Genomic DNA, 56,964 nt, shown 5'->3' on the forward strand with positions numbered 1-56,964 from the left:
TCAGCCCCACGTCACGAGCCCGGGAAGACCGTGAAACGAATCGAAACCCTCACCGAACATGTGCGCCTGAAACAGCAGCGAGGTTAATGATCAAGATTAGAGCCTGTGAACAAACCCCGTGTGGTTCCGGAATACGCCAGAGACCTGCCTTCTGCCAACGGCAGAACACTGGCCCGACCAGGCTCGACGATCACTACAGTCCAGGCTCATGACGACGGTTACAACGCGTACGATCGAATACGCGGCCGACGGCCTGACGATGATCGGGCATCTCGCCCTCCCGGCCGGCGTCGACCGCCGGCCCGCGGTCCTGGTCGGGCCCGAGGGGATGGGGCTCAGCGACGTCGAGTGCCGCCGGGCCGATGCGCTCGCCGAACTGGGATACGTGGCGCTGGCCTTCGACCTCCACGGCGGACGCTATTTGGGCGACCCTGAGGAGATGCTGGCCCGTTGCATGCCGCTGCTCGCCGACCCCGACCGAATGCGAGGCATCGGTCACGCGGCGCTCGACGTGCTCCGCGCAGAGCCGCGGACCGACCCCGACCGGATCGCCGCCGTCGGCTACGGCACCGGAGGCGCAATCGCGCTGGAACTCGGTCGCGACGGCGTCGACCTGCGCGCGATCGCGACAGTCAACGGACTGACCACGGGCCGACCAGGCGAGACGGCGCGCATTCACTGCCCGGTGTGGGCCGGGGTCGGGTCGGAAGACCCGATCATGCCGTCCGTGCAACGAGACGCATTCACCGCCGAGATGCAGGCTGCGGGCGTCGACTGGCGCCTCGTGGTCTACGGCGGAGCCCTGCACGCCTTCCACCACCCACCGGTCGACCACACCGTGCGCCCCGGCGTCGGCTACCACCCGCAGCACGCGCTGCGAGCTTGGCGGGATGTCGTCGACCTGCTCGCCGAGTGCCTGCCCATAACGGAGTGATCTGGTCGGCAACCACGATCCCGGGCCGCAAACCAAGCCGGCCGACCGGGGCTTTTCGGCAACCCGCGAGCGTGCGTGCCGGACGCCGCCGCGCAGATGGGGGCTCGTTCACAGGCTCTTAGGCGGTCACACCAGTAAACCGTTGGCTACAGGCCCGCGATCCAGGGGTGTCCTGGGTGTACGCGGGCGAGTAGCTCGGCCAGGGTCTCGCGCTGAGCCGAGGTCATGCGCGGGAAGGTCGCCTCGAAGTCTGTTTGATCCTTTCGGCGGGCGTGCTTGGCCTTGAACAGCAGGACCAGTTCGGGCGCCAGATACGGGATGCCGTCCTGGGTGTGATGGACGATGTCGCTGTAGGGAAGCCGGATCCTCTCATCGCGTCGGCAGATCCAGGTGTCGCCGTCGTGCGGTTCGCGGAACACGTCGAGCAGGTAGCTTCCGGTGGCCGGCTCGCGGAGCCATGTCTGGTGCAGGGCGGCCAGCACCTCCGGTGTGGCGTCCTCCCAGATTCGGCCGCTGCCTACAGCGTCGAAGACGTATCCGGGGAAGCGGTGGCGGACTTCGGGAAAGCTCGCGGCCGGAATCGCGATCTCGATGTCTCCATGAGCGCGCGTCTGCGTGCCGCGGAACAAGTCCAGCGCCCAGCCCGCGGCCACGTACCAGGGCGTGCTGATCCCGGCCAACCGCTGCGCGACCTCACTCGGGGTCCAGCATGATGACCACCTGGCGGGCAGAGCTTCGATCTCGTCGGGTGACAGCTTGATGCCGCCGCTGGGTAGTTCCTCGCTCACCGACGGAATCTATCAGCGGGCTCGAAGGGTCCCTGGCCGTAGTCGATGAACGCGATGAAGGAGTCCTGGAGTTGTACGCCGCTGGTGATCACAGCCGGTCACCAGCGGGCTGGGTTCCTCGGGGAACCGGCGACAGTTGAATACGCGAGCCCGCCAGTATCAACCCCCTAGCCGTGCTCAGCGATGTCCTCCAGCACCGATTCCCACGCGGACACGCCTGTGCCAGGGACGAGGCCGAACCGGGAGACTCAGGCAGCCACGGGGGCGGGCGCGCACGGGCCGGGGTGTCTTGGGCGGGGCCGACAACTGCTAAGCGTCCAGCACCGCGCGCTTGAGCTCCACCAACGTCTGAACCGACTGATCATCATCGACTGGCCCCAGCCGCTGTTCCAGCACCTCCATTACGCAGGGAAGGTTTTCGGACCAGTAGGCCAGCGGCCAGCCGATCAGGCGGTCGAGGAATTTCAACGGGCGCCGGCTGGCCGTACCGCCGTCCTCGATCGCGCGGCGCCCCGCGTAGAGCCGCTCGAAGCTCCAAAGGACCGATGACGTGGTGCTTCGAGCCGGGCCGGGCACGGTCGACCGGGCTCGGCCCGGTTTTGGGTCGCCCCGACGGGCCTGGTGGTGGGGGCCGTCGATCACCGCGCGGGACCAGTCCAGCTTCCCGGCACGGTGCAGCTCGGTCAGCAGCACCTGGTGCAGCCGGTCCCACACCCCGCCCTCGTGCCGGTCCCGCAGCCGGCGCCAGCAGGTCATCCCGGACCCGAAGCCGAGCTCCTGCGGAAGCCACTCCCCCTGGATCCCGGTGTTCAGCACGAACAGGATGCCCTGCTGGCAACCACGGTCGTCCAGTGGCAGCCGGCCGGGATGGCGCGGACGCCGCTGCCTGACCGGCAGCAACGGCTCGATCCGCCCCCACAGGTCATCCGGCACCATCCACGGAGGACCGTTCCCCTCCCCCATGACTCGTTCAACGAGCCGGCCAAGAAGGGGATATGGCTACGCCCAGGCTTTCCATTGGGTGCTCTAACTCCCGCAGCTGACGGCCTGGAAAACAGGGTGCAGTCGGCTGAGCTGGGGTGATAGGTAAGCGATGTGACAGAGAGCCTTGAGTATTCCGCCCTGCTGCAACTGATCGACGAGCGTTCGGCCGCGTTCCGGAGTGCGGTTGCCGCCGCGCCCAGCCTTGACGCGCCGGTGCCGTCCTGCCCCGAGTGGACGTTGTTCGACCTGGTGCAGCACCTGGGTACGGGCCAGCGCTGGTGGGCCTCGATCGTCGCCGCGGGCCCGGCCGAGGCTCCGCCGGCCAAGGATGCCGCGGAGGTGCCGCGCGAGCTCGAGGCGCTGCTGGCCTGGTACGCCGAGTCGAACGAGCTGCTGCTGAGTGCGCTGCGCGAGGCCGGCCCGGAGCGCGAGTGCTGGGCGTGGTGGGGCGCCGGCGTGTCGCCGGCGAATGCCTGGGGCGTTGCCCGGCGCCGGGTGCACGAGGTGCTGGTGCACACCTACGACGCCCAGCTCGCCGCAGGCGCCGTGCGGCCGATGCCGGCGGACGTCGCGATCGACGGCGTGGCCGAGTTTCTCGACACCTGCAACTCCACCCCGGCGGCCTGGCCGCACGAGGCCGCCACCATCCACTACCACGCCACCGAGGGCCGCTCCTGGCTCCTCGCGCTGGACGGCACCGGCGCCTGGCCGGCACCCCTCACGGACGACGCCGCGCCCGCCTCCGCTTCGGCCACGGGCACGGCCGAGCAGCTGCTCCTCTTCGTCTGGGGCCGCCTCACGCTGAGCGACCTGAAGATCGAGGGCGACCAGCAGGTGTTCGAGCAGCTGATCGCCTGGGAGCCCGAGGAGTAGCCAGCCAATACCGCCAGCGGACGGCCTCGATGACGTCCGCGTCGGTGAAGATCGCGAACAGCTCCGCCTCCGCGCGGCGGACGGCCAGTACGGACTCGTACAGCTCGGGCCCGAGCGCTTCCCGTAGCACTGCCGACTCAGCCGGGAAGGGGACATGGCTACGACCAGGCTTTCTGTTGGGTGCTCTTGAAGGAGCGGGTCGCCTGCGGCCGCCCCCTCTGTGCCAAGGGCGACGTCCTCGAAGGACTCGGACCACATTGGTGGCTGCCTCGGCACGCAGTATCCCTCCGATTCGAAGAGCGCCACGTGGCGTGGTCCGAGGCGATCACCCGCCCGGTTCGGGATTCAGGGTTTCCAGGTGCGCAGGAAGGACGCGATCCGGGCGGCGGTGCAGCGCGGGTTGCTCAACTCATGGGCGAGTGCAGTGAGCTGCTCGCGGGTGGGGTTGACCGGGAAGTTGCCGGCCTCGATCTCGTAGACGGGATGCTCGAGGAGTTCGCCGCGGTGGCGGGCGACGGCGGCGATGGGCACGCCACAGCCGTCGGCCGCCGGGGCGCGGTACCCGGCCCGTTCTCCCACCTCGAGGATCCAGGATTCGTCGACGTGCAGGATCACGCAGCGTCGCCCGGCTGCCGCTGGTCGTAGGGAGCGTCGAGCTGCTCCTCCAGATCATCGAGGAACGTGCCGTGCTCATCGATGAGCCGCTGGGCACCGCCATGCCGGCGGCACGGACACCGGTGGTGCCCTCGATGATGAGCCGCTCCACGTATGTGTTGAAGTCCAGCCGCCGGGCGCGCGCGGCGGCGTTGCCGGCCTCCAGTACGTTCTCTTCCAGCCTGACCTGCGTCTGCTTCTTAACGGAAGTCACACCAGAATGGCAGCAGGGTGGTAGCAGGTGGGGCGGCTCCGTGCCCCGGTCCACGAACTCATTGCGTGGACAGAGTTCTGGACCACCCCTGCGAGCGCAGGGATGGTTCCAAGCCCGGTCGTTTCAGTCACTGCCTGATCGGCTGCTCCGCGCTCATGCGGCATGGCGTCAGCGGATCGCGACGCGTGATGCGGGAGTTCCGCGGCTCACCGCCCCAAGAGGATGGTTCCTGGTCCATCGGCCAGTCGTACCCGCTCATCGACAGCTGAAGCACCCCGCTCAAGCGGGGATGAACCGGTTCGTCTTCGCGGGTCATGGGCTGATCCTGCCCGCCCCCCAGCGCGTGCGGGGATGATCCCGGGGACGGAGGGTTATCCCCGCGGAGCGCCGTCCTACTCACCGCGCCCTCCCGTGGGCCGCAGGTCGTCGCCGCAGGAACGCGTCCCGCATGAAACCGGGAGATGGGCTGTCCCACACCCTGTCGGCCAAGGCCCTCGCTGCGGCGAGGAGTCAGATCCAGTCCTTGCGCTTGAAGGCCCAGTAGAGCAGGGCGGATGCGAGGACCATGACGCCGGTGGAAGTGAGGAAGCCGGTATGGGTGTTGACGCCCGGATATGGAACGTTCTGTCCGTAGAAGCCGGTGACGGCGGTGGGTACGGCCACGATCGATGCCCAGCTGGTGACCTTCTTCATGATCAGGTTCATGCGATTCCCCTGAACGGTGAGGTTGGTCTCCATGATGGACGTGATCATGTCGCGCAGCGACTCGGTCCATTCGGTGGCCCTGAGGACGTGGTCGTACACGTCCTGGTAATAGGGAAGCAAGGGCTCGGCAACGACGTGCAGGTCGCGGCGGAGAAGGCTGTTGACCACCTCCCGCATGGGCAACACCACGCGGCGCAGCTTGGTCAGGTTCTTGCGCAGTGCGTAGGAGTCCCGCTGGACGGAGTCCATCTGCTCGCGCCCCTCGTCGAAGAGTAGATCCTCCACTGCTTCGATACGGTCGTCGAGGTCCTGCACGGCGGCGAAGTGCCCGTCGACTATGTGGTCGAGGAGTCCGTGCAGCAGGAATCCCACTCCGTATTTGGCGAGATCGCTGTTGTTGTCCCAGCGTTCGACGACCTTCTCGATGTCGAACCGGTGGTCGGGGCGGATGGTAATCAACGCCGTGGGCGTTATGAATACGGACAATTCACTCGCGGTCAGCTGCCCACTGGTCTTGTCGGCGCTGATGGCATAGGCACTGAGGAAGGCATGGGTGCGGTAGCGGTCCAGCTTGGGCCGCTGGTGCTCTTGACGGGCGTCCTCCACCGCGAGCTCATGCAGGCCGAACTCCTCGCTGATCATCGCGAAGTCGTCGGAGCATGGATCGCACAGGTCGAGCCACACTGCCACGTCCGGATCGTTCACGTATTCCGAGATGTCAGCGGTCGGAAAGTCCTCCAGGATCAGGGAGCCGTTGCGGTAGAGCCGTGTACGAGTCATGACGGCGCACCCTAAGCCGCCCTGGTAAGAAGCCCGTCTCCTTCTTGCGGTCCAGGGGCGCGAAGGCTTCGCAGACTCGGCAGCCCATGCGGATGGTGGGGCGACGCAGGCATTGGGCAGGTCAGGCCGAGGCCGCTGACGTGGGCGAGCCGGTGAGCCTGCCGGGGTCGACGTCATGGCCGACGGCCATGGCGCGGTGGCGCGATGACCGCCCGCACTCGCGGAGTTTGGGGCGGAGCAGCGCTCCCAGGCACACCTCGTGACGCGTTACTGCCGTTTCACGCGCCTGGGTCTCCGAAGCCGACCTCGCGGTGGACTCCGGCCAGGCCCTCCTGGATCTCGGCGACACTACCCGCGCCCACAATCTCATCACCGAGGGCGAACGGCTGCTGCCGTCGGCCCGGGACATGACCCGAAGTGTGTTCCTCACCCACCGCGCCGCGAGCTACCTCGATCTGGAGGAACCCGAACACGCTGCGGCCGCCGCCACCCAGTCCCCGCTTCTGGCCGTCGCATCGACGCACCCCGCCGCCTCAGCCTTGTCGACGACCAGGACGACGTGCCGTTCGCCCAGCGCGACCACCGACACCGTGCCCGCCCCGCCGCCCTGGACGACCGGACCCGGCAGCAGTGGCTCGCACTCCCCACGCGCCTTCCCCGCGGGCACCCGACGTTGATCAGCCAGGCATGGCTCGTCGACCCCCGCCGCTCGCGCCGGCCGGTCCAACTGCTCGTGCGTGAGTACTTCGCCCGCAGCCACCACTGGGACGCCGTGTGCGATGTCCTTGACGCGGTGCTGGACAGGCTCGACACCACTGAGCACGTGGCCGCCATCGCCAGAGCCTGCATGCCGCCCCCAAACACGCACCTGGTACGCCCAGTCCTTGGTCAGTCCAGGTTCGTCGGCCGCTGCCACCGTCCAATTGCCCGAAGGGCCAAGACAAGCACAGTGACGGCCAGCACCAAGTTGAGAGTGTCCACGATCACGACGACGGGGTGGGGCGCCTTCAACAGTCCCGGCATCTCAGCGCCGCTCATCCCCAGCCCCATAAGGAGAGGGAGCCATGTCTGGAAGAAGCGCATGCCCTGGTGGGGATCCGCTCCCCTCCGCCCCTTGCCTTCCATCCACCTGCTGCCGAGTCCCGCGAGCAGTAGCGCGCACCCCATCGCGAGTACGGAGAGGTCCATGTACCGCAGCATGACAGCTCCCTTGATCGTCGGCAGGATCATCTTCTTGTAAGGCGACCACGGTCAAGAGGCGGACATCTCGCCTCGCAACCTGGACTCTTTGGGTCCGGGAAGCTGCGCGCCCCATCCCCGGCGTTGCCATGGGTGGCTGCTGACCACCGCCGCTGTCCGTGGCCGTTGATGTCAACGCTGGATGTCAGCGGAACAGCTCCTGCACCGAACGTGGCTTCCAAGATGAGGGGCGCTCGTGCTCTGACCGGATAGGTTCGCCGGGCTGGGGTCGGGGCTGGTCTGGCGCCTGTGAGGCTGCCATCTTGTGATCATGAGGACGCATGTTCTGGAGGCTGGCGAGATTGGTTGTCCGGCCTTGGTCTTGGTGCACGGTGCCGGGCAGGGCGGTCGGATGTGGCGACGTCAGCTGGGGGCGTTGTCCGATGGCTTTCACGTCGTTGCGCCGGATCTGCCGGGGTTCGGCGGCTCGCCGAGCCCGTTCAGCTTGACGGCGGCGGTCGAATCCGTCACCGAGATCGCCCGAGAGCTACGGCTGGTTCACCTGTGCGGCCACTCCCTTGGGGCGATCGTGGCCGCGCGGGTCGCAGCTGAGAACCCAAACCTCGTTGCCCGGTTGATCCTGTCCGGGGGACCTGAGATCGCACCGGGCACGACGTCACAGCGGCGGCTTCGGATCGAACGGCATCGACCCGGCTGGCTGGTCCGCGCGATCTCCGACCTGCCCGATTGCAATGGATGGATCGACATGCTGGCGGCTCTGCAGACGAGCGACCTCTCCCGCGTACTTCCGCAGATCGCCGTTCCCACACTTGTGCTGTGCGGAAAGCGGGATCGCGCCAGTCTGCCGGACGCCCGACGGACCGCAGCGGCCATCCCGGGCGCCCACCTGGCCGTGGTTCCGCACGCCGGGCATCTCCTGCCCGTGACGGCGCCGCACGCCTTCAATGCCATAGCCCGGGGATTCCTCAACCCGGGATGCCGGCAGACGCGGTGAGGGCATCGTGATCCGGTACTGCTTCATCACGCGGCGCTGAGTGATCGCCCGCCCCAGCGGCTGCCCTTTTCGCTTCGGTTGCGGGCGCGTTCCTCGTGCTGGGCAGCGAGTACGTCGGGGTGGCGGGCGTTGGCGTTGCGCCAGCGCAGACACCTCAGGCGGTTAAGCAGTCAAGCGGCTGCGGGCGGTGGTCTGCCCCAGTCGAACAGGCCGGTGGTCAGACGCTGGCGAAGGCGGCCAGGAGTGTGTCTGTGCGGAACTGAAGCTCGGGCGTCCCGGCTCCTATGACGCTGACGGACACTTCCTCGCCACCGACGGCTTGAGCGAGGACGACTTCCAGAGTGGCGCTCGTGCCAACCAGGGGATACGAGTACCAGCCATTGGGTGCTTCGTCGTTGGTGTGCTGAACACCGGCTTCGATGGCTTTCCAGTCCGTTTCATCGAAGGCGTATCCGGCGTAACGGGACAGCAACTCAAGGAAAGCACGCAGGTTGCGGCCCCAAATCCATCCGGCGATCGACTCGGTCATGCGTCCCCTGTCCCTGTGAGAGGGCCAGCATGGCAGACCTGATCTGCTGTCAGGCTGCGGCAGCGAGTTCGATGGGGAAGGCGGTTTGCTCGTCGAACAGCTTGCGGTGCTGTAGGCAGTGGTAGAGCTGGCCGATCAGGCGGTTGAACAGGTTGCGCTGGGCGGCGGCGTGCCAGTCTCCGTGGTCGTCGCGTCGGCGGCGGCAGTGGGCCTTGGCGCCGGGTGAGGCGGTGATGGCGGAGAAGGCCCATAGGTAGCCGGCGTGGTTGAGGCGGTCGTTCTTCACCCACCGGCGGGTGATGGACGACTTCTTGCCGGAGGCGCGGGTGATGGGTGAGGAGCCAGCGTATGCCTTCAGCCCGCGTGCGTCGGCGAACCTGCTGCGGTCGTCTCCGATTTCGGCGAGCACCCGGGCACCGAGCTGGACGCCGAGACCAGGGAAGCTGAGGATCACGTCAGCGTCCGGGTGCTGAGGGAAGACTTCCTCGACCGCCTTGGCCAGGTCGTCGGCTGCGGTGCAGGCAGCCTCCAGTTGGACCAGTAGGGCCAGCATCTGTTTGCCGAGTGCGTCCTCGACCAGCGGTGGCTGGTGGGCCCACTCGGTCCGGAAGACCTCGCGGAGCCGCTCGGCCTCGGCTTCGATGCCGCGCTTGCGGCCAGCGCGTTCGAGCGCGGCCTGGACCTGCGTGCGGGTCAGCCGGGCGGCCCTGGTGAGGGTAGGGGCGGTCCTGAGGAGTTCGCGGGCCTCAGGCCGGCACAGGCCGTTGCTCCACTTGGCGAAGGCGTCCAGGGCGGCCGGGTAGTACTCACGGAGCAAGGACCGGAGCTGGTTGGCGCACTGTTGCTTGTTCCAGGTCGCGTCCTGCTGGGCGCGGGCGAGGACGGCGACGGCCTGGGCGAGGTCGCTGTCCTGGGGCAGGGGGCGGTGGGCGTGCATGTCGGTGCGGAGGATGTTTGCCAGCACCAGTGCGTCGCCGGGGTCCGACTTCTTGCGGGAGACGCTGTGGCGATCGCGGTAGCGGGCGGCGGCCATCGGGTTGATCGCGAAGACCTGCCGCTTGCCGGTCCGTAGTACCGCGACGAGCAGGCCGCGTGAGGTCTCGATCGCTACCGGGATCGGATCCTCCTCGGTGTCACCGTACTCGGCAAGCAGGTCCAGCAGGATCCGGTATCCGGCCGCGTCATCGGTGATGTGCCGCTTGGCCAGCAATTGCCCGGTGTCGTCGACGAGGGCGACGTCGTGTGTGCGTTCGGCCCAGTCGATTCCGCAGTAGATCAAGTTGCTCCTCCCCTGAGCATTAACTGTTTGCGCTGGTCACGAGCGCATGCGGGCCACGCAGCGACCTAATTCAAGGACTCGACCCCATGGCCGGTCCACCACCTCAGCAGCCGTTCGTGGCACCAGCTCACCCCACGGGCCCCGGTCTATGCGGGAGCTCGAACGGCTCGGGCGATTCGAGAGGTCACCGTGCGGCGGGCTCGCACCGCGAAGATCAACGAGGGAACACAGCAACAGGTGGTGGCGGCCGCGAGGGCACCGGACGCCACCGCTCTGCGCTGAGGCGTCAAGGCCCGGTAGGCATACAGGCATCCGCCCGGCGACCACGCGACCGCCACCACCGCGAGCGTGAGGGCCGGCCGCACGGTCTAACCAGAGGCTTCGCGAGCCCAGCTCCGAGAAGGCGTGATGGCCCTCACCACTCGAACATCCCTGGAACGGCACCCCGCCGTCCCTGGTGCTGTTACCAACGAATTAGGTAGGCGTGCAGGTCCCGGGTCTGCACGGTGCGGTTGGGGGTGGTTGGAGTCGGCGATGGTGAACTGCCACAGCGAAGATCGGTGGGCCGTCGGGCTGGGCGGCGCGGATCGGCTTGAGCGCGGTCAGCGTCTTCGCTGCACCTTTCCTGCGGCGGTTGACGCCCCACAGGGTGTCGTCGCCGATCAGCAGCAACTCTTCCTCCAGGTCAGTTACTTCAACGACATGCACCCTGCGGAAGACACAGCACGCGGCCTGATGGAACCAGTGCTCACGCTCTTCTCGGCGGGCACGAGAGGGGAGCCCCACTGGCCTGGAGTCTCGTGAGCGATCAACGCCGTGACCTGCGGCCGGGCCGTCAGCAGTTGTCGGCGTCTGTCGTCGTTGGCCGCCCTCGGACGGCCCAGTGACGGCCCAGTGACGGCCCCAGGGTGCTGGGTCAGGGCCATCGACGCCAGGGCTCCGCGGTGTCTGGAACCATGCCGGTCATGAGCACGTGGACGTCCATGACCGTGGCAGAGCAGGCGCTGCTGCGCCGAGCCATGCAGAAGCACCAGCTGGCCGGCATGGTGCAGTACTACGGAGCGGCGCTGCGCTGGGCCGGTGACTCTGAGGCCCCGCCCCCGCGTAGCTATAGCCGAGCGGAAGCGCGGGAGCTGGTGCCGCGGCTGGCCGAGGCAGCCTTGGGCCTGGTCGAGCGGGAGCTGCTGGACGTCCGCCAGGCGTCCGGCCCCTGGCCCGCTCCCTCCGACCCGGTCTTGAGCCGCCGGGAGCTGCACGGGGTGCTGACCGACCCGGACCAGTGGATCCCGACTGAGCCATCCCCGGACCGTATCTGGCTGTCGGTGCCAGAGGCCGTCGACGCACGTTTCAGGGCCGACGCCTTCCCGGCGCCACGGTCGGGCGGGTTCCCGCCCGCGGAGGAGCGGACTGCGGTCGAGGAAGAACTGCTGGTCTGCACCTACGAGGTGAGCGGCTGGCTGACCGGCCCCTATGGCGTCCTGCGGAGCCCGGAAGCGGAGTGGAGCCTTGAAGAACGCCTCGCCTGGGTCGAACCGCAGGTCGCGCCGTTGGTCCAATGGGTCGACAAGGGCTGGATCGAGGTGTGCTACGTCTCTGATCCGAAGAAAGGCCACATGGTCATACCTGCCGGTGAGGTCCTCGCCACCCTGGCCGACCCCGCCGTCTGGCACGAGGACGAGGACTGGGGTGCGGGCGTCACCTGTTGCTTCACGGATGCCGGCCTGGGGGCCTGGCGCGCCTGACCACCACTGCCCATCGTGCTGAACGAGCGCCCTCGCGCGGCCAGGGACGGCCCGAGCGGGGGGTGTCGCGGTGGGCCCCTCGATGCGAACTGCGGGCGCGACGGTCGGTGAGGTTCGCTGGGCCGGCCAGCGGCGTACGCGGAGGAATGGCCGACTGCGATCGCGCCGGTTGCTGTACTTCGCTGCTGTACGGCAACCAGCTCCACATCATCGGTCCTGCCGCCGCCGTCCACGACGCAACCCGCCGGCACTGGCGACGGCGAAGTACCAGCGACCATGCGCTCCGCGGGCCCGGCCAAGAAGCCATTGGATCATCATGCACCCGACGTGCCGGCGACCACAGTCCCCCTCGCTTCTCCTACCAGCCGTGCGGGGGCGACGGACCGCCCCGGACGTCGCGCCACGTCGCCAGTTCGGAAGACCGCGTATGCGGACGCGGCGTGACCTGGCAAGGCGCTGACCTGCGCGTTCCTGGGGCCTCTCGCCGTCATTCCACGGCATGCCCCGTTGGTCGCCGCCCCGTCGGGCACATCGGCGGCACGAACCTCGACCCTGGATGCCGTCAGCGGTACGGGCGGCCCGACTGGTCATGACTGGGCGCCGTGAGGTCCACCCAGATCCAAGGCTTCTCAAGTTCGTCCGCAGTACCCGGAGCAACTGGGCGGTCCTGATGAGCCTCGCGTACTGGGTGTTCGGCGAAGACGCGTAGGCCCTACCCGACACAGCCGGCTCTTCGGGCATGGTGCTTCCCCACCGCGGGTGGGTATTCACGAGCAATAGCGGCCTCGGCGAACCGAACGCCGCCGGGACAGAACAGTGAGCGTATTCGTCACACCATGCCCCACCGCGGCGCTCTTGCGTTGCCGAGCGGGCTACGCCGACGCGGGATGGTGATCCGGGCCTCCGCCATGAGGATCCCAGTCGGCGTCGTCGGCGGTGAGCCGGTCTCCGGCCCAGGGGCCCGGGGTGGTCGACAGCTGACGGCCACCGAGAGGGCTGTCGCCTCGGTTCTCTTCAGCCTGGGATCCAGCCCGATCGGCTCCTCAACCCGACAGGGCAGGAAGGTCACCCTGCGCGGGAACGAAGACCCAGCGTGATCAACGGCACAAGTCGGAACGGCGCAATACGCCTGGCGGTCGACTCGGACAAGTAAGTCAAGCCTTACTTTCAGGGGAATTTGACTGCAGAGTGGGGGGCCGAGGCGAGAGGAAGGCTGCAGTTGTCGCAGTTCGATGAGGGTGCCGCAGGGCAGGTCGAGGTGGAGCAGGCCCACGTGTCCGCCATGTACGGGCTGCTCGATGAGCAGATGGCGGATGTACGGGTCGAGTTGGCGGACGTGCTGAGGGCATCGGCCGACGGCGCGGGCGAGGTGTACGCGCGCGATGTGGCCGCAGCGCGTCTGTCGCGGCAACTTCGCCGACTGGAGGGCGCCGAGGAACAGCTGGTGTTCGGCCGGATCGACGGCGCGGACGGGACCGTCCTGCACATCGGACGGCTCGGCCTGCATACGGATGACCGGGACCTGCCGCTGCTCGTCGACTGGCGAGCGCAAGCGGCTCGCCCCTTCTACGCGGCGACGGCCGTCCATCCGATGGGACTGCGCCGCCGTCGGCACCTGCGCCTTGTTCACCGCACGGTCCAGGCGGTGAACGACGAGCTACTGGACGGATCTGCACCCGCAGCCGGCGACGTCGTCGGCGACAGTCCGCTGACGGAGGCGCTGGAGGCACGGCGCACGGGGCGGATGCGTGCGGCGGTGGCGACGCTGCAAGCGGAGCAGGACGCGATCGTCCGCTCCCCTCACCAGGGGGTCACGGTGGTGCAGGGCGGACCTGGCACGGGAAAGACCGTCGTCGCCCTGCACCGAGCGGCTTACGTGCTGTACGCCTTCGCGCGGGCCGCCGAGAGCGGTGTCCTGGTGCTCGGGCCGAACGCGCGGTTCCTCGACTACATCTCCCGGGTGCTCCCCTCACTCGGGGAGAACGACGTGCTCCTGGCCACATGCGCGGACCTGACCGGGATGGCGCCCGAGACCGTGGAGCCGTCGGACGTCGCCCGGCTCAAGGGAGACGCGGCTCTGGCTGAGGCATTGGCGCACCTGGTGCGTTCCCGGCAGGCACCACTGGACCACGGGTTCGCGGTGCGCGTGGGGCAGGAATGGGTTCGCCTGAAGAGCGAGGACATCGCGGCGGCGCGGGAGGCCGCGGCAACGAGCGGCCTTGCGCACAACCACGCGCGGGAGGTGTTCAAGGACCACCTGATCAGCACAGTCACAAGTTCGCTGGAGTGTCGCACCGTCGCGGCCCTCGAGCACATCGACGCCGAGACCGCCGAGAACACCGGCCTGGATCTCGATGCCGCGGCCGTGGCCGACCTGCGTGCTCTCGGCTTCGGCGTCGACGACGCGCCGGCCGCGGACCCGGCCGAGATCTTCGACGCGGACGCTCTCCGTGCAAACCTCAAGGGCGACGCCTACGTGGACCGCGCGGTGGAGGTCCTGTGGCCACGGATGGCGCCCGAAGAGGTCGTCCGGGATCTGCTGACGGACGCTCGCACGATGACCACGCATCTGTCGTCGCTCACCGACGACGAACGTTCCCGGCTACTGCGTTCTCCTGACGATCCGTGGACCGACGCCGATGTCCCGTTGTTGGACGAAGCGGCCAACCTGGTGGACGGGCCGCCGGACCGTACTTTCGGGCACGTCGTCATCGACGAGGCCCAGGAGCTGACCGCCCTGCAGTGGCGGATGGTGCTGCGCCGTTGTCCGGCCAGATCGATGACGCTGGTCGGCGACTTCGCACAGGCGGGCCCCACGACGGCAGCGAGCGACTGGTCCCAGGCGCTGGGTCCGCATCTCGGCAACCGTTTCGTCCTGCACACCCTCACCGTCAGTTACCGCACGACGCACGAAATCCTGGCGCCCACCCACGACCTGCTCGCACGGATCGCACCGGATCAGACACCAAGCCGTTCGATCCGCCACGGCGCCCCTCCACGGCACCTCACCGCCCGCCCGCACACCGTCACCAGCACCGTGACCGAGGAACTCCGGGCGCAGGCCGCAGCCCACCCGGGCGAACTGCTCGCCGTGATCTGCGCGGATGCCCGGATCAAGGACATGGCATCTGCTGGTGTCGCCCAGTGGGCGCGCCTGGTGCCGGCATCCGAGGCCCGGGGCCTGGAGTTCGACGCGAGCGTCGTCGTCGGCCCGGAGGAGATCGCCGCCGCCCGTCCCAGCGGCGAGCGGGACCTCTATGTCGCCCTCACCCGCGCCACCAAGAGGTTGTGCACGATCGCTGTCCACCCCGTGTCACAGTGCGCCTCATAGCTCTCTCTGGCGGACCGAGAGCTGCCTGGATGGTCGTGGGGCGAGTACCACTCCCTTCCACTCGGCGTACACTCCGGTCCCTGCGTGGGGCAGTGACCGCTTCGGCCTTCAGCACCTCGGCGCGCGTGTTGCAGCCGTCCTTGTCAGCGTCGATCCAGTGCCTGAACTTCGTGCGCTCATAACCGGTGTGGCCCTCAGCGCGGACCGGGAGTGCAGCCAGGAGGTCGCGAGCGGGAGCGGTGACAGTCTCACCCGGTACCGCGGCCGCCGGGGCGGCGTGGGTAGTCGTCGGGATCACAGGGCGGCGAACGCAGCAGCAGCTGCGGCGGTCGGGGCGAAGCGCATGAGACGGAGACCTATCGAAGATCACGAACAGTTCGCGATCTTCGTACCGGCCCCCAGCGCCGACCCGCCGGAACCCCGAACGGCTTTACCCGATCGGGCGGTAGGCGCGATAACCAGCCTGCCACACACGCCGCCAAGTGGTCGACGCTGGCGGCTTCGCCAGGAAGCAGTAACCGGCCGAGCCCCGAGTTCACGTCAAACAGCGGGAGTTTGGCCGCCTGTGCTCGTAAGGATGGCGGTCGTGCGGATGGTGGGATCAGTGGGCCTGGTCAGCCAGCCGGTGGGGTGAGGCTGGTTCGGTCGAACGGGCCAGCGTGCGCGGCGGCGTACGCGATGGCGTCGTTGACGGCATCGAGGCTGAACGACCGGACTCGTTCCGGGGCGAGATCCAGAGTGCCCGAGGCCAGGAGCCGGATGATGCCGACGTTGGCTGTGCGCGGGTACATCCACTGCCCGCGCACGGTAATCGAGTTGCGCATGATCCATGGGTACGGCAGTGCGAAGTCGTCGCCACCGAGCATGCCGACGCCGCCCATGAGGACGACGCGGCCGTATTCGCGAACGGTCATGGCCGCCGCGCGCGAGGCCGAGCTGGGTGCCCTCGGCGGGAGCAGGTCGATCACCATGTCGATCGGGCCGTCGGCCGCCGCTGACATCGCCGCGCGGTCGGTGGCCTCGTCTCCGGTCAGTGGAACCGGGCGCAGCCGCGGACCGAACCGGTCGGCGAGGAGGTCGAGCGCGGCCCGGTTGCGGCCCGGGGCGACCACGCGGCCCGCTCCCATCGCGAGCGCTACCGCGACCGCGCTGCTGCCGAGGTTGCCGGTGGCCCCGCTGACGAGCAGCGTCTCGCCGGCTGCGAGCCCGCCTGCCAGCAGCCCGCCGTAGGAGATGACGTGCACGGTGAGTGCGGCCCAGCGCGCCGGATCGTCCCCTGCCACGGTGGGCAGCGGGAAGACGTTCTCCGTCGGGACCCGCATGAGCTCGGCGAACGAACCGTCGTGCAGGTATCGGGCGAGCCGCGCGCCGCCCTCGCCGCGCGAGCTCCAGCCCTGGAGCGTGATGTCGGGCGTCAGGGCGTCGTCCCGTGAGCGCACCGTCGAGTCGCACCACACCAGGTCGCCGACGCGCAGTCGGGTGGCGTCCGGGCCGACGTGGATGATCCGCCCCACGCCGCCGACACCGGGCACGACAGGAGGGACAAGGGGGTAGTTCCGCTTGCCGCCGAAGACTTCGGCCGCGTAGGGCGCCACGCCGGCGGCCAGGACCTCGACCACCACCTCACCGCCCCCGGCCTCGGGCGCGGGCACCTCCCGCACCGTGAGCGGGGCTCCGAACTGCGTCAAGACCGCTGCTCGCACCTGATGACCTCCGTGTTCGTCCGACCTCCGGGGATCGACACTAGGAGCTGGGTGGGCATGCGGGAAGCGATGATCTGGCATGTGTGGTATGCGTATGTCGCATGGACGTCTCCAGCGCGGGACTGCGGGTCCTGCGGCAGATCGCCGAGTCCGGCAGCTTCACCGCGGCAGCTGCCCGACTCGGCTACACGCAGTCGGCCGTCTCACGCCAGGCCGCCGCCCTCGAACGCAGCGCCGGCACCACCCTGTTCGAACGCCGCCCAGACGGAGTACGGCTCACACCATCCGGCTTGACCCTGCTGCGGCACGCCCACACGGTCCTGGCCTCGCTCGCAGCGGCCGAGCGTGAGCTCACTGGCGCCGTTCCGCGGACCGAACTGGTGCGGCTCGGGGCAGTCCCGAGCGCGGGCGCCGTGATCCTGCCCGCCGCACTCGCACACCTCGCGGCGGCCGACCCGCAGATCACGGTCACCACCCGCGAGGGCACCACGCCCACCCTGATCCGGGCGCTGCGCGCGGGCTCGCTCGACCTCGCCGTGCTGACGTCCCGCCCACCCCACCGGCCCTTCGACGGCGACTCGCCGCGCCTGCACGTCGAGACCGTCGCGGACACCGAACTGGTCGTGGCGGTGCCCTCGACCGCAGAGTTCGCCGGACGCACCACGGTGCACGTCGACGAGTTGGTCGATGCCGCGTGGATCGCCACCCCGTCGTCGAGCGCTGAGCCGCTGCTCGGCGTCTGGCCCGGCCTACCCGGACGGTCTCGCGTCATCCACTCCGCGCGCGACTGGCTGACGAAGCTCCAGCTGGTCGCCGGCGGCTTCGGCGTGACGACGGTGCCGTCCCCGCTCTCACCGGTGCTGCCGCCCGGGGTGACCCTGCTGCGCGTCGACGGCGCACCCCCCGAGATCCGCCGGGTGCTCGTGGCACGCCTCCCCGGCCACCCGCCCCCGGCGATCACTGCCGTCATCCGAGCGATCACTTCGACCGCCTGAACCGCCGCCAAGGCCGCGCACGATCGCGTGTACCCCTTCCCCCTCAGGGTGGGCACCACGGTCACCGTCGGCCTGTCCTTCGCGGTACTGGCGATCGGCTTCACCGTCGTCGCGGGCCTGCACCCACTCCTCACTCGCCGCGGCCGCGCACAACGGCCGCCGGCAGCCGGCCTTCCGACACGGCTGGGCGCGCGCTTTCGAGGCACCAGCCAAGACGGACACGCTGTCGACCTGGTACTGACGGAGATCCGCCGCTACCCCATGGTGACGGTCGACGAAGTGGGCGCAGAGCCTCAGAGGTCACGAGGACTGTCCGGGCACTCCGGCCCTTTTGAGTACGAGACAGAGTAGGGCGACGGTGCCGTCGGCCCGGGTGGCGGTGTTCGGACGGCTTCATGAACAAGTAGCCCGCCGCACAGCGCGGGTCGCCTCCTCCGCACCCGGAGGAGGCGACCTCCGCGCCTTTCACCCGGAATGAGCCGACACCACCAGAGCACCCACCTACCTGCGCGGGCTCTCAGCTGATACGAGTCCCTGCGCCGCCGACACGGACGCGCGGGTCACCCTCGCGCAACGTCACCGTGAGCTCGCCGGGGCGGCCCATGTCTTCGCCCTGATGCAGAGTGAGGACAGCGTCCCCGGGAACCAGGCCGAGTTCACGGGCGTAGGCACCGAACGCGGCGGCCGCAGCGCCGGTTGCCGGGTCCTCCACGACGCCGCCGACGGGGAACGGGTCCCGGACATGGAAGACGGTGGCCGATTCCCGCCACACCAGCTGGAGCGTGGTCAGGTCCAAGCGGTGCATCAAGGCTTCGAGGCGCGCGAAGTCGTACGCGAGATCTGCCAGACGCTCGCGCGTCGCCGCCGCGAGAACGAGATGACGGGCACCGGCGAACGCCACATGGGGCGGGAAGGCCGGGTCGAGATCGGCGGCCGGCCAGCCGAGCGCGGCGAGTGCCTCCGTGAGGTCGGCGTCGGCGATCTCCTCGATGTGCGGCTCGACACTGGTGAGTGTGGCCCTGACCGTGCCGCCCTCTTCGGCCACCTCCACCGGCACGGTGCCGGCGCGCGTCGCGAATACCAGTTCCCCGGGGCCTGTCCGCTCGGCGAGCGCGACGGCGGTCGCGACGGTGGCGTGTCCGCAGAACGGCACCTCGGCCTTGGGGCTGAAGTATCGGATGCTGTACGCCCGTCCCTCCTGGCCGCCGAGGCCCTCCGGAGGCGCTGTCAGGAAGGCGGACTCGGAGTATCCGAGGCCGGCGGCGATGGCCAGCATGTCGCTGTCGTCCAGGGCGGTGGCGTCCAGAACAACGCCGGCGGGGTTTCCGCCCTCGGGGACGCTGGAGAAGGCGGTGTATCGCAGCACCTCGGGCTGCGGCGCGTTCGTCGTCATGCCCGTAGCAACGACAGTCGGCCACCTGCTATTTCACAGAAGCAGCCGAACCGAGGACGCGGGCCCGCACTCCCCCGGCGTCGGCCCCGCCACCAGAAGGAATTGAGCCGTGGCCACGCGACCCCGGGCCACCCTTCGAACAGTGGCCGGGCCTGGCACCGCAGATGCCGTCCACGTCCGCAGGCCCGATGCCGGCCGAGGCTGCGGTAAGCCTGCCGGGCTGGCTCATTGAGGCCGGCCGGTTCGGGCTGGACGAGTGCCGCCTCGCGCTCGTCCCTGCCCGTCGCGGCATCCGAACTCACGTGGACCCGTGCACGGCACCGCGGCATGGCGTGGCCTGGTGGCCGGAGCACCACCGTTGGCATGGCGTACTACGACGCACTTCCCGAGCCGGGCTGGACCGCGCTGACGCTCAGGAGGCCGACCGTCCCGGCGCATGCCGTCGAGGTGTAGGCGACGTAGATCGGGGTCGTCTGGCCCGGCGGGTAGACCTGCAGGTACTGCGCGGCGGTCGGGTGGCACTGCGCCGTAGGGTAGTTGCCGGCGTCCGTGATCCGCAGCAACACGTTGCCGGTGGCCCTCGGTGCCAGCGTCACCAGCGCGCGGGGGGCGGTGGTGTTCCGTGTGGCGGCCGGGCCGATCTGACGGACCGGGCTGCCTCCGGCGAGTGACACCCCGGGGTAGCCATACAAGGTGCAGGTGCTCTGGGAGATGTTGGTGAAGTCGATCACCTGGTAGACGCTGCCGGCGGTGCCCTGGCTGACACCCGCTCTGGCATTCAGGTAACGGGTCGGGCAGGCGGCGGTGGGTCTGTAGGTTGTTCCGGCCGGTTGCGCCTGGGTGTTGGTGCCCGAGCTGCCGGCCTGCGCCGTGTTGGTCGCGGCTGGCGTTGTCGCAGCTGGCGCGCCAGAAGGCGTGGCCGCAGCGGTGCCACCGGAGGTGGCGGCTGGCGTTGTCGCAGCTGGCGCGCCAGAAGGCGTGGCCGCAGCGGTGCCACCGGAGGTGGCGGCTGAGCCCGCGCTGCAGCCGGTGGCGAGCACCGCGACGCAGGTGAGTGCGGTGGCCAGGAGTACTCGCCGGAGCGTGAGTGGAGATGACATCGCGGTTGCCCTTCTGCTGCGCACGGCGGCTTATCGGCCGTGTGACACTCAGGACGCCGCAGGTGCCGCGCCGGTTGTACCGGACGCGTCCCAACAGTTTCACTGTCATGTCACGCCACTCGGCGGCCTGGACGGTGCAGCGCCCTGACTGCCTGAGCAGGCGCGCAGGCCGAGACAGAAGCCGTTCGGCCCGCGGTGCGTGAATCAACGCTCCCGGGCTTCCGGCCTTGTGGCAGGCCGGGGCGCCGGTGAGGCACTGGTCTTTCCTTGTCCGGCTCCACCTGGAGGCCGGCCGCACGCTGCCGATGGATCCGGGCATCGTCGTACACCAGGGCGAAGACACCGGCCGGTGGCTCCGCGCGCAGCGCCTCGGCTTCGACGAACTCACCACCGTCCAGCAGCGGATGTGCGAACACATCCTTGGAATCGACCCCGCCGGCGAGGACGAGAAAACGTAGCCACGCCGAACGCAGGCCGAGAAGTGGGCCATGAACCACGCGCCGCGAACCAGTTCTACGAACGCGAGGGACACCTGCACCTACCCCGCAAGCACGTCGAACGGACCGTCGGCAACGGCCAAGAGGCATGGGAGCTCCGGCTCGGGACATGGATCGGGAACCAGCGGAGCAGGGCTGCGACGCTCTCGCCTGTAGCGCGTGGAGCAGGTGTCCGCCATCGGCATGCGCTGGATGTGGAGGAGCGTGTGGCATTGCGGCGTTGGCGGGGGCGATCGTCAGGCCGTGTTCGCGGCGGCCGGCCGTCCGGGGGCCGGGCAGTGTGGTCGAGTTCTGGCGTTGGCCGTCCGCGGCAGGCGCCCAGGGGCCTTCTCCCGGGCAGCCGCCGCCCGGACGGTCAGGAGGCTTTCCCTCCCGCGCTCGGTGTCGGCCCGGCAGCGATGGAGAAGCCGAGGGCAAGGCCGTCGTCGGCGGCGTGCACCGATGCGAGCGCAACGCCGTGGGGCAGTGCGGTGACAGCCACGGTCATGGGACCCAGCTCGTCGCGGAGTCCGGAGGTGCCCGGCAACGCGGCGAGGTCGTCGACGGCCACGCTTCGACCGAGGACGCTCACCGTGGTGGGCGTGATGGTGAAGGCGTGCGCGGTCGTGGCCAGGGTCGCCCGCACGGTGACTGGCAGGCCCAGGCGGCCGACGCTGCCTGCGAGGATCAGGTCGCCGTCCTCGCCGCCGGCGGTCAGGCCGTTGCCCAGCGCGCCCAGGCGCCGGGTCACCTGGTCGTATCCGACGATGGCGGTTGCGGTACCGCCGGCGCTGTCGCCGTTCGTCGTGACGTCTTTGAGGCGGACGGTCACATCCAAGACAGCATGCTGACGATGCACGCCTTTCGCGTGCACTTCGACGTCTCCGACCTCCCCTCCCAGGGTGCGCAGGCCCGCGAGGGGGGTGGTGAGGTCGGCGTCCACCGGGCCGCCCGGCTTCAGCCGGCGTGCGGCCTGGGCGACGATGCGCTCCTCGGTGCGGTGCTCGATCCAGAGGTCGGTCGCGCTGGTGAGCAGGGCCAGGGTCGCAGCGGTGCCGGCCAGGACCAGGCGGGTCCTTCCGCGGGGGTTCGGTCTCACGTCGTCACTGCTCCGGATCGGGTCGGCGGGTGGTCAGGCGTGCAGGCGCGGGAGGACCCGGTCGAGCCGGCGGGGTATCCACCAGTTCGCCCGGCCGATGAGGAACATGGCGGACGGCACCAGGATCAGGCGGACCACCGTGGCGTCGACGATCACGCTGATCGCCAGCCCCAGGGCGAGCATCTTCACGACCACGGTCGGTGAGGCGGTGAAGGACAGGAACACCGCGGTCATGATGAACGCGGCAGCGGAGATCACACGCGCCGTCGCGGACAGCCCCTCCCCCACGGCGAGCCGGTTGTCGCCGGTGCGGTGCCAGGACTCGGCGATCCGCGACAGCAGGAAGATCTCGTAGTCCATGGACAGCCCGAAGACGATCGCGAACATCATCATCGGCACGTACGACTCGATGGGCACCGGCTCCGAGAGTCCCAGCAACGAGTCGCCCCATCCCCACTGGAAAACCGCGACGAGCACGCCGTAGGACGCGGCCGTGGTGCACAGGTTGAGCGCCACGGCCTTGAGCGGGATCACCAGGCTGCGGAAGACCGTCATGAGCAGCAGGAAGGCGAGGAGCAGGACGATGCCGATGACGATGGGCAGCCGTTCGCCGACCGTGTCCCGGAAGTCGGCCTGGCCGGCCACGGTGCCGGTGAGATAGGCCTTGGCGCCCGTGCCGTGCAGGGCCTTCGGCAGTGTCCGCCCGGAGAGGGTGGCGAGCAGGTCGCCGGTGGCGGCGTCCTGTGGGCCGGTGGTCGGGGTGAGCGTGGTGACGAGGATCCTCCCGTCGGCGCTCGCCCTGACGGGGGTGAGGGCGGCCACGCCGTGGGTGGTTCTCAGGGCCGTGGTCATGTCGCGCGTGATCCGGTCGACGGGCGCCGTTGCGCCGCTGATGTCGACGACGGTGTCGATCGGGCCGTTCGCCCCCACTCCGAAGCCCTGCCCGTCGGCGTGCGCGATCCAGTCGTAGGCGGTTCGGGTGCTGCTGCCGCGACGGTCGGCACCGGCGTCGACGTGGCCGAGGCGCATGGACAGCAGGGGCAGGGAGCACACACCGAGGACGACGACGCCTGCGGCGAGAAACGTCCACGGGCGCCGGGCGACGAGGTCGGCGTAGCGGTTCCGGCCGTCGTCGGCCCCTTTGCCCTCGGCGACCGGGCGGCGCAGCCGGAACCGGTCGATGCGGCTGCCCACCAGCCCGAGGGCCGCCGGTACGAGGGTGAGGGCGGCAGCGGCCGTGACGACGACGGCCAGGGTGGCCGCGAAGCCGATCTTGCCGATGAAGGTCAGCCCGCAGGCGTAGAGGCTGAGCATGGCGACGGCCACGGTCACAGCGGCGACGAGCACGGCACGTCCGCTGGTGTGCGCGGTGCGGGCCGCGGCATCGGCCGGGTCGCGCCCGTCGATGAGGTCCTGTCGGAAGCGCGTGGTCAGGAACAGGGCGTAGTCGATGCCGACGCCCAGGCCGATCATGCCCGCCAGGGTGGTGGCCGAGGTCGCGAAGGAGAGCGTGGCCGCGACGATGCCCACGATGCCGAGACCGACCCCGACGCCGATCAGCGCGGTGATCAGCGGCAACAGCGCGGCGAGGACACTGCCGAAGGCCAGCAGCAGGATGACGAGGGCGGTGACCACGCCTATGCCCTCGCTCAGCTTGTCGTCGGCCGGTGCACGCACCACCTGATCCAGATCGCCGCCGTAGGCGACGCCGAGCCCCGCCGTCCGGGCGGGGCCGGTCGCCTTGTCCAGTCGCACGGTGTAGTCGTGGCCGAGGTTCTTCAACTGCTCGTCGAAGGAGACGACGGTGTACGCGGTGCGTCCGTCGGAGCTGGTGACAGGCGCGGAGACGGCAGTGACGTGCGGCAGATCCCGCAGGTCGGACAGGGTCCGCTCGAGCGCGGACCGCTGGGCGGCCACGGCGCCGGAGCCGGTGTGGAACACGACCTTGCCGACCGGCCTGCCCTCCTCGGGCATCGAGGTGGCGAGGAGATCCGCGCCGGTGTGGGAGGCGGTGCGGGGCAGGCTGACCTGGTCGCTGAAGGTGGGTGCGGCCAGATGCCGTCCGGCCAGGGCGGCGACGAGGACCAGCAGCCAGGCGGTGATCACGGCTGCCGGGTGCCGGGCGCAGAAGCCGCCGAGGCGGCCGAGTCCGCGGCGGGCCGCGGCGAAGTCCGTCGCCGGCTGGGCGGCGGTGTTCGTCCCGCCCGGCGCGGGTGGGTGGTGCAGTGGTCGGGCCACCATGGCCTCCAGGAAAAGTGTCACGAGTGACAGAAACTCTAGAGAGGAAGTGGCATGGATGACAATTGGCACAACTGTCATTTGCGACTGCTACGCTCCCCGGGTGCACACAGCACGTCGGTCGCGGGGGCGGCACGTTCAGCCGTGGTGACATGTGTGTCAATTGACAGTCATGACACCTGGGGGGAGGCTTCTGCCATGCCCAATGAGATCGCCCCCGCCGGACTGCGCGAACGCAAGAAGGAGGAGACGCGGCACCGCCTGCTGGAGGGGGCCGCGCACCTGTTCAGGGAACGCGGCTTCGAGGCCACCACGGTCGCGGACATCGCCGCATACGCGAACGTCTCCGTGCGCACCTTCTTCCGCTACTTCGAGAGCAAGGAGGCACTGCTGCTGCCGGACGGCATCGAGATCTTCGCCTACGTCGAGAACGCCCTGGCCCGTCGACCGGCGGACGAGGAGCCCCTCGACGCGGTGTGCAACGCCCTGTTGGAGGCGGTCGAACCGTTCGCCGCCTCCACTCTGACCGCCCTCAGCCATCCGGTCCAAGGCATCGAGAACGTCGTCACGGCCCGGCTCGTGCAGGCCTTCTCCGACTTCGAGGAGCGGCTCGCCGTTCTGGTCGAGCGCAGGCTGCCGCCGGACACGCCGGACGCCGACCTCACGGCCGCCGTGGTCGCGTGCGCCGCCCTGTCCGCGGTACGCGCCGTACTGCGCACCCGCAGGGCGCGCCGGGCGTCCGGCCTCATGGACACAGGCCCGGCACCCCTGCTGCGGGCCTTCGGGATCCTGCGCGAAATCGGCTCACCCGAACGGCCCTGACAGCGGGAAAGGCTCCGGCGACCGGGTCCCGGCCGGCACCCCCGCTCCGGCCCGGTGGCGCTTCAGCTGTGCGGCCCCCCCAGCATCACGCCCGGCTAGCGGCGACCGGACTCCGGACGCGTCTGCCGGCCGTCGGCGTGGACGTCGGCGGCGAAGGCGATTCCATACATGAGCGGCAACAGGTCGTCCCAGGTGACCACGCCGCGTACGACGCCTGTCGCGCGTGTGCGGTCGAGCGGTTGGCCGATGAGCGAGTCCAGCAGGGTGGCCAGGCCAGGTCTTCGGTGCGGCCCAGGACGCGTTCCGGCGCGGCGCGCACGATGGTGAGCGAGGGGTCGGTCGGCTGCGCCGGCAGGATGCTGCCGGCCTGACCACCCTGATCTCATCAGGAGCGGCCTCTCCCCCGTGACGGCAGCCGGCGCCTGTCCGCATCCGGAGATGACCGCCCCTCTGACTAGCAGGGCGGCTCGGCGTTCGAGACATCGACGTCGTCGAAGAGCGCCACCATCCGGCCCAGCACCCGGACACAGGCGGCGACGTCCGTGTCGGTGAGGTCGCCGACCGCCTGGCGCAGCAGGGCGTGCTCGTGGGCGGCTATGGCCGTGATCGCCGCGTGGCCGTCGTGGGTCAGTCGGATCAGCGAGGAACGCCGATGCGCGGGGTTCGGGATGCTCTCGACGAGCTTCCTTGCAACGGCATCATTGACCACCCGCTGCACGAACTGGCGGCTCAGCGACTGGGCTCGACCCATCTGGGGGACGGTCATCGGCCCGCGCTCGCGCAGCAGGTCCAGCACAGCGCGTACGCCGACGGAGAGACCCTGGGTGGCCTCTAGCTCGATCTTGCGCTGGACGCGGCGGTAGAGCGGTCCGACGTCCACGGCGATCTGGTCCAGGGCGAGAACGGCGATGCGGTCGTAGGCGTCCAGTGCGATCTGCTTCAGCCTGGCGAACGGACCCAGGCGTATCCACTCGTCGCGGCGGTTGCGGATCGTGGTGGCCGAGCAGACGGAGTCCGCGATCGCCTCGCAGAAGCAGCCGGACCGCAGGACCTGTAGCTGCTTGTCGAAGACGATCCGGTCACTGATCCGGCGTCGGCGGCAGCCCAACGGGTGGGTCGGATCCGACTCGGGGCGCTGTTGTGCGCCCTCCTGGCGGCGCGTTGTGAATAGGGGGATGTCAGCCGGAGCCGTGTGGTCACCCACGGCCCCATCCTGGCGGACGCCGTTTGGTGAATGATCTCTGCTCGCGACCTTCGGCCTGCACGAGGTCGGGTGCCGGAGGATCAGCCCTGCGGCATGCCACCGTCTGCCGCCAGGCGGGTGAGCCACTCGCGCAGCAGGCGCTGCTCGGCGTCGCTCAGGACGTCGGCGTCGTCGGGGAGGGCGGCGCGCAGTGCGCGGGCCGCTGGGGCGGGGCCGGACTCCGTGGCGGGGACCGTCGGTTCGTTGCGGGTGACGGCGGCGACCATGGATTCGCGAAGGACGGTCAGCAACGCCGGATTTCTGCGTTCTGCGGGGGTGGCGTGCCAGGTGGCGACCCCTCCTTGGCCGGTGGCCTGGATGATCTGGACGGCTAGTTCCTCGTCGACCCGCAGCCATCCCGCGGCCGCCAGCCGACGCACCCGGCCGCGGAGGATCTCCAGGCCCGCACGGTGCGCCGCGTCCGACGCCGAGCCGGTGGCCCTGTTCATCACGGCGAACAGTTCGGGGCGCGAGACCCCGAATTCCACCACCATGTCCCAGCCGCGGCGCAGCTCCTCCACCGGGTCCTCCGGTGCGGGGTCGAGCTGCGCGCGCTTGCTCTCCAGGAACTGCGCATAGCCGTGCTCGGCGACCGCCTCCAGCAGCCCGTCCTTGTCGCCGAAGTGGCGGTAGATGGCCGGCGGCTGCATCCCGGCCGCGGCGGCGACCGCGCGGGTGCTCACCGCGTCGGGGCCGCCGCTCTCCAGCAGCTCGATGGCCGCCTCGATGATGCGTCGGCGGGGGCTGTCGGTGGTGTCACGGATAGGCATGTATCGATGATATCGATAGTTTGCTTCCAGCGTTAGTTTCGATGTTATCGTTGAGTGGATTCCACTGGAAACAACACTGGGAGAATCCCGTGCTCATCGTGACCGGAGCCACCGGAAACCTCGGCCGCCGCATCGTCGAGCGCCTCCTGGAGCGCCTGCCCGCCGACCGCGTCGGCGTCAGCGTCCGCGACCCCCGCAAGGCCCAGGACCTGGCCGATCGCGGCGTCCGTGTCCGGCAGGGCAGCTTCGACGAACCCGCCTCGCTCGTCCACGCCTTCGAGGGCGCCGAGCAACTGCTGCTCGTCTCCCTCGACCGCACGGGCGAGGAGTGCGTCACCGGGCACCGCGCCGCGATCGACGCCGCCGTGAAGGCGGGAGTCGGCCGCATCCTGTACACCAGCCAGATGGGTGCCGCCCACGACTCCCGCTTCCAGGCATGCCGTGACCACGCCCAGACCGAGGACCTACTGCGCGCCACCGGCCTGCCCTGGACCGCGCTGCGCAACGGCTTCTACGCCGCCAGTGCCCTGCAGTTCCTGGAGTCCGCACGCCACACCGGCGACATCGCCCTCCCTGCCGACGGTCCCGTCGCCTGGACCGGCCACGACGATCTCGCCGAGGCCACCGCGGCGATCCTTACCGACGAGGGCCGCTTCGAGGGGCCCACCCCGCCGCTCACCGGTCCGGCGGCGCTCGACTTCGACGCCGTCGCCGAGACAGCGGCCCAGGCCACCGGGCGGCCCTTCACCCGTACCGCCGTCCCCGACGACGCCTTCCGCGAGCAGGCCCTGGCGCACGGCGCCCCCGCCCCGATCGCCGACCTGATGCTGAGCATCTTCGCTGCGGCACGCAATGGTGAGTTCACCGCCGTCGACCCGACCCTGGCCGAATTGATCGGTCGAGAGCCCACCACCTTCCGCACCTTGCTGGAGCACGCCTGGGCCGAATAGCCCCAGGGGGGCGCGCACCCGTCCCCCATGTGCACCATCCTCGGCCCGTGCAGCCAGCAGGCCCGCCTGCTCGACCGGGGCAGGGTCAGATCGGCGGCACCTCGCTGTGGTCCCTGAAGAAACCCGAGTCCCTCACGCCCCGGTCCTCCCCGCCGACGCGGGATGTTCCGTCCGGCGACGTCTTAAGCCTGCTGAACCAGGCGTTCAGGGCGGCCATCAGGTCGAGGCCCTGGGCCGACTGCTCCTGCTCGGGCGCCTCAGGCAGCGGCCTCTTCTCGCGCTCGGCCTCGATGATCTGCGCGATGGCCTCGGTGTAGCGGTGTAGCGGTCGGTGAACTCCTCGCCCTCCAGCGCGTCGGCCGTCATGCCGTCCACGCGGGCGAGCGCGCCATCGATCTCCTCCTCGGACACCGTGGTCGGTGACAGGAGCAGCTCGGTGAGATTGCGGAGCTCATCGGCCACAGCAGTTCCTGCAGGACCATGGCGCCGCCACGGACCCGCAGCATGCCAAGCCTCTCGCGGCCGCTCCACGCGTGCTTCGCGATGGCCACCCTGCTGGAGCGGCGCAGCGCTTCGACAAGAAGCTTGTACGGCTTCGCGGCGACCTGCCCGCCGGCGGCGAGGTAGTACCCGGCCCCCATGTGGGTGTGGGCTGTTTGAACGTACCCGTTGACCCCCTTCTGGCTCAGGCGGTCGACGTGTAGCCAGGCCATGGGCAGGGCGCGCCCGGCTCCGGCGATGCGGACCACCGACCGAGCACATCCGCCGCTTCGGCGAATGCCCCTGCCACGAGCTCGCCGACGAGCCCGGCGCCTACGACCCGCACCTGGACGTCGAGTTCACCCCGATCCGCGGCGACCGCCCGCGCACCGACAGATCCAGCCAGGCCGTGTGAGCCGGCCAAGGGTCGGATGCCGAGCGGGCCGGGCGCGTGTCGTGTCGGGAGCACCTCACGGTGCCGTAGCACTGCGTCCGGGGGCTGATCCCGGGACCGGATTGGGTCACAACAACCGGTCGACCAGATCGTCGATGTAGTCCGGGGTGAGCGGGCCGATGCCGAACAGGACGCGGATATACATCGGGGCCAGGATGTGGTCCAGCACGCCGAGCGCGTCGGGTGCGGGCTCGCCGCGTTCGCGGGCGCGATCGAGCATGGACTGCAGTTGCCGGGTGCGTTCGGCGCGGAGGTCGTCACGAGCCTGCAGTCCCCGTTGACCGCTGCTGGACAGGGCGACGGCCAGGTGCAGCAACGCCGGACCGTCGGGTCCGGTGATCTCGCGGGCCACTTGGGCCGCGTACGTGCGCAGGTCGCCGGCGAGGCTCCCGGTGTCGGGCATCGGCGACTGCGCGTTGAGGCGGGTGAGCGCCACGTCGGTGAGCAGGGTTTCCAGGTTGCCCCACCGGCGGTAGATGCTGCTGTCGGCTACGCCGGCGCGGGCTGCGACCTCGCCGACGGTGAATTTGCCGTAGCCGCGCTCGCTGATCAGGTCGGTGACGGCCTGGTGCACCTGCGCGCCGACGCGGGCGCTGCGCCCGCCGGGCCGCCGGGCTCGCTGTCGATCGTTCATGCCCCCACCTTAACGCAGTTGCGACTTGCGTTTGTGAGGCGAGCCCTCTTATAGTCGCCTAACGCAGTCGCCGACTGCTTTAGGGCGCTCGGTGCATCGCCACCTGCGTCGACCGCGGTCGGGCGTAACTAACGATTGAGGGGGACCTATGGCTGCATCGCATGCGACCGAAGGCAGTCGATCAAGCCGGACCGTGCTGCTCACGGTGACCTGCCTGGGCCAGTTCATGGTCCTGCTCGACAACACGATTGTTGGAGCGGCACTGCCCGATATGCAGCACCGGCTCCACACTGAACTGACCGGTCTGCAATGGATCGTCGACGCGTACGTACTGCTGGTCGCCATGCTGCTGCTGTCCGGCGGTGTCTTCGCCGACCGGTTCGGCCGCAAGCGGGTGTACCTGACCGGCGTGGCGCTCTTCACCGCCGCGTCGCTGCTGTGCAGCCTCGCTCCCTCGCTCGGCTGGCTGGTCGCCGGCCGGGTTCTGCAGGGCATCGGGGCCGCGGCGCTGAGCCCTGCCTCGCTCGCCCTGCTCGCCGCAGCCCATCCCGTGCCGCAAGAACGAATCAAGGCGATCGGGCTGTGGGCCGGATTCAGCGGCATCGGTCTGGCCGCAGGTCCCGTGGCCGGCGGCGTGCTGACAGAAGCCTTCGGCTGGCCCGCCATCTTCCTGGCCAATCTGCCCATCGGCGCCGTCCTGCTGCTGGTCGGCCTGCGCCACCTCGGCGAGTCCCGCAATCCGAGCGCCCCCGCGATCGACATCCCGGGCACGGTGCTGTCCGTTCTGGCGGTGGGGGCACTGACCTACGGGCTGATCGAGGGCGGCGCCCGCGGCTGGACCTCACCGGTCATCCTGGGCAGCTTCACCGCCGCGGTGATCCTCCTCGTCGCCTTCGTCGCCGTCGAAGGGCGTCGTTCCGCTCCGATGCTGCCGCTGCGGCTGTTCGGGCAGCGCCTGTTCACCGTGTCCAACACCGCCATGATCGTGGTGGGGTTCGCGCTCATGGGTTCGTCGTTCTTCTTCTCCCAGTTCTTCGTGTACGTCCAGGGCAGTTCGATCCTGCGCGCCGGCCTGCAGACCCTGCCGGTATCCCTCGCCATGGTGATCGTCAGCCCCTACGCGGGCCGGCTCGCCGCCCGGTACGGCTTCCGCATCGTGGTCACCACCGGCCTGGCCCTGGCCGGCCTGGGACTGCTGGCACTCGGCATGGTGCACGCCGACACCGGCTACGGGAACGTATGGTGGCGGCTGGGACTCGCCGGCATCGGCTTCGCCCTGGCCATGTCCCCACTGACGGGCGCCGCCATCCAAGCAGTCAGCCCGCACGAGGGCGGCCTCGCATCAGGCATCAGCAGCACCACCCGGCAGATCGGCGCGGTGCTCGGCGTGGCGGTACTCGGAGCCATCGTCCGCTCCCGGCAATCCGGCGGCGCCTCCTTCGAGACCGGCCTCAACAGCGCCTTCCTCGCCGCCGGCACCGTCACTTTGGCCACCGCCCTGTTCACCGGCCTGTGGCTGGCGAGGTCCAAGCCCGCGGAAGGCTCCGCAGCGCCGCATCGTTCCACCGATCCAGACACGGTCACCACCTCCAACGAGGCATCCGTGAACAGCCGTTGACAACAACAGCCGCCTTGTCCGGGAGGTGTCCCGCGCCTCTCCCGCCCGGCCCCGAGAACACCTGAAGCTTCACCGGGCCAGGGTGATCCGACCCTGGCCGGCCCACGCCCCGCCAAGGCCGTGTGCGACATCCCGCAACCACGCGAAGGACCCCGACCTTGTCACCTGACCCGACCACCGTGCACCCGCTGCCCGCCCACGAGCGCGTGGTGTTCCTCAACCCGCTGGTCACCTCACCGAACATCGCCGTGGGCGAGTACACGTACTACGACGATCCGGACGGCGCCACGGACTTCGAGCAGCGCAACGTCCTCTACGCCTATGGGCCGGAGCGCCTCGTCATCGGCAAGTACTGCGCGATCGCCTCGGGGACCACGTTCCTGATGGCCGGCGCCGAACACCCCACGATGGGCGTGTCGACGTACCCGTTCACCATGTTCGGCGGCCGGTGGGCCGAGCAGACGCTGGACATCGTCACCGCCATGCCCAGCCGCGGCGACACGGTCGTCGGCAACGACGTCTGGTTCGGGTACCGGGCGACGGTCATGCCCGGCGTACGGATCGGTGACGGGGCCATCATCGCGGCCGGCGCCATGGTCACCGCCGACGTCCCGCCCTACACGATCGTCGGCGGCAACCCGGCCAGACCGATCCGGCAGCGCTTCGACGACGCCGACGTCGAGCGGCTGCGGCGCGCCGCGTGGTGGGACTGGCCCGCCGACCTGGTGACCGAACACGCCCGCACCATCATGGCCGGGACACCCGCCGACATCGAACGCATCGCACCGAGCACGGACAGGGGAAGTCCCTTTGAACCACGTGACCCAGGTATCCGTCGAAGAGCACACGGTGGCCGATCACGCGGCCGGACCCTACGCCCTCACCACGGGACCGGACGGCGCCCTGTGGTTCACCCTCGTCCACAGCGGTCGGATCGGCCGCCTCGTTCCCGGCGAGAAGCCGACGAGCCACCGGCTCGACCCCGACAGCGGGCCGACCGTCATCACACCCGGACCGGACGGCGCTCTGTGGTTCACCGAGTACCGGGCGGACCGGATCGGGAGGATCACCACCGACGGCGTGATCGACGAATTCGACGTGCCCACACCAGGGTGCGGGCCGTTCGGCATCGCGGCGGGACCCGACGGTGCGCTGTGGTTCACCGGGACCGCCGCCGACCGCATCGGCCGCATCACCGTCGACGGCAGCGTCACCGAGTTCCCGCTCCCCGTCACCGGCGCGTTCCCGTCTGCGATCACCGCCGGCGGCGACGGAGGGATGTGGTTCACCCTCAACCAGGGCAACGCCGTCGGGCGGATCGACATGGACCGTGCAATCACCCTACACCCCCTGCCGACGGCAGCCGCAGGGCCTGTCGGGATCGCCGCAGGCCGTGGCGGAGCGCTGTGGTTCGTCGAGATCGCCGCCGGTCAGATCGGCCGGATCACTCCCGACGGGCGGATCACCGAGTTCCCGTTGCCCGACCGCGCCGCCCGACCGCACGCCGTCACCGTCGACGGACAGGGCACCGCGTGGTTCACCGAATGGGGAGGCAACCGCGTCGGGACGATCACCCCCGACGGCTCCCTCACCGTCCACGACCTTCCCACCCCCCGCTCCGAACCGCACGGCATCACCGTCGGTCCCGACGGCGCCCTGTGGACCGCGCTGGAGATCGGCGCACTCGCCCGCATCACCCCAGCCGACAACACCGCCTGACCAGGCCGTTGTTGAGAGCCTGCTGGGTGGGTTCGAGGGATGGAGATCTCCTCCGGTCCCCAGGACGAAAACACCTTGTCGTTTTTGCAAGTTGGCGGACTTGCACAGGGAGGGCAACCGCATCCTTCGCAGGATCTGGTCGAGGTTGTGGGGGATCGACGGGGCGATCGGGTGGGTGGTCACCGGCCGAACCCTCTCCAGGAGAGCGTGCCGGGCCGGACGGAGTGGCGTCTGCCCGCGACGACCAGGGCGCAGACGGCGGCCGCGGAGGCCAGGTGATCGAGGACGGAGGGCAGGTCGTCGTCGGCGAAGCGGCGCGCGACGGTGGCCATGCCCTGTGCCTCGTCGACCGCCTCCGCCCCGAGGGCGACGGCGAGTTCGACCGCGCGGGTCATCTTCGAGCGGATGCGGGGCACCCCGGCGGCGCCGGCCTCGACCAGTCGGCGATGGGTGCCCTCGCTCAGGACCGGGGTCGAGGCGGCCGATGTAGCGTAGCCCTCGTCGCTGGGACCGTGAGTGCCGGCCGGGATCCAGCGGATTGCCAGAGTCGCTGTGATGCCGTAGGTACACGGGTTGGCAGCTTGACCAGCGTGGCTTTGCCCGCGCCAGTCAGCCCCACCACGGCCACCGAACGGGCCGCTGGCGGGACGGCCCAGTTCAGGCCCACGAACGCCAGGGCGACGGTGCCCACCGCTGCCTGGGCGAAGGCGATCGCTGCACCGGGTGCGAGGGCGCCTCGGGAGGCGTCTTGGGCGAGTGGCCATAAGAACAAGCCGTTGGCCGCGGCAAGGACGGTGATCGTGGTCGCCAAGGAACCTCTTCTGAGTCGGCTCGCGCGCCAACGCAGGCCCACCATCCGGCGGCGGTTCTCCGCGAAGCGGTCGACGAGCCACTCGCCCCGGCCGAACAGGCGCAGCTCGCGGGCGGACGACGGCGCGACAGCCCGCCGGTAGTTGTACTCGGCGTGCCCCTGGGCTTCGAGGGCGCGCTTGTCGTCCTGGTCCCACGTTGCGCTCTTGCGCACCAGCCAGTGGGTGGAGCCCCAGGCGGCCCCTAGCAGCAGCGGCGCCCACCACCGTTACCCGAACAGCACAACGGCCTGCGCGCAGCCGGCCGACAGGTCGACCAGTCCTGTAGCGATGAGCCCCACCGAGAGGGCCGACGAATCGCGGCACGTTCCCTGGACGCCCTCCACGCCAGGTCCACGACGGGGATGAAGTCCCGTGACGGTGCAGCGTCTTGTCCGCCAGCGCCCAGGGAGGTTCCGTGCTCGGTTGTTGCCATGTCCTCGTCCTTCCTGGGCGTCCTGTCGGCCGTTGGCGAGCCGTCACCGCGGCTGGCTCTATGGGCTGAAGCACGCGGCCATGAAGTGCTCGTCGACCAGCAGGGTCAGTGCGCCACCGATGAACAGCTTGACGCGCCTGCTGACGCTCACGGTTTCCCGCACCTGGTCGTCGCCGTCGTTCCGGGCTCCCCTGTGTTGTGCTCGTGGAGACGCCGGCCCATGAGTTCTCGGAAGGACTCGACGCGGTGGCGACGCTATAGACGGCGGCCTATAGGTTCGTCTGTCGTCATCAGGCCGGCTCGGACGGCCGCGGGCAGCAGGTCACAGCCATGCTGGTTCTGGCTTGGACGTACGTCGCCCCCGACATCGCTCCCCCCAAGTGGGCGGAGCGACGGGTGACTGGTCCGGGCACGAGTTCCCGCGGTGCAGACCGGAAGTCGGCGAGTGGGATCCTCCCGGCGCGCACCACTGCCGACCACCGCTGCGGACGCGGGTGGAGACAGCTGGCGCGGCCGGCCGGCTCGGCCGGCTCACCTGCTCAGCCTCAGCCTCCACAGACCTCGGCCGTGTGTCGCGGCGACCACGGTGTCACCCGAGGGAAGGAGGGTGATGTCGGTCGTGACCGAACTGGGCAGCCCGTGGCCGAGCCGGGACCAGCGGGTCGGGTTCCTGACGTCGGCGACGTAGACGAGGTGGTCGGTGGCGACGATCAACTGTCCCTTCGCGATGACCATCGCGTCGGCCGGGACGTCGGGCAGGTTGCCGCTGATGTCCCTCCAGGTCGCCCCGCCGTCCAGTGACTCGAAGACGTGCCCGACCCCGCCACCCGGGATCCACTTGCGTGAGTACGCGCCGTAAACGGCATATACGTGCGCTGGATGGGCCGGGTCGCCGACGATCCGGGTGACGTAGCGGTTCGGCAGGTTCGGTGCGGTGACGGCGTGCCAGGTGCCCCCGTAGTTGGTGGCGATGCCGCTCTTGAATCCGCCTCCGTCCTCGTCCGAGGGCAGGCACGGACCGCACCAGCCGACGTAGTCGACGCCGTTGTCGGCTTCGACCGCGGTGGTCGAGGCGGTGTCGCCGAGGTCGTAGACGGGCTGCCAGTCGCATGTCCCGGCGGCCTTCGCACAGACAGTGTCGAAACCCTTCTGGCTCTCCCACACGTACCGGCCCGAGATCACCCAGCGGTTGCCGTTCGCCCTGTCGGCGGTGAACGGGGCGATGAACTGCATCCTCGGATCACAGCCGGCGATCGGCGCACCGATCTGACAGCTGGGGCTGATCTCCCGGAACGCCGCGGCTGTGCCGTCGGAACGACCGCCGACGGTGGTCACCGCCATGTCGCCGTAGGTGTATTCGACGGCCGCGCGGTCGGCGTTGTCCGGGTCCACGATGACATCGCCGCCGTCACCGGCGAACGGCTGGATCACGTCGTGGGAGTCGCCGCGCACCAGGGTTGCGCCGTTGTCCTGCAGACCTCCCCACAGTGCCGTTCCGCCCTGGGGGTCGTGACCTGCGCCGACGTAGAAGTACTGGAGTGCGTGCAGGCCGGCGTTGAGGTCGTGCCAGCCTGCCGTGGTGTGGTCGCTCGTCAGCCGCGTCCACACGCCGCCGTCGCTGCCCACATACAGTCGGCCCTCGTCGTCGATCGCGATGGCATGCTGGTCGGTGTGGACGGTGGGCGGGCAGCCCGTGGCGGTGCCGTGGCAGGGCAGTGTGTAGTTCCAGAAGGGCGCGATCGTCGTCCAGCTCGCGCCGCCGTCGCGGGTTTCGTAGATCTCCTCCAGGCCGACGTAGACGTGTTGCGGGTCGCGCGGGTCGACCTTGACGTACTGGTTGTACCAGGAGCCCACCCCGGGTTCGTACGTGGACGGGAATGACTGGGCGGATCCGGATCTGCCCAGCGTCCCCGCGTCCGCGACGAGCGTCCACGGCCCGTTCGGATCGCCGTTCGCCGACTTGTACACGCCCTTGAGCGAGGTCGACTGCATCGGCGAGGGGCGCTTGCCGGCGGTGTAGGCGGGTGACTGGATCACTGCGTACAGGGCGCTGCCGTCGGGGGCGTAGGCGAGGCTGGTGCGGCCGATGTCGGAGTCGTCGAGCCCGGCCGGCCGCATCCGCTGGAAGGTGCCCGGTGCGCCGCCCTTCGTGGACAGGTAGAGCCCGTCGTAGGGCGTGCCGTTACGGAAGCCCAGTGCCGCCAGCACGGTGGCGCCGTGAGTGCCCGGCCGGACGGTGACGCTGGAGATGATCGAGGTCCGCGTGGGGTCCTTGTCCGGGTTGGGGTCGGGGCTGAGCACGCGTTGCCACGGCTTGTCCGGCCCACCGGAGAGCGGGCGCCGCCACAGGCCGTGGCTCGTCGCCGCGAACAGGTCCGGGCCGTTCGACGCCAACGTGCCGACCTGGGCGTTGAGGAACTCGGAGCCGCCGACCCGCTGGAAGGTCCGGCCGTGGTCGGCGGAGCGGTAGACGCCCTGACCGGTGTAGTTGTCGGCACTGGTGTTGGCCTCACCGGTGCCGACCCACAGGGAGTGGTCGGCGGGATTCACCCACAGGGAGCCGATCGACTCGGTGGACGCGTGCTGGAACCCGGGGGTCCATGTCTTGCCCGCGTCCTTGGACCGCCAGACGCCCCCGTCGGCGAACCCGGCGTAGACCCACTTGCCGTCCGTGGCGAGCGCGGACGCCCTGCCGGTCACCAGGCCCCAGCCGGAGCCGTAGTCGGAGTAGGACGGGTCGGCATAACCGGGGGTCTCGCTGTCGGCCGACCCGCTGGTCGCCTCGGACCAGGTGCCGCCGCGCACCGGAAGCCGGTCGCCGGCGGCCGCTCCCGCGGCGAGGGCGGCGCCGGAAACCGTGGCGGACGGGGCCGTACGTGCCGCGGCGAACTGCAGGGTTCCGGCGACCGGGTCGTCAGGGTCGCCACCGTCGTCGTCGGCCGGTCTCATGCCGCCGGTGTTGCTCAGGTGCACCTGCCTGGCGAGCGCGGCGAACTGACGGTCGGCGGAGGGATGGTGGGTTCGGGGGACGGCAACTCCGGGTGTGCCGCCGGTGAGAACCGCCGTGGCCACCATGGCGGCCACGAGCAGGCTGGGGCGAGGGAGCATCACATGCCTCCTGGGCATCAGAGCGCGTGTTGTGTCGCGCGGTGCTCCCGCCACCACAGGACGCGGGTGAGCGTAAAGGATCAGTCCACGGCTCGCATAGCCTCAATTCGGTTTCCCGCGGTCGGGGTTGGCGCGGCGCAGGCGTCACCCACTGGACTGAGCCCGGGATGGTGCCCACCACCCGCCCGGTCCCGGTCGCCCCAGGAAGAAGGTCCGGGATCCGCGCTTTCGATGAGCGCATACCGGGGATGACGTGCCCGGACACGGCTTACCGTGTGGCTGCGCGGGAACCGTCGAAGGTGCCGGGAGGAGCAGTCACCCATCGTTGGCGGCAGTGCGCCGGAATTCTCGACGCACCATCCATAACGCCGAGTTATGGATTTCTGACGTCTCCCCGGCGGCACACAAGCGGCCGAATACTTCTCCTCAGGCAGACCGCCTGTCGGAAGTGCGCTGCCTACCAGGCCAGGGTTCCCGTCCGGACGACCAGCTCCCGCCATGCCGTCCGGACGGGAACCACGGCCGCCGTCCGGAGCGGCCTGCTGCACGCGCCTGGCGAGTCACAGTTGAGTAACGCACGCCGGAGGGTGGTATGTGACATTGCATAGACGGCATGATGCTTCCATGACAAAAGCTAGAGTCCTGTTATCGGTCGTCGCCGTCCTCGGCGGAGTCTGCACGGGCATCGCCCCGGCTTCCGCTTCCACGGCCGCTCCAGGGGACACCGGCCAGGGCAAGCTCGCCTGGAGCCCCTGCCACGACGCGACCACTCCCGCGCTGCAGTGCGCCATGCTCGAAGTGCCGCTGGACTACACGCAGCCGAACGGCACCAAGATCAAGATCAAGGTGAACCGGCTCCCGGCCACCGCGCCCAAGAACAAGCGGCAGGGGCCCATCCTGCTGAACCCCGGCGGTCCCGGCGACTCCGGTCTATGGATGCCCGCCTACGTCTCCGGAAAGATCCCCCAGGACGTCGCCTCGACCTACGACTGGATCGGCTTCGACCCACGGGGCACCAACGCCAGCGAACCCCACGTCACGTGCGACGCACACTACTTCGACGCCGAGCGGCCGGACTACCAGGTCAGCCAGGGCACGTCGCAGGCATGGCTGGAGAAGTCGGCCACGTACGCCGCCGACTGCGCCGCCAACTGGAGCTGGTTCCTGCCCCACATGACCACCGTCGACAATGCGCGCGACATGGACAGCATCCGGCGGGCGCTCGGCGTCCAGAAGATCAACTTCTACGGTGGCTCGTGGGGCACCTCGCTGGGCTCGACCTACGGCCAGCTTTTCCCTTCGCACGTGCGCCGGATGGTGCTGGACAGCATCGTCGGCCCGACCATCAGCTGGTACGACCACAACATCCTGCAGGACAAGGAGCACCAGCGCCGATTCGACGCCTTCGCGGCATGGACCGCCAAGGCCGACTCGGTCTACCACCTGGGCATTGACGCCGCCGGTGTGGAGCAGAAGTACTACCAGGTCGAGGCCGCGTTGCGGACCAACCCCGTGGCTGCCACCCCGGCCCCCGGCAAGATCGGCCCCGCAGAGTTCGAGGACACCTTCTACGGTGGCGGCTACAACTTCCTGCGCTGGCCGCAGATGGCAACCGTGCTGTCGGCCTACCTCACCAAGAACGACACCCGCCCGCTGCAGACCGCCTACAACCGCTATGCGGCCCCGGGTGCCGACGACGGCACGTTCCCGGCGTACAACGCGGTCCAGTGCACCGAGAACAACTGGCCCCGCGACTGGGAGTTCTGGAAGAAGGACCAGGCCGAGGTCAACGCCGTCGCGCCCTTCTACACCTACAACAACATGTGGTACAACGCTGCCTGCATGTTCTGGCCCTACCAGGGCAACCGGGCCGGCCGACTGAAGATCACCGGCAAGGGTCTACCACCCGTCCTGCTCTTCCAGGCCACCGAGGACGCCGCCACCCCCTACCCGGGCGCCATCGCCATGCACAAGGCACTGCCCGGATCCACACTCGTCGTCCAGAACGGCGGCAGTTTCCACGAGATCCTCTTCCACGGCGACGCCTGCCTGGACGACACCTTCACCGACTACCTGCGAGACGGTCGGCTCCCCACCGGCAAAGGCCTCATCGCCAAGACCTGCGCACCCGAACCGGACCCCACCCCGGTCTACGTGACGCCGCCCCCCGCCGGCATGAAAACCGAGCCCGCCCTCCCGGCCGCAGACCCCCAAGCCGTCCACGGCATCAGGTGACGCAACGCAAAGCTCCCGTTCGGTAGGAGGGTCGGGCAGCCCGGGGCAACCGCTCCCCCCTGGGCTGCCCGGCCACATCGTGCAACTGCAGGGGCACACTGTCTCGTGCGTCAGCGTGATGCCCTCCTCCGAATGGGAGATGCCATCGACGCCCCGTTGTCCTCGGAGCACGGTCGAGGCAAAGACGCAGGATGCCGAGCCTGAACCCGGGCGGCCGCGCCAGGAGCGGGTCACGGACGACACCCTCGAGGTGGTGATCGACCTGGTGACCGAGCAGGGCCTGTTCGAGCCGAGCCCAATTCGCATTTCAGGGGCTGGTACTCCCGTAGCAGCCTCGGGAGTACCAGCACCCCGGACGCTCCGTCAGGCTCAGCGCACGTCGATGGTGGAGGTACGGGACACCTGGTACACCTTGGGGTGCTTGTCCTGTGGGGACGAGCCCTCGGTCAGCACGCCGCGGAAGTGCACGGCGCCCCTGTGCTGGGCCCGTGTCGACATGTTGAGGCTGCCCCCGCCGTTGTAGTCGCCGTGCGAGCACTTCAGCGTGCGCCAGCCCCCGTGGCCGGAGCGCTCCTGTATGCAGAACCTGTTGTAGGTGGAGTTGTCGTCGTCACCATGACCGGTGAGGTGGATCAGCTTGCCTACGTGTACGGCGTTCGGGCTCGCTGTGAAGTAGATGTCGGCCTTCGCCCAGGCCGAGGTGCCTGCCAGGCCGATCGCGGAGATGCCGACGGAGACGATGACAGCGGCACGCAGCGAGTGGCGATGAGGGTTGAACATCAGCTTCCCTTCGCTGAAAGAGCTGGTCAGACGGACTGGGCGCCGACACGGGCAGTCTTCCCCGTTGGCCAGGGCCCGTACTGCGCGTGTGCGTAGTCCGTGTAGCTATACAGAGGGGCGGAACCACCGGCTCCGTCGCGCTCGCTACCGCACGGCTCGCCGTCGGCCTTGTCACCGTCGTGTAACAGGCCCCGTCAGTCCTTGTAGTTCGCTGCACGCACATGCGTCTCTGCCGACTCTGAACCTGTCGCTCGAAGAGATCGAAGCCGCTCGCACGCCCATCGGCGGCTGGAAACGTGCCAACTCGCCGCCCGACCACCCCCTGACGTCCCCGCCGAGGCTGGATGGACGAGCAGACCGAGCGCTGAGCCTGAGATCTAACTCGTAGGAGCCTTCGGTCTTGGTTCGCATACTGGTTCGACAAGTCCGTTTTCCTCGCATCATCGGTTCCGGAACCCGCGGCGCACGAAGTACGACTTCCTTACGTCAGTCCTTGCGTCCTGCCCCGGATGCGAGAAGGTCGCACATGTCGGGACAGCACCAGACCCGACCGGAGGGCATGGCCGAGGCCTCTTCGCACCAAGGCGTCTCGCCTGCCGGAACTGCGGTACGGCGAAGGAAGCCGTCCCGGCGCCTTGTCTCTGGCTCACGCCCCGTCTCCTCGCCTGCCGGGCCGTGGAGTCGACCGACCACCGGCTGCGTACGGCGATCCTCGACTGACCGCGCACTTTCCGCACCTGGACCGGCCCGGCGCCGCCGAACCATGAGGCGACGCGGACTCGGTCACGGGACCGGGCCATCCGACCATCGCCCGGACGTGGGCCACGTGGCGGACGGTGAAGACCATCGGGACGACGAAGCCGGCGATCTGGACGCGTGTCGCCGTGCTGGAGTGGGCCTCTCCCCCGTGTGGCACCTGGGCGAGGACGAAGGCGGTGGTAGGGGACGAAGGCCGCGGCCCATTATGGCGTGACGACGTGACGGAGTGAGCGACGAAGCCGTCGCCAAGCAGGCCCGCAAGGTCATCGCGGGCCGCCGCCGACCGTGGACCCGCTCGTGTCGGGCGTGAGGACGGCCCCGGCGGCGATGGTGGCGGCTGTCCTCAGCGTGGGCACGGTCGCCCTGGCGGTGCGCTGCACGGCGGGGGCGTGGTGGTCTTCGCCGTGCCGGCGGGGGCCGTGCACCGTGCACGAAGCCCCCTCAGTGCGTCCGAATGCCTGTGGGCGAGGGTGGCCATCCCTTGAACGAGTGACGTGAAGCGTGCTTGGGCCCGGCGGGTGGGAAGTCTCTTGCCCGTCCACACGTCAAGCGTCTCTCCCCATCGAGGAGGAAACACCGTGCTGTCTGTCCGCCGCATCGTGACCGTTGCGGCAGTGAGCGCACTGCTTTGCTTCGGAGCGATCGTCCCCGCCATGGCCGCTCAGGCACCGGGCCCCGACGACATCACCGACGGTCTTCTCGAACAACCCGTCAGCACTGTTGTGGGCTCCCCCCTCGGCCTCCCCCTCCGCATCTGAAACCGCCGGTTGGGCATGAGCCCGCAGCACCGGCCGGCTTCCCCCGTGGCCTGCTCGTCAGCCCCGTCACCAACTCTGACGGGGCTATTGCGCGTGCGGTCGGAGGACACGTCAGGGAATTGCGGCCTCGATCCGGGCGAGGCGGACCGCCCCGGCCGATGAGGGAGCACCGCAGGCCTGGCAGACGCGGACCGGCGTCCTGCCGTGCCCGCTCTGGCTGCCGCGGTGGTGGTCATGCGGGCTGCGAGGCAGGTGCTCCAGTCGTCCTCGGCACCACCGTCACCGACATCGCCAAGGCCGCCATCGACCACATGGTCCCCCTCGCCGCGAAGCCTGGCGCTCCGACGCCGACACCCGGACCGCGGACCAACGCAAGACCTTCGGCAACGACCTGAAAGACCCCCAGCTGCTCATTGCCTCGGAGTCCGTGTTTCTGTTCACGAGTTTCGGCTCTGGCTCAACTTCTGTGACGTTGGGGTTGTTTGCAAGGTCCGAGGTGGCTTGGGAGGAGGGCACTGGGGAATGCCCTCACGTCTGTGGCAAGCTCGCGCCACGTGGATTGCACTTTCTGCCGACTCATCGAAGAAGGCGCTGCGCGCTGGGTGGCGTATGAAACCGGGGCCTGCGCGTTCCTGCCGCTGGACCCGTTGGCGCCCGGCCACACTCTGGTCGTTCCCACACAGCACCACGCGGATGTCTTCGACACCCCACGCGACGTCCTGGCCGCGACGATTACGCTGGTCCAGCGTGTGTCCGGCGCCATGAGGGCTGCCCTGGACGCCTCAGGCGTGAACATCCTGAGCGCCAACGGACCGGCATCCGAACAGTCGGTGCCGCACCTTCACTTCCATGTCGTTCCGCGGTGGGCGGACGACGGGATCTCGACATGGCCGGCAGGGCGGTCCGAGCATCAACTGGCCGGCGACCCCCGCACGAGGCTTGCCGAGTACCTCGCTGGAGAGCAACACCACAGAAGCTGAGCCAGAACCCGAGTTTCGACGGCGGACGTGCACGACTTCGGCAGGCGCCGCCGCCCGGGCCGTGGGCGATCTCCACGAGAGCGGGAGGCTCCCTCGTCGTCGCTCCCCCGGCCGGGTAGAGGTAGGTGTCGGCCGCGCCACGCTCGACGTCGGCGCACCCCATAGGGTGGTCCGATGTTCGATCGTTTGGAGATCCGGGTGTTGCCGCCGGGGCCCCGGTTCGCTGCCCAGTTGCGGTTCTGGGTCAACGGCGAGGATGTGATCGAAGGGGCGGTCAACGAGGGCGGGCGTGGGCCGTTCGCGGCTGATGTGCTACCTGCCGGCCGGCCCAGCCTCCTGTGGGCGACCGGCGAGGCACGCCGTCTGGAGCTGGGAGAACCGGAGTGCAACGGCGGTTGCTGCGGTTTCCTGTCCGTCGTCGTGCAACGGTTCGGGGACATCGTGCAGTGGTCGGGCTGGGAGGTCCCGCACGCCCTCGCCTCGCCGCCGCCGGAGTTCCACTTTGACGCCAGCCGGTACGACGCCGAAGTGGCTCGCGTTGAGGCGGACCGGCGGTGGCAGGTCCACACGTAGTCCAGAACGGCGCGTCCTTGCCTGGCTGCGGGCTCTTGCCTTCGCCGAGTCCTTGGTCGAGGGGAACGCCCCTAGCTGTTCCGGGACATGGCGTTGCTGTCACAGGCCACGCCCGTGAAACCGAGGTGCCTCGGCCGGCGTAGGTCGGGTAGCGTGCGGGCCATGTCGAGTCCTGAGTCAGACAGGGTGGGGGCTTTCGGTCACGCCGTCAGCCCCCTGAACCACTGAGCTCGTAGCCCTGCCGTCGCGCCGCATTCTGCGTCGGATGAACGTGTCCACGGGGCTGGCCGCGGTGACGAGATGACCTTCTCGTGCTTCTCCTCACCCCGGAGCCACTCGATGCCTTTCCCGCTGTATCTGCTTGCCATGGCGGTTTTCGCCATGGGCACCTCGGAGTTCATGCTGGCCGGCCTCCTGCCGGACATCGCCTCAGACCTCGACATCACCCTCGGGACAGCCGGCACACTCACGTCGGCCTTCGCGATCGGCATGACCGTCGGTGCCCCGCTCATGGCAGTACTCGCCCGTAACTGGCCTGGACGGTCGAGCCTGCTTGGGTTCGTCCTCGTGTTCCTGACAGCCCACGGCGTGGGCGCTGCCACTTCGAGCTTCCCGGTCCTGTTCGCGACGCGGGTGGTCGCGGCACTCGCGAACGCCGGATTCCTCGCCGTAGCCTTGACGACCGCCGCCGCGCTGGTCTTGCCCGACAAGAAGGGACGCGCGCTGGCCGTGCTGCTGTGAGGCACCACGGTGGCCACGATCGCCGGAGTCCCAGCGGGTGCAGTACTCGGCACACTCCTCGGCTGGCGGGCCACGTTCTGGGCTGTCGCCGCTCTCTGCCTGCCCGCGGCCATCGGCATCCTCACAGGCATCCCAGCGCGTCGGATGGAGGCAGACGAGAACGACTTGCCGACCTTGCGAGCGGAGCTCGCACAGCTCAAGAGCCCGCGACTGCTCCTGGTCATGCTGCTCGGGGCGCTGGTGAACGCGGCAACCTTTGCAAGGTTCACCTTCCTCGCCCCCGTCGTAACCGGCGCCGCCGGGCTGGACGAGCTGTGGATCTCTGTTGCTCTGGTGCTCTTCGGTGTCGGTTCCTCGGTCGGCGTCACCGTCGCCGGGCGGCTGTCCGACCAGCGCCCCGGCCTGGTCCTCGCAGTCGGCGGTCCGCTGCTGCTCATCGGCTGGCCGGCCCTGGCGGTGCTGGCCGACCAGCCGGTTGCTCTGCTCGCCCTCGTGTTCGTGCAAGGCGCCCTGTCGTTTGCGCTGGGCAGCCCGCTGATCACGTGGGTGCTCTATGAGGCGGCAGGGGCCCCCACCATGGCCGGCTCCTACGCGACCGCCGCACTCAACGTCGGCGCCGCCGTTGGACCACTCGTCGCCGCGACCACCCTCGGCACCTCGGTCGGGGACCTCGGGCCGCTGTGGGCAAGCGGGCTCCTGGTCGCGGTCGCGCTGCTCATCGCGTTCCCCCTCCGCACTGTGGTCGCGGCCGGCCGGGGCACCGAGGTGCTCCAGTGACGGATCCGGACGCCCCCTTGACCATCGAGGGACGCCGAAGGCTCGTGGAACGCCGCCGCAGCCGCCCGACCACGCACGTCGCCGCCGAGGCCGGTGTCTCCCGCGCTTGCCTGTCCAAGGGGTAGAACCGGGTACGACACGCACGGCAAGGCCGGGCTGCGGGACCGCTCCAGCGTCCCGCACTCCTCCCCGGCCCAGACGCCACCCGAGGTGTTCGACGTGCCGCCCCAAGGCTGGCAGGTGCCCGGATTACCGGCGTCGTCGACTGGGCAGCGACCTCCTGGAGCCCGGCGGATCTCGATCTGGCGCACTGCTCGACCAATCTCGCGCTGCTGCACGGCCCCGCGTGGGGCCTGCGGTTCCCCGAGACATATGAGCAGGCCGGCGGGGTGCTGGCCGCAGCCGCGAACGAGCGGTTGTACCGGCAGGTGCGGGACGCGCTGGCGTGCTCAGAAGAAGTGAAGCAGGTAGCACAGCCATGGCGTGAGGCAGGAAGGCCAGAACTGACGACGCGAGCCGTGGAGAAGCGGCTGAATGCCCAAGTCACCGCCCTGATGGACGCGCTGGGCTGAGCCAAAGCAGCCCGGGACGCGGGCGCGGCGGCGAGCGCCGGGCCAGGCTGCCACGTCACTCGTCGTAACAGCTCCCCAAGATCTGTGCCAGAGCCCGCAACGGGTCTGGCACAAGTTCCGTGGAGCGTGCACGGCGAGTAATCGGTTGGGGTGTCAGTCCCGACTCGCTAGGCTCCGGCGCCATGAGCGGACCGGTATTGGCGATCGAGCTGGCGGAGGCGGTCCCCCACTCGGCGATCCAGCGACTTCGCGAATTTCTGGTTCGCTCATCGGCGCGTTTTGAGGAGGATCGAGTCGGCGAGTACGACCTGCACATTCGTGCGGAGAGTCTCGGCATCACGGATACCGCGGGTGTCGACGGGCGTCGGCCCATCCTGGTCTCTCTCATGGGGCCCGGTATCGGTGACGAGGTCATCTTCGAGGCCGAGCACGCCGACGAAGCCGACCAGGAACCTCTCACTCGCTTCACTCCGACCTACGCGGTCGACGTCATCGCGTTCTGCAACAGTCCGGTCGACCACGCCGTCACAGCCCTGTTGACCGCCGCCATCATGGACGTGATCGGCGGCGTCGCCCATGCCGAACTACAAGAAGACCAGGTGCCGATCGTCGTCGGCCTTCCGGGCATCGTCGCAACGACGACTGATCCGTCGCCCGCAGTGTACGGCTCAGCGGAGTTCCTCAGAGCGTGGAGCGCACAGCCCGGTTTCCGGCTTCTGAAGTAGCGGGAACTCATCCAGTCGGCTCACGCGAGCAGTACCCGTTTGCGCAACAACGCGAAGCCGGCGCGGCCGAACACCTGCCGCTTGAGCATCTTGGTCCGGTTGACTGCCCGTTCGACCGGGCCTGAGTTCCAGTCGGTGGTCAGCCCGGCGGTCACGGCGTCGAAGTCGCTGTGCAGGCCGACGGCAAAGCTGCTGATGCCCGGGAGGTCGGCCTCCGCGGCCTCGGTGATCCACTCGGCAGGCGGGTACCGCTGAGGGTGATGAGCATCTCCGCGAACGAGCTGGTCAGCTCGGCTGCGGATGTCAGCTCGGGGCAGCGGTCGAGCACGGCATTGAGGTGCAGTTTCTCCTCCACGGTGAGCGTGGCCGGGTGCCGGGTGAGCCAGCCGGTCACCTGCCGCACCGACGGTGGTGGCAGGGCGCGCGTGAAGCCTTCTGGCCGGGGCAGGTCGCGCCGGACCCAGTCGCGGACGGTGGAGTAGTGGCCGCGGAATCCGCGGGCCGTGATGTCGCGGTGGAGGCCGAGGACGGTCACCTTCCCGTCCCGGTCTCGACCCAGCGTCGAAACCACCCGGCCCGGCGGGGTCCGGCAACCTACTCCGCGGTTCGCCCGCTCCTCGGGCACGACAACGCGGACGTATGCGGCGCGGCCCTCGTCGCCGCCCTCCCCCTGACAGAGCACACCCAGTCCTCGCTCCCCACCGAGGCGAACTGGCCGACCACGCCCGACTTCTGCTGACCACCAGTACCGACCGCTGCCAACGCGACCGTGTCCTGGAAGCGCTGACGGCGTGGGGCCACGACATCAGCGGCCTGCAAAACGCGGACGATGTGGCAGCCCCCGAACTCCATGACCGGCGGATCGCCGAACGCTGGGCGAGCGGCTACTCCGAAGGCGGTCGCGGAGCGAAGGCGGTCGGACGCTCGGCGCCTTGACTGGCACGGGCCGCGCGAAAGGCGGCGAATGTCGAAGACATCGGCGCCGACGCAGTGTGAAGACCGGGTTCAGCCCTCGAAGTCGGACCAGATGATCCCGACGCCTGTCCCGCTCTCGTCGTGGCCGACCAGGATGCTGTTCGAGTTGTGGTCGATGGTGGGGAAGACCAGCGTGTTCGCACCGTTCGTCGGGTCGACGTCCACGTCAAGCAGCGGGGTCCGGGAGCCGGCGGCCCGCTGCGCCGCGAACTCGGCGCCGACACGCGCCAGCGCGTCCGCGTATCCGGGCTCTCCGGCGGTCAGGTTGAGGGCCCCGGCGATGCCCCAGCTGTCCGGAGTGCTGGAGTAGATCGCCGAGGCGCCCTCGCTGAGGTCGTTGACGTCGTCCGCCGCGTCCTCCCAACTCGCGCTGACCAGCGCCTCCGGCGTCGTCCCGCCGACGATCAAGGCGACCGCCGTGACGAAGGCGCCCAGCTCGTCGTGCCAGGCGTAGGCCAAGTACACGTCGTGCTGGCCGTGCGGGATGTCGTCGAAGGTGAAATACTCCGAGGCGCCGAGCCCGCACATCGCAACGTCGCCGTGCACCCGGAGCTGCCCGGCCAGGACGAGCTCGCCCTGGTAGCCCGCCCGGTCCTCGGCACCCGGTTCGTCGGCTCCCCAGACGAACGGCGGCTGGTAGTTGGCCTTCAGGACCTCGTGGATCGCTTCGGTGATCTTCATGGGAGGAGTTTGGCACGCCCGTCCGACACTGCCGGCACACATGCAGTCCTACCCACGCCCTCTCCTCCTCAGCCGTGTTGAAGTTGAATCAAGGCCAGTGGTCCTTCGATCGCTCTACTCTCTCAGCAGTTCTGGCGCATTGCCCGCGGCTGTCGAGCGATGTTGTCGGCCTTCATCTGCGCCCACCACCTTGTTGTGCAGCTCGCACAGTGGCTCCAGCTCGGCCGTCAGCGTCACCGCGGCACATCCCGGCCTGAGCGAACCTCCCCAGCACCTCCTCGGTCGCCCACCCTCAGCCTGACGACTTCGCGATCGCGTCTGGCGGGCACCGTGGCCCAGCATCGGGATCGGGCGGTGGCCGGTCGCGTCATGCTCGGATGAGCATGATCTTCTTACCGCCAGCCCGTCCGGTAACCACCCGGGCGAACGCAGCCGGTCCCTCGCTCAGCGGCACGGGTTCCGGCGCGAGTTTCAAGGTTCCCGCGGCGGCCTGCTCCGCCAGCTGGACAAGCTGCGCGGCGTTGGGCTCGAGGTAGAGGTCCCAACTCGTGATACCTCGTTCCTCCGCAGGCGCGTCCGAGGTCAGGGAGCACAGTCGGCCTCCGTCCCGGACCAGCGGCAGGGCGGCGTCCGCCGTACCGGTGGCGATGGTGAGGGCGGCGTCGGTCCGCCGCGTGCCTTGGCCGACCAGTTCGGGTCGTGGTAGTCGACGACCTTCATCCCTCCCAGACCGAGCAGGCGCGCTCTGCGGCGGCAGCAGACGCAGTCGCGGTCACCTCGACGCCCTTGGCCGCGGCGAGCTGGATGGCCAGGGCTCCGGTGGCCCCGCCTCCATTGGTAATCAGAAGCCGCTGTCCTCGGCCGAGGTCCAGCTTCTCCAGGGCCTGCACCGCGGTGAGTCCGTTGACCGGCAGAGCCGCCGCGTGCACGGCGTCCAGGCCGGGCGGGCAGGCCGCCACGTGATCCGCGTTGATCAGAACGCGTTCGGCCCAGAAGCCGCTTCCTCCGGGCAGCCGGGCCTCGTGTGCGAGCACCCGGTCACCTACGGCAAACCCGGTGACACCCGCGCCGACGGCCAGCACCTTGCCCGACCAGCGCCGACGGAGGGCGCAGCCCCACGTCCCAGCCGGCGCCGTTCAGCAGTTCGTCCCACGGGCCGACCCCGGCCGCCTCAACCGCCAGCAGCATCTGACCGGGCCCGGGAGACGACGGTTCGGGCAACTCCAGCAGGGCGACTTCCTTCTCGGCCCCGGACACTCCGCACGCCTTCACAGCAGATCTTCGTCCTCCCACTCAGTCCGGCCGACCGGGAGGTAAGGGCCAGAAACCCACAGCAGGCACCAGTGTCGACCTCGGGATCCCCGGCAAGCGCCACCTCGGTGTCGCCGCCATCGGGTTGCTAGTGGCAGTCTGGGTGACCACGGCCAGCGTCTCCGACAACGCCGAAGGCAGCATCCACCTGCTCTCACAGATCGCCGCCACAAGCCCTCGCGCGACCAAGGCGTGGGCCGACACCGCCTATCGCGCCCCTCCGGGTGGCTCATGCACCACGGCCGCCTCGCCCGCGACTACGCAACCCACCCTCACCGCTCCGACGCCGTGATCCACGTCGCAACGATCGACCTCATAAGCCGACGCCTCACCCGCGAGTCCACCCCCCACCTGGCTCGACACCTGATCGGCCTCGGCGCCGTCCCGGTCCTCGCCTACCCCCGCAGGACCTTGACGCGTTCTTCCAGAAGGTCGACGCAGTCACGGAGATCTGGCCGCGGCAGACCAGCGCGCTCACACATCAATGCGATGGCCTGAACGTGGCGTCTCGCAGCCACCAGTTGGTCCACCTCCCGCTGGTCCTCGGCCGAGAGCCGACCCCACAGAGAATCATTCATCCTCACATTGAATCGCTCGGCAGCACCGCCAGTCTCAACAATATTCTCCCAGGTGAGACAGTTCCCTCATCAAACACCACGGCCGGGACAAAGCGCTCTTTGAGGCTCCAAGTCCTTCGGACGGACGCTGCAAAACGAGAACCACCACCAACGGCTGTGAGGACTCAGTTGGACCAGACACTCTGGTCCCGGAGTCCCTCCGTACAGGGCCGAGGAGCCCGCGCGAGTCGCGCAGCACTCTTCGACCCTGTCCATGTGGAGAACCTGGCCGCCTGGCATCGTCTCTCCAGCCGCCCGCACGTGGACTGGGTGCGGTGCGAGACCGACGGGGCCGACCGCCGGGTCTGGACCGGTACCCAAAGCCTGGCCCACGCCACCGAGTGGGTCCCCCTCACTGACCGATCCTGGAGCGACGACGGTCTGATCAGCCCGGCCGCCACCGAGATCCTGAGAAGACTCCGCTTCGCTACCGAGCCCGCCCTGGCCAAGGCGCCACGTCACTCGAGAGCCTCGCCTGCGGCAGCCGCTCCCCTGATGCCTTCCAACTCCCAGCCGCCGAAGGAGAAGAGAACGCTCAGGACGCCCCCGCAGACGATCGCCAGTCCGTCAGATTCATGACTCTGTAACAGCGGACGGAGATGAAACCACAACTCGCGCATTGCACGTCTTCAGGTGTGTAGGCACGCACTGACCTCGCGCGCCGATTCGTATTCGAGGGGAACCGAAACTTCATGAAGAGCAAGCTGACCGCCGTGGCCCTTGCAGCGATCGTCGTCGCCGGCACTGCCGCTGCCACCGTCCCGGCCTCGGCCGCCCCCGCCAAGGCCGCCGCCCCGGCCCGCTGCCACACTGCCGACCTGAAGGCCGGCTTCGCCACGGGGGATGACGCGAAGCCGGAGATGGGACAGAGCAAGAAGCAGACCCAGGCGTACATCTGGTTCACCAACCGGAGCACGCACACCTGCACCCTGTCCGGCTTCGCCGGTGTCGACATGGTCGGCGCTCAGAAGACCGACGGCACCTGGTCGCTGGCGCGCTCCTCCAAGAAGCCCGAAAAGTTGGCCCTGGGGCAGGGGGACACCGTGGACTTCAGCATCACCCTGCTCCCGGTGGCCAAGTCCACGCCGCAGAAGGAGAAGTTCGTCCCGTCGAGGTTCCTGGTCACCCCGCCGAACGAGACGACGCACTTCACCCTGAAGTGGCCGTTCGGCGGCCAGATCCTCAAGCAGGACGGCGCCACCCACCCGGGTACCTACGTCAACCCGGTCGGTCTGTAACCAACTGGACGGCCTCTGAGCCTCCCTTCAGCGCCGCTCGTGGCCACCGACTGACTACCGGAATGAGTTGAAGCGTCCGGGTGGTGCGGTGGCCACTTCCGGTACGCGGCGCGCGGCCTCCCGTCAGGGCCTGGAGGTCGCCGGGGCGACGGTGGGGCCGAAAGCCCCGCCCCCTTCCACAGAAGTCCGGCATAATTGGGCCAGGTCACCGACCTGGGGCTTCAGAAGAGCGGGTGACGAGAAGGGAACTCTCCCTCTCAGCTGGGAAGTTACGGCGGCCGGACCGCTCCGTCGCAGTGGTGCACCCTCGGGTGCGAGATATCCCCGACACATCGGCTTGCAGATGCGCACGCTTGTGGCGGCGTAGGTGGTCTGAGGGTGTTCCGCGCGGTGCGCGGTGATTGCCTTGGCCGGTCAGGCAGGGCTTCGGCGTAGTCGGATGATGTTCGAAGGCGTCCGCTACGACGTCGAACCCGCCATGGCCGACAGTCCGGTCAGCGCGCCCTCCAGCGCCTGGTGCGCCGGATGTGGGGGCCGAATTCACGTACCCCTTCCGGCGCGTCACGGTGCAGAACCGTGCTGTAGGAAGGGCGGGGTCCGCCGGCTGTGTGAGACATCCCTCTCCCGTCGTCGTGGCGCTGGTGGCCTGGGAGGGTTGACCATGTAGTCATGACCTCCTCGCCCCGCCCCCCGCACGTCGGTGGCCGACCGGATTCGATGGGCGGGACCACCGCGCTCGGTGGAGAGTCCGCTCCCGCCCGCGGGTACCTGCTGGACAATGCACGCGCCGAGGCGGGCGAGCGATTCGTTTGGCTGGCCGAGTTGTTCGACGGTGTGACGCGCGGGCACTTCGAGCGACTGGGGGTCAGGGCTGGCTCGCGCTGCTGGGAAGTGGGGGCCGGTGGCCCCAGCATCCCGGAGGCACTCGCGGCGGCCGTCGGTCCGACCGGGCACGTCCTGGCCACCGACATCAACCCGTCGTGGCTGAAGGCAGGCGACGGGTACGAGGTACGCCAGCACGACGTCGCCGCTGATCCGCCCCCGGAGCCGGGGACGTTCGATCTGGTGCACGCCCGGCTCGTGCTGGTCCATGTACCCGACCGGGCTCGCGCGTTGGCCACGATGGCGGCAGCACTGCGGCCCGGCGGTTGGCTATTGGTCGAGGACGCCGATACCGCCCTGCAGCCACTGGCATGCCTGGACGACAGCGACCCTGCGCAGCGGCGGGCCAACCGGCTGCGCGACGCGGTCCGGGAACTGCTGACGCGCCGCGGCGCGGACCTGCGCTACGGCCGGACACTGCCGCGGGCATTGCGTGAGGCCGGCTTGGTAGATGTCGCCGCGGCGGGCTCGTTCCCGGTCGGCGGGCCGGCCTGCGACCGGCTGGAGGCGGCGACCATCCAGCACGTGCGCGGCGAGCTGCTCGCGGCCGGCCTGGCCGACGACGTCGAGATCGACGCGCACCTGGCCGCCATCCACGCGGGCAAACTCGACCTGACACTCGCGCCGCTGATCTCGGCTTGGGGACGCCGTCCAGCCAAGCACCCTCCGACACTCGGTTAGGTGCGGTTCCAGGCGTTGTCCGACCTGCCCACAGCGCTGTTCGCCGAGGAAGGCCAGGCAGCTCCCGTAGGCGCGCGCCGCGCGTCACCGGGGCTGACGCAAGCCCGTGCTCGACGCCCTGTGATCCGAGTGGAAGACCGTGCCTGCCGAGGATCTCAGCGAGGGCGCCGACGGCCCGGGAGACCTGCGGGCCGCCGCTCTCGCTGATCCGCTCCCAGTAGCGCTTGAGCTGCGCCATGGTGGCGCGTTGACCTCTTCGAGCAGGATCACCAGCCGTGGGTCGACGCGCCAGGGTTCCTTCCACAGAACGTCGCCCAACTGCTCCGCGAATCCGAAGGGTTAGATGCCTGCCGTTTCATGTTGCTTTTGCCGACCTACGAAAATGCGGGTGACAGAGTCCAGGCGGAGAGTGATCGAGGTGCTGCAAGTCCGCCCGGCAGAGCAGGTTGCCGTAGTTGTAGAGCCCGTACTCGCCGGTCGTGCACAGCAGGCGGCCCGCAGGAGTCGTGCTGATCCAACTGGCGAACGGATCACGCGGCCGTCCTCGTGTCGGCTGCGGGGCATGCCGTGGTGCGCGGTCACCGCCGTGGGGTCCGCGGTGATCAGATGGGTGTGGTCCCCGGGACCGGGTGCGGCGAGTGTGCCGTCGGGCAGGACGCAGAGTCCCTTGGCCCACCACAGGTCCTTGCCCAGCCCGGTCGTGGGACCACCGAAATTCGTGTCCTGGCGCAGGTACTCGTCCTGCCCGGAGAGCGCAGTGGCGAGCAACGTGCCATCGGGGGCATACCTGTTCGCAAGTGAGTAGCCGAAGTGTGCCTTCGCCGCAGCGGTTTCCTCGTCCGCCACCCCTTATGTGTGGCGGTGGACGCTATAGAGGGTATAGATCTCGCCGGTGGGCGCGGTGGCGACGTCGTCGACCTTCACGCCCCAGCCGTCGGTGTACTTGCACCCCAGATCGACAACAATGATGATCGACGAACGCGGAACGGCAGCGGCACGGGTATGGGCGTGAGTCATCACGCCATTCTGACCGGCCCCACTGACAACGCCCCATGAGTGGCCGGGGCAGACGTGTGCGGCGACGCATTGCCAGATTCGCGACCTCCTTTCGGCCGTAACAAGGTTCTGTCCGCACGGCGAACTTGCCTGAACAACCCTCGGATGTCTGCGAGTCACGTCGTCTTCGGGTCGCCTGCCTCACATGCCTGACGCTTCTTCGAATCCCGAGATAGCGGAAACGGCCGGTCCGCGCTTGCCCCAGGCCGCTCCCCACCGCCGGGCGCCGGGCCAGCCCCAAGGCCGGGGGCGCCCGGCCGTACAGCCAGCACGCGGCCAACCCGAGCGAGCCAGCACCGGAAAGAGGGCAGCCGGGCCACAGGGGCCCGGCCGCATCCGGGGGCTCGGGCCCCGGTGAACAGGAGGACCGTCTTATGTGCGCGATGACTGCTCCAGCACAGCCAGAACGGTCGCGCACCCGGGTCCGGCTTGTGGGGCAGCGTCAGCCGGCGTCGGCCGGCATGTCAGTGCTGGCGTCCGCCCCGCTGATCGCGGTCGCGGTCGCGGCCCAGGAGACGCCCGTCGACGAACCGACCGACCTGCGCCGTTTCGCAGCGTTACGGCGCAGCATCGCTGTCCCGTCCCCGTGGCCGATTCCGGGTGGCCGGACCCCAACGGCTCATTGAAGCGGGCGCTGCCACGGGCCGGCCCCGCCCTCCAGCAACTCAACCCAAGGCGCCTCTGCAAAGCGTGCTGGACTCCACGAGTGCTGCTCAACCCCAGGTCTCGCCGTTGACCAGGTCAGGGCCGAAATACCGGGTGGCGATGGACGCCAGGGGCGGCAGCGGGCCGTCCTCACTCGCGTGTTTGAAGGTGTGTACCAGGCACGTGCGCACAGGGTGGACCGGTCCATGAGGCTTCCAGGCGTCGTTCGTAGACAAAGGCCGGTTCTGTGGGCGGGCCAGGGCGAAGGCGACGAGCATCGTCCGCTTGTCCTCGAACCGGAAGTAGTCGACGATCGCCCGGTTGGTGAAGTCGAGGTGGGAGAAGACGACCGCGACGTCCTCTTTCCCGTACGGCGCCTGCTCCAGGGCCGGCAGCACGTCGAGAATCGCCTCGCCACGAGCCAGCAGGCGGGCGCGCTCGTGCGAGTCGCCCCACGGCGGCGGATCGTTGTCCCGCAGGCCTTCGGGATACTCCTCGGAATGCAGGACCGTGCCGATCTCAGGGGCGTCCCAGCGGGCCTGCCCACCGACGCTCCCCCAGTTCAAACTCGCGTTGACACACAACTCCCCCGCCAGCAGCGCCCACGGCGTACAGGCCACCCGCTCACGCGCCAGGTGGACCACGAGCTGACCGAACTCCTCCCTGGCCAGCAGAGTCGGCTCGCGAGGAGCGATGAAGGCATCGGTCCATATCCCCATACAACGTGGTGTACAGGCAAGGCATCAGAGAAAGCCAACGAAAATCAGCGCGTCCGGACGCCGACCGCGATGCGGTGATGCTCCTCCTCAGCAGGTCCGGCACATGGTGCCTTCGCGGACGCCGTCGAACCCGGAGCGATCGGGCACCAGCCGAGAGCACCGGCGACAGTGCGAACGCCACCCGGGTGTACCGCGCGGCGTGTCGCGTGCCCCGAGCACGCGGCGGCACTACAAGGGAGCCGCCGGAACCCTTGAGAGGAGCACTGAAGGGGTCATGGCTGGACGAGCCCGGCGCCCGGGAGTGGCGCGAGCAGGCAGATGCCGCAGACCCGATCCGGGGCCCAGGAACTCCCCCTGCAGGACCTGCCGGGCCACCACGAAGGCGTGAAAGCGATCAAGGAGTCAACTGCGCTTGGGCACTCGACACGGACATCCCCGACGGCCTCACCTCCTGCCGGTGCGCGTCCCGGCGTGTAGTGGAAGTGATGCCGCAGTCGCGCCCCGACTCTCTGTACCACGAATACCGCAAGCGGGAACACAAACGCCGCGGCGACCAGGCCTCCAACGTTTGCGACCGACGCACAGCGGCCGGTGCCTTCCGTTGAAGGCCGCAGCAGGGGCTACGCCCAGTACAAGCTAGGCGACATGGCCCATAGCGCTTCCCTACGCTCGTCTGGAGCGACAAAGACGACGGCGAACATCTCGACGTTCCCACCGACACACAGCTTGTCTGTTGGCAGAACGTCGGGCCCGGCTATCTGCTGGCCTGGCGGGCGTACGACTTGAGCCGATCGCCGAGCGCTATGACGAGGTCGCGGAGTTCATCGGGGCGCTCGATGACGAACGGCCGGTCGAGTGAGGCCAGTACCGGAGGCAGCCAGTCGAGTCGGTCCGCCCGCAGCTCGACGCGCAGCCAGCGTTCAGTCGCCCCGTCCCCACCGGCCGCGGGCTCGTGCTCCTCCAGGCTCGCGACGCTGGCCGGAAGATGGGCGCGGATCTGTTCGACTGTCCCGTGGATCCGCAAGGTCACCTGATGCCGGTACTCGGCCGTGGCGAACCCTGACAGCACCCGCTGTGCCGGATCGGGACCCGCCGGCGCTTCGAATGAGCCGGGCAGAGTCCGCGCGTCTGCGATGCGATCGAGCCGGAAGGTTCGGTCCTCGCCGATCCGGACGTCCGTGCCCGTGACGTACCACCGGCCCGCATGGGTGACGATCCCGTGTGCGTGCAGTGTGCGTTCGCTGCGCCGTCCGTCGCGGTCGGTGTAACGGATCGAGACCGGTCGGCGGTGGCGCACCGCATCGGCGATGGTGAGCAGGACCCCGGCGTCCGGGGTGTCGAACTCTCCGGGCTGTTCCGTGAAGGCGAGGGATTCCAGGAGTGTGTCGAGCCGGCGGGCGATGTGCTTGGGCAGCACCCGCCGGATCTTGGCCGATGCCGTCTCGCTCGCCGTGTGCTGCGTCGTCGTCAGCCCTGCCCGGCGGCCGGCGACCAGGCCGAGCAGCACGGCCAGTGCCTCGTCGTCGCTGAGCATGAGCGGAGGCAAGCGGTACCCGGGGGCGAGCCGGTAGCCGCCGTAGCGGCCGCGCACCGATTCCACGGGCACGTCCAGGTCGATCAGCTGGTCCACATACCGCCGCACGGTGCGCCCTTCGACGCCGAGCCGGTCTGCGAGTTCCGCCACCGTCCGGGTACCGCCCGACTGCAGCAGTTCCAGGAGTGTCAGCACGCGGCCAGTGGGTCGAGGCATGTGCACAACATAGCGCGAATACAGGACCGATTCTGTCCACTATTTCTCCTAGCCTGCGACGTGCACGCCTCCACACAGCCAAGGAGACCCCCATGGACTTCGTCTCGATCCGCATCATCACCAGCGACGTAGCGCGTCTCGTCGAGTTCTACGAGCGAGCCACCGGGGCGCGGGCGATCTGGGCCACCGAGGACTTCGCCGAACTCAGGACCGCGGGCGCCACCCTCGCGATCGCCGGCACCCGCACGGTCCCGCTGTTCGCCCCGGGCTCTGCCCGCCCGGCGGCCAACCACAGCGTGATCACCGAGTTCCTCGTCGACGACGTGGACCGCGTTCACCGGAACCTGACCGGCTTCGTCACCGACTTCGTCAACGGGCCCACCACGATGCCCTGGGGCAACCGGTCCCTGCTGTTC

The 56,964-nt window shown here is 69.3% G+C and carries 47 protein-coding genes and 7 pseudogenes (1 of these 54 only partly in view); 25 read left to right on the forward strand and 29 right to left on the reverse strand.

Translation table 11 applies throughout. From position 1 onward, the window contains the following. The first annotated feature begins 208 nt into the window (after window positions 1-208). Complete coding sequence (locus tag ACFYZB_RS19995; protein ID WP_388760161.1) at window positions 209-934, forward strand: dienelactone hydrolase family protein; 726 nt, start codon at window positions 209-211, stop codon at window positions 932-934. Between the two features lie 146 nt (window positions 935-1,080). Here ACFYZB_RS19995 and ACFYZB_RS20000 read toward each other — a convergent pair whose 3' ends face one another. Further along, window positions 1,081-1,722, reverse strand: a complete 642-nt coding sequence (locus ACFYZB_RS20000; protein ID WP_388760164.1) for a nucleotidyltransferase domain-containing protein — start codon at window positions 1,720-1,722, stop codon at window positions 1,081-1,083. Window positions 1,723-2,224: 502 nt separating this feature from the next. Next, window positions 2,225-2,685 (reverse strand): annotated as a pseudogene (locus ACFYZB_RS20005) (transposase); the annotation flags it as partial. 132 nt (window positions 2,686-2,817) lie between these two features. Between ACFYZB_RS20005 and ACFYZB_RS20010 the strand changes: the two are divergent. Beyond that, window positions 2,818-3,579 (forward strand): maleylpyruvate isomerase family mycothiol-dependent enzyme, encoded by a 762-nt coding sequence (locus ACFYZB_RS20010; RefSeq protein WP_388760167.1) that lies wholly within the window; start codon window positions 2,818-2,820, stop codon window positions 3,577-3,579. A 345-nt stretch (window positions 3,580-3,924) separates the two neighbouring features. Here the strand turns inward: ACFYZB_RS20010 and ACFYZB_RS20015 are convergent, their stop codons facing one another. Beyond that, the gene (locus tag ACFYZB_RS20015; protein ID WP_388760170.1) at window positions 3,925-4,194 is read right to left on the reverse strand and encodes a fic family toxin-antitoxin system, toxin component; all 270 of its coding nucleotides are present in this window, start codon (window positions 4,192-4,194) and stop codon (window positions 3,925-3,927) included. Window positions 4,195-4,957: 763 nt separating this feature from the next. Then, on the reverse strand, window positions 4,958-5,932 hold the full coding sequence (locus ACFYZB_RS20020) for a magnesium transporter CorA family protein (RefSeq protein WP_388760172.1): 975 nt from the start codon (window positions 5,930-5,932) through the stop codon (window positions 4,958-4,960). 311 nt (window positions 5,933-6,243) lie between these two features. Between ACFYZB_RS20020 and ACFYZB_RS20025 the strand changes: the two genes are divergently transcribed. After that, window positions 6,244-6,609, forward strand: coding sequence for a hypothetical protein (locus tag ACFYZB_RS20025; protein WP_388760175.1), 366 nt, complete (start codon window positions 6,244-6,246; stop codon window positions 6,607-6,609). A 211-nt stretch (window positions 6,610-6,820) separates the two neighbouring features. Here ACFYZB_RS20025 and ACFYZB_RS20030 read toward each other — a convergent pair whose 3' ends face one another. Continuing rightward, window positions 6,821-7,132, reverse strand: a complete 312-nt coding sequence (locus ACFYZB_RS20030; protein ID WP_388760178.1) for a hypothetical protein — start codon at window positions 7,130-7,132, stop codon at window positions 6,821-6,823. A gap of 310 nt (window positions 7,133-7,442) precedes the next feature. Between ACFYZB_RS20030 and ACFYZB_RS20035 the strand changes: the two genes are divergently transcribed. Continuing rightward, the gene (locus ACFYZB_RS20035) at window positions 7,443-8,126 is read left to right on the forward strand and encodes an alpha/beta fold hydrolase (RefSeq protein WP_388760181.1); all 684 of its coding nucleotides are present in this window, start codon (window positions 7,443-7,445) and stop codon (window positions 8,124-8,126) included. A 217-nt stretch (window positions 8,127-8,343) separates the two neighbouring features. Here ACFYZB_RS20035 and ACFYZB_RS20040 read toward each other — a convergent pair whose 3' ends face one another. Together ACFYZB_RS20040 and ACFYZB_RS20045 are read right to left on the reverse strand one after the other, a co-directional pair. Then, window positions 8,344-8,655 (reverse strand): hypothetical protein, encoded by a 312-nt coding sequence (locus tag ACFYZB_RS20040; RefSeq protein WP_388760184.1) that lies wholly within the window; start codon window positions 8,653-8,655, stop codon window positions 8,344-8,346. Window positions 8,656-8,704: 49 nt separating this feature from the next. Beyond that, window positions 8,705-9,934: an IS110 family transposase gene (locus tag ACFYZB_RS20045; RefSeq protein ID WP_388760186.1), complete on the reverse strand. Its 1,230-nt coding sequence runs from the start codon at window positions 9,932-9,934 to the stop codon at window positions 8,705-8,707. A 965-nt stretch (window positions 9,935-10,899) separates the two neighbouring features. Here ACFYZB_RS20045 and ACFYZB_RS20050 point away from each other — a divergent pair. Both ACFYZB_RS20050 and ACFYZB_RS20055 read left to right on the forward strand, forming a co-directional pair. Continuing rightward, entirely contained in the window at window positions 10,900-11,676 is a 777-nt protein-coding gene (locus ACFYZB_RS20050; RefSeq protein WP_388760188.1) for a hypothetical protein, read from the forward strand. 1,282 nt (window positions 11,677-12,958) lie between these two features. Beyond that, on the forward strand, window positions 12,959-15,007 hold the full coding sequence (locus tag ACFYZB_RS20055) for a HelD family protein (RefSeq protein WP_388760805.1): 2,049 nt from the start codon (window positions 12,959-12,961) through the stop codon (window positions 15,005-15,007). A gap of 614 nt (window positions 15,008-15,621) precedes the next feature. Here ACFYZB_RS20055 and ACFYZB_RS20060 read toward each other — a convergent pair. Further along, entirely contained in the window at window positions 15,622-16,710 is a 1,089-nt protein-coding gene (locus tag ACFYZB_RS20060; RefSeq protein WP_388760191.1) for an alcohol dehydrogenase catalytic domain-containing protein, read from the reverse strand. Window positions 16,711-16,811: 101 nt separating this feature from the next. On the opposite strand from ACFYZB_RS20060, the gene ACFYZB_RS20065 reads away from it, so the two are divergent. Beyond that, on the forward strand, window positions 16,812-17,705 hold the full coding sequence (locus ACFYZB_RS20065; RefSeq protein WP_388760193.1) for a LysR family transcriptional regulator: 894 nt from the start codon (window positions 16,812-16,814) through the stop codon (window positions 17,703-17,705). Window positions 17,706-18,222: 517 nt separating this feature from the next. Here ACFYZB_RS20065 and ACFYZB_RS20070 read toward each other — a convergent pair. Continuing rightward, the gene (locus ACFYZB_RS20070) at window positions 18,223-19,098 is read right to left on the reverse strand and encodes a PhzF family phenazine biosynthesis protein (protein ID WP_388760196.1); all 876 of its coding nucleotides are present in this window, start codon (window positions 19,096-19,098) and stop codon (window positions 18,223-18,225) included. 371 nt (window positions 19,099-19,469) lie between these two features. Next, window positions 19,470-20,198 (reverse strand): DUF4232 domain-containing protein, encoded by a 729-nt coding sequence (locus ACFYZB_RS20075; protein WP_388760198.1) that lies wholly within the window; start codon window positions 20,196-20,198, stop codon window positions 19,470-19,472. A 248-nt stretch (window positions 20,199-20,446) separates the two neighbouring features. Here ACFYZB_RS20075 and ACFYZB_RS20080 point away from each other — a divergent pair, with 248 nt between their 5' ends. Continuing rightward, complete coding sequence (locus ACFYZB_RS20080) at window positions 20,447-20,656, forward strand: hypothetical protein (protein ID WP_388760201.1); 210 nt, start codon at window positions 20,447-20,449, stop codon at window positions 20,654-20,656. 394 nt (window positions 20,657-21,050) lie between these two features. Here ACFYZB_RS20080 and ACFYZB_RS20085 read toward each other — a convergent pair whose 3' ends face one another. Then, window positions 21,051-21,773 carry an LmeA family phospholipid-binding protein gene (locus ACFYZB_RS20085; protein ID WP_388760204.1) on the reverse strand — a complete coding sequence of 241 codons (723 nt, stop codon included), beginning with the start codon at window positions 21,771-21,773 and terminating at the stop codon, window positions 21,051-21,053. 33 nt (window positions 21,774-21,806) lie between these two features. After that, a complete protein-coding gene (locus tag ACFYZB_RS20090) occupies window positions 21,807-24,035 on the reverse strand; it encodes an MMPL family transporter (RefSeq protein WP_388760206.1) in 2,229 nt (742 codons plus the stop codon). A gap of 174 nt (window positions 24,036-24,209) precedes the next feature. Between ACFYZB_RS20090 and ACFYZB_RS20095 the strand changes: the two genes are divergently transcribed. Continuing rightward, window positions 24,210-24,833: a TetR/AcrR family transcriptional regulator gene (locus ACFYZB_RS20095; RefSeq protein ID WP_388760209.1), complete on the forward strand. Its 624-nt coding sequence runs from the start codon at window positions 24,210-24,212 to the stop codon at window positions 24,831-24,833. 454 nt (window positions 24,834-25,287) lie between these two features. On the opposite strand, the gene ACFYZB_RS20100 is transcribed toward ACFYZB_RS20095, so the two are convergent. From ACFYZB_RS20100 to ACFYZB_RS20110, 3 genes and pseudogenes are all read right to left on the reverse strand, one after another. Further along, window positions 25,288-25,728: a MarR family winged helix-turn-helix transcriptional regulator gene (locus ACFYZB_RS20100; RefSeq protein ID WP_388760808.1), complete on the reverse strand. Its 441-nt coding sequence runs from the start codon at window positions 25,726-25,728 to the stop codon at window positions 25,288-25,290. Beyond that, a pseudogene (locus ACFYZB_RS20105) lies at window positions 25,708-25,971 on the reverse strand (IS5/IS1182 family transposase); the annotation flags it as partial. The pseudogene ACFYZB_RS20105 and the gene ACFYZB_RS20100, both read right to left, overlap by 21 nt. A 146-nt stretch (window positions 25,972-26,117) precedes the next feature. Then, window positions 26,118-26,846, reverse strand: a complete 729-nt coding sequence (locus ACFYZB_RS20110) for a TetR/AcrR family transcriptional regulator (RefSeq protein WP_388760212.1) — start codon at window positions 26,844-26,846, stop codon at window positions 26,118-26,120. Between the two features lie 89 nt (window positions 26,847-26,935). Here ACFYZB_RS20110 and ACFYZB_RS20115 point away from each other — a divergent pair, with 89 nt between their 5' ends. Continuing rightward, window positions 26,936-27,796 (forward strand): SDR family oxidoreductase, encoded by an 861-nt coding sequence (locus ACFYZB_RS20115; protein ID WP_388760214.1) that lies wholly within the window; start codon window positions 26,936-26,938, stop codon window positions 27,794-27,796. 216 nt (window positions 27,797-28,012) lie between these two features. On the opposite strand, the gene ACFYZB_RS20120 is transcribed toward ACFYZB_RS20115, so the two are convergent. The 3 genes from ACFYZB_RS20120 to ACFYZB_RS20130 all read right to left on the reverse strand — a co-directional run bounded on the left by ACFYZB_RS20120 (window position 28,013) and on the right by ACFYZB_RS20130 (window position 29,364). After that, window positions 28,013-28,258: a hypothetical protein gene (locus ACFYZB_RS20120; protein ID WP_388760844.1), complete on the reverse strand. Its 246-nt coding sequence runs from the start codon at window positions 28,256-28,258 to the stop codon at window positions 28,013-28,015. Further along, the gene (locus ACFYZB_RS20125) at window positions 28,159-28,509 is read right to left on the reverse strand and encodes a Ku protein (protein ID WP_388760811.1); all 351 of its coding nucleotides are present in this window, start codon (window positions 28,507-28,509) and stop codon (window positions 28,159-28,161) included. The genes ACFYZB_RS20120 and ACFYZB_RS20125 overlap by 100 nt, the downstream gene beginning before the upstream one ends. Window positions 28,510-28,797: 288 nt before the next feature. Next, a complete protein-coding gene (locus ACFYZB_RS20130) occupies window positions 28,798-29,364 on the reverse strand; it encodes a TetR/AcrR family transcriptional regulator (protein WP_351216902.1) in 567 nt (188 codons plus the stop codon). Between the two features lie 148 nt (window positions 29,365-29,512). On the opposite strand from ACFYZB_RS20130, the gene ACFYZB_RS20135 reads away from it, so the two are divergent. The 3 genes and pseudogenes from ACFYZB_RS20135 to ACFYZB_RS20145 all read left to right on the forward strand — a co-directional run bounded on the left by ACFYZB_RS20135 (window position 29,513) and on the right by ACFYZB_RS20145 (window position 32,701). Continuing rightward, window positions 29,513-30,982 carry an MFS transporter gene (locus ACFYZB_RS20135; RefSeq protein WP_388760217.1) on the forward strand — a complete coding sequence of 490 codons (1,470 nt, stop codon included), beginning with the start codon at window positions 29,513-29,515 and terminating at the stop codon, window positions 30,980-30,982. Window positions 30,983-31,140: 158 nt separating this feature from the next. After that, window positions 31,141-31,782: pseudogene (locus ACFYZB_RS20140) on the forward strand (CatB-related O-acetyltransferase); the annotation flags it as partial. Window positions 31,783-31,792: 10 nt separating this feature from the next. Then, window positions 31,793-32,701 carry a virginiamycin B lyase gene (locus ACFYZB_RS20145; protein WP_388760219.1) on the forward strand — a complete coding sequence of 303 codons (909 nt, stop codon included), beginning with the start codon at window positions 31,793-31,795 and terminating at the stop codon, window positions 32,699-32,701. A 179-nt stretch (window positions 32,702-32,880) separates the two neighbouring features. Here the strand turns inward: ACFYZB_RS20145 and ACFYZB_RS20150 are convergent, their stop codons facing one another. Further along, the gene (locus tag ACFYZB_RS20150; RefSeq protein WP_388760222.1) at window positions 32,881-33,096 is read right to left on the reverse strand and encodes a hypothetical protein; all 216 of its coding nucleotides are present in this window, start codon (window positions 33,094-33,096) and stop codon (window positions 32,881-32,883) included. Between the two features lie 1,420 nt (window positions 33,097-34,516). Further along, window positions 34,517-37,093: a glycosyl hydrolase gene (locus ACFYZB_RS20155; protein WP_388760225.1), complete on the reverse strand. Its 2,577-nt coding sequence runs from the start codon at window positions 37,091-37,093 to the stop codon at window positions 34,517-34,519. Between the two features lie 624 nt (window positions 37,094-37,717). On the opposite strand from ACFYZB_RS20155, the gene ACFYZB_RS20160 reads away from it, so the two are divergent. Further along, window positions 37,718-39,328 (forward strand): alpha/beta hydrolase, encoded by a 1,611-nt coding sequence (locus ACFYZB_RS20160; protein ID WP_388760228.1) that lies wholly within the window; start codon window positions 37,718-37,720, stop codon window positions 39,326-39,328. Between the two features lie 369 nt (window positions 39,329-39,697). Here the strand turns inward: ACFYZB_RS20160 and ACFYZB_RS20165 are convergent, their stop codons facing one another. Continuing rightward, on the reverse strand, window positions 39,698-40,108 hold the full coding sequence (locus tag ACFYZB_RS20165) for a hypothetical protein (RefSeq protein ID WP_388760230.1): 411 nt from the start codon (window positions 40,106-40,108) through the stop codon (window positions 39,698-39,700). 1,373 nt (window positions 40,109-41,481) lie between these two features. Between ACFYZB_RS20165 and ACFYZB_RS20170 the strand changes: the two genes are divergently transcribed. The 7 genes and pseudogenes from ACFYZB_RS20170 to ACFYZB_RS20200 all read left to right on the forward strand — a co-directional run bounded on the left by ACFYZB_RS20170 (window position 41,482) and on the right by ACFYZB_RS20200 (window position 45,993). Then, window positions 41,482-41,625, forward strand: a complete 144-nt coding sequence (locus ACFYZB_RS20170) for a hypothetical protein (protein WP_388760233.1) — start codon at window positions 41,482-41,484, stop codon at window positions 41,623-41,625. Between the two features lie 536 nt (window positions 41,626-42,161). Beyond that, the gene (locus ACFYZB_RS20175) at window positions 42,162-42,605 is read left to right on the forward strand and encodes an HIT family protein (RefSeq protein WP_388760235.1); all 444 of its coding nucleotides are present in this window, start codon (window positions 42,162-42,164) and stop codon (window positions 42,603-42,605) included. 174 nt (window positions 42,606-42,779) lie between these two features. Beyond that, a complete protein-coding gene (locus ACFYZB_RS20180) occupies window positions 42,780-43,178 on the forward strand; it encodes a hypothetical protein (protein WP_388760238.1) in 399 nt (132 codons plus the stop codon). 339 nt (window positions 43,179-43,517) lie between these two features. Continuing rightward, a pseudogene (locus ACFYZB_RS20185) lies at window positions 43,518-44,696 on the forward strand (Cmx/CmrA family chloramphenicol efflux MFS transporter). Then, window positions 44,693-44,906 (forward strand): annotated as a pseudogene (locus tag ACFYZB_RS20190) (leucine zipper domain-containing protein); the annotation flags it as partial. The pseudogenes ACFYZB_RS20185 and ACFYZB_RS20190, both read left to right, overlap by 4 nt. A 26-nt stretch (window positions 44,907-44,932) precedes the next feature. Continuing rightward, window positions 44,933-45,268: pseudogene (locus ACFYZB_RS20195) on the forward strand (aminoglycoside phosphotransferase); the annotation flags it as partial. A 182-nt stretch (window positions 45,269-45,450) separates the two neighbouring features. Next, window positions 45,451-45,993: a DUF6368 family protein gene (locus tag ACFYZB_RS20200; RefSeq protein ID WP_388760241.1), complete on the forward strand. Its 543-nt coding sequence runs from the start codon at window positions 45,451-45,453 to the stop codon at window positions 45,991-45,993. A gap of 20 nt (window positions 45,994-46,013) precedes the next feature. Here ACFYZB_RS20200 and ACFYZB_RS20205 read toward each other — a convergent pair whose 3' ends face one another. From ACFYZB_RS20205 to ACFYZB_RS20225, 5 genes are all read right to left on the reverse strand, one after another. Further along, window positions 46,014-46,148, reverse strand: coding sequence for a hypothetical protein (locus tag ACFYZB_RS20205; protein WP_388760244.1), 135 nt, complete (start codon window positions 46,146-46,148; stop codon window positions 46,014-46,016). Beyond that, a complete protein-coding gene (locus ACFYZB_RS20210) occupies window positions 46,145-46,528 on the reverse strand; it encodes a hypothetical protein (protein WP_388760246.1) in 384 nt (127 codons plus the stop codon). The genes ACFYZB_RS20205 and ACFYZB_RS20210 overlap by 4 nt, the downstream gene beginning before the upstream one ends. 470 nt (window positions 46,529-46,998) lie before the next feature. Then, a complete protein-coding gene (locus ACFYZB_RS20215; RefSeq protein WP_388760249.1) occupies window positions 46,999-47,649 on the reverse strand; it encodes a hypothetical protein in 651 nt (216 codons plus the stop codon). Between the two features lie 367 nt (window positions 47,650-48,016). Beyond that, window positions 48,017-48,415: a zinc-binding dehydrogenase gene (locus ACFYZB_RS20220; RefSeq protein WP_388760813.1), complete on the reverse strand. Its 399-nt coding sequence runs from the start codon at window positions 48,413-48,415 to the stop codon at window positions 48,017-48,019. Continuing rightward, a complete protein-coding gene (locus tag ACFYZB_RS20225) occupies window positions 48,366-48,731 on the reverse strand; it encodes a hypothetical protein (protein WP_388760251.1) in 366 nt (121 codons plus the stop codon). Before ACFYZB_RS20225 ends, ACFYZB_RS20220 begins: the two co-directional genes overlap by 50 nt. Before the next feature lie 284 nt (window positions 48,732-49,015). On the opposite strand from ACFYZB_RS20225, the pseudogene ACFYZB_RS20230 reads away from it, so the two are divergent. The 3 genes and pseudogenes from ACFYZB_RS20230 to ACFYZB_RS20240 all read left to right on the forward strand — a co-directional run. After that, a pseudogene (locus ACFYZB_RS20230) lies at window positions 49,016-49,327 on the forward strand (IS5/IS1182 family transposase); the annotation flags it as partial. Between the two features lie 942 nt (window positions 49,328-50,269). Next, entirely contained in the window at window positions 50,270-50,815 is a 546-nt protein-coding gene (locus tag ACFYZB_RS20235) for a DUF4232 domain-containing protein (protein WP_388760254.1), read from the forward strand. Between the two features lie 717 nt (window positions 50,816-51,532). Beyond that, on the forward strand, window positions 51,533-52,378 hold the full coding sequence (locus ACFYZB_RS20240) for a methyltransferase domain-containing protein (RefSeq protein ID WP_388760816.1): 846 nt from the start codon (window positions 51,533-51,535) through the stop codon (window positions 52,376-52,378). Window positions 52,379-53,227: 849 nt separating this feature from the next. Here the strand turns inward: ACFYZB_RS20240 and ACFYZB_RS20245 are convergent. The 3 genes from ACFYZB_RS20245 to ACFYZB_RS20255 form a co-directional block, all read right to left on the reverse strand. After that, window positions 53,228-53,395 (reverse strand): hypothetical protein, encoded by a 168-nt coding sequence (locus tag ACFYZB_RS20245; protein ID WP_388760256.1) that lies wholly within the window; start codon window positions 53,393-53,395, stop codon window positions 53,228-53,230. 752 nt (window positions 53,396-54,147) lie between these two features. Further along, window positions 54,148-54,798 (reverse strand): hypothetical protein, encoded by a 651-nt coding sequence (locus ACFYZB_RS20250; RefSeq protein WP_388760258.1) that lies wholly within the window; start codon window positions 54,796-54,798, stop codon window positions 54,148-54,150. A 754-nt stretch (window positions 54,799-55,552) separates the two neighbouring features. Further along, window positions 55,553-56,548: a helix-turn-helix transcriptional regulator gene (locus ACFYZB_RS20255; RefSeq protein ID WP_388760261.1), complete on the reverse strand. Its 996-nt coding sequence runs from the start codon at window positions 56,546-56,548 to the stop codon at window positions 55,553-55,555. 92 nt (window positions 56,549-56,640) lie between these two features. Here ACFYZB_RS20255 and ACFYZB_RS20260 point away from each other — a divergent pair, with 92 nt between their 5' ends. After that, window positions 56,641-56,964 carry the 5' portion of a VOC family protein gene (locus tag ACFYZB_RS20260; RefSeq protein WP_388760262.1) on the forward strand. The gene runs 75 nt beyond the window's last position, so 324 of the gene's 399 nt are visible here — the first part of the coding sequence; the start codon lies at window positions 56,641-56,643; its stop codon lies beyond the right edge, outside the window.

The organism is Streptomyces sp. NPDC001852 (assembly GCF_042891825.1).
Lineage (GTDB): Bacteria > Actinomycetota > Actinomycetes > Streptomycetales > Streptomycetaceae > Streptomyces.

Excerpts from the sequence above, each read along its gene's own strand:
- ACFYZB_RS19995 (WP_388760161.1), top strand. The coding sequence starts at position 209 with ATGACGACGGTTACAACGCGTACGATCGAATACGCGGCCGACGGCCTG.
- ACFYZB_RS20020 (WP_388760172.1), bottom strand. The coding sequence starts at position 5,932 with ATGACTCGTACACGGCTCTACCGCAACGGCTCCCTGATCCTGGAGGAC.
- ACFYZB_RS20030 (WP_388760178.1), bottom strand. The coding sequence starts at position 7,132 with ATGCTGCGGTACATGGACCTCTCCGTACTCGCGATGGGGTGCGCGCTA.
- ACFYZB_RS20035 (WP_388760181.1), top strand. The coding sequence starts at position 7,443 with ATGAGGACGCATGTTCTGGAGGCTGGCGAGATTGGTTGTCCGGCCTTG.
- ACFYZB_RS20040 (WP_388760184.1), bottom strand. The coding sequence starts at position 8,655 with ATGACCGAGTCGATCGCCGGATGGATTTGGGGCCGCAACCTGCGTGCT.
- ACFYZB_RS20050 (WP_388760188.1), top strand. The coding sequence starts at position 10,900 with ATGAGCACGTGGACGTCCATGACCGTGGCAGAGCAGGCGCTGCTGCGC.
- ACFYZB_RS20055 (WP_388760805.1), top strand. The coding sequence starts at position 12,959 with ATGTACGGGCTGCTCGATGAGCAGATGGCGGATGTACGGGTCGAGTTG.
- ACFYZB_RS20065 (WP_388760193.1), top strand. The coding sequence starts at position 16,812 with ATGGACGTCTCCAGCGCGGGACTGCGGGTCCTGCGGCAGATCGCCGAG.
- ACFYZB_RS20070 (WP_388760196.1), bottom strand. The coding sequence starts at position 19,098 with ATGACGACGAACGCGCCGCAGCCCGAGGTGCTGCGATACACCGCCTTC.
- ACFYZB_RS20075 (WP_388760198.1), bottom strand. The coding sequence starts at position 20,198 with ATGTCATCTCCACTCACGCTCCGGCGAGTACTCCTGGCCACCGCACTC.
- ACFYZB_RS20095 (WP_388760209.1), top strand. The coding sequence starts at position 24,210 with ATGCCCAATGAGATCGCCCCCGCCGGACTGCGCGAACGCAAGAAGGAG.
- ACFYZB_RS20110 (WP_388760212.1), bottom strand. The coding sequence starts at position 26,846 with ATGCCTATCCGTGACACCACCGACAGCCCCCGCCGACGCATCATCGAG.
- ACFYZB_RS20125 (WP_388760811.1), bottom strand. The coding sequence starts at position 28,509 with ATGGCCTGGCTACACGTCGACCGCCTGAGCCAGAAGGGGGTCAACGGG.
- ACFYZB_RS20130 (WP_351216902.1), bottom strand. The coding sequence starts at position 29,364 with ATGAACGATCGACAGCGAGCCCGGCGGCCCGGCGGGCGCAGCGCCCGC.
- ACFYZB_RS20135 (WP_388760217.1), top strand. The coding sequence starts at position 29,513 with ATGGCTGCATCGCATGCGACCGAAGGCAGTCGATCAAGCCGGACCGTG.
- ACFYZB_RS20150 (WP_388760222.1), bottom strand. The coding sequence starts at position 33,096 with ATGACCCGCGCGGTCGAACTCGCCGTCGCCCTCGGGGCGGAGGCGGTC.
- ACFYZB_RS20155 (WP_388760225.1), bottom strand. The coding sequence starts at position 37,093 with ATGCTCCCTCGCCCCAGCCTGCTCGTGGCCGCCATGGTGGCCACGGCG.
- ACFYZB_RS20160 (WP_388760228.1), top strand. The coding sequence starts at position 37,718 with ATGACAAAAGCTAGAGTCCTGTTATCGGTCGTCGCCGTCCTCGGCGGA.
- ACFYZB_RS20165 (WP_388760230.1), bottom strand. The coding sequence starts at position 40,108 with ATGTTCAACCCTCATCGCCACTCGCTGCGTGCCGCTGTCATCGTCTCC.
- ACFYZB_RS20180 (WP_388760238.1), top strand. The coding sequence starts at position 42,780 with ATGTTCGATCGTTTGGAGATCCGGGTGTTGCCGCCGGGGCCCCGGTTC.
- ACFYZB_RS20200 (WP_388760241.1), top strand. The coding sequence starts at position 45,451 with ATGAGCGGACCGGTATTGGCGATCGAGCTGGCGGAGGCGGTCCCCCAC.
- ACFYZB_RS20215 (WP_388760249.1), bottom strand. The coding sequence starts at position 47,649 with ATGAAGATCACCGAAGCGATCCACGAGGTCCTGAAGGCCAACTACCAG.
- ACFYZB_RS20235 (WP_388760254.1), top strand. The coding sequence starts at position 50,270 with ATGAAGAGCAAGCTGACCGCCGTGGCCCTTGCAGCGATCGTCGTCGCC.
- ACFYZB_RS20240 (WP_388760816.1), top strand. The coding sequence starts at position 51,533 with ATGGGCGGGACCACCGCGCTCGGTGGAGAGTCCGCTCCCGCCCGCGGG.
- ACFYZB_RS20245 (WP_388760256.1), bottom strand. The coding sequence starts at position 53,395 with ATGACTCACGCCCATACCCGTGCCGCTGCCGTTCCGCGTTCGTCGATC.
- ACFYZB_RS20250 (WP_388760258.1), bottom strand. The coding sequence starts at position 54,798 with ATGGGGATATGGACCGATGCCTTCATCGCTCCTCGCGAGCCGACTCTG.
- ACFYZB_RS20255 (WP_388760261.1), bottom strand. The coding sequence starts at position 56,548 with ATGCCTCGACCCACTGGCCGCGTGCTGACACTCCTGGAACTGCTGCAG.